This window comes from Pseudomonas asplenii, assembly GCF_001293465.1.
GTDB classification, from domain to species: domain Bacteria; phylum Pseudomonadota; class Gammaproteobacteria; order Pseudomonadales; family Pseudomonadaceae; genus Aquipseudomonas; species Aquipseudomonas fuscovaginae_B.
Window position 1 is genome coordinate 57,672 of the sequence record NZ_JSYZ01000015.1, and the last position, 55,005, is coordinate 112,676.

Below are 55,005 nucleotides of genomic sequence, written 5' to 3' on the forward strand. Positions count from 1 at the left end.
GTGAATGGCTGAAACAGGCCCAGGCCGAACTGAAACTGGTGCTGCACCCGGTGGCCGAACCGCTGACCAGCCATCCCAGGCCGGCCAGCCTGGCCTTTCTGATCGGCCCTGAAGGCGGTTTGTCCGACGCCGAAGTCGAGCAGGCGGCCAAGGCCGGCTACCTGCCCGCACGCCTCGGTCCGCGGGTGCTGCGCACCGAGACCGCACCGGTGGTGGCCCTGGCGGTGGCCCAGCAGCTGTGGGGCGATTTCTGACGCATCAGATCACGTACCAGAAGATCGCCACGAAATGCAGGGCACTGCCGGCGATCACGAACAGGTGCCAGATCCCGTGGGAATGCCGTAGCCGGTGATCCAGGGCGAAGAAGATGATGCCCAGGGTGTATAGCGCCCCGCCCGTGGCCAGCCAGATGAACCCGGCCATGCCCAGGGCCGCCAGCAGCGGCCTGATCGCCACCAGCACGATCCAGCCCATCACCGCATAGATCACGATCGACAGGATCCGCGCCTCCGAGCGCGGCTTGATCTCCTGCAACATGCCGATCACCGCCAGCCCCCAGACGATGCCGAACAACGTCCAACCCCATGGTCCGCGCAGAGTGACCAGGCAGAACGGCGTGTAGCTGCCGGCGATCAGCAGGTAGATCGACAGGTGATCGACCTTCTGCATGATCACCTTCGCCCGCCCGCGGACGCTGTGGTACACGGTCGAGACGCTATAGAGTGCCATCAGCGTGACCCCGTAGATCGCCACGCTGACGATCTTCCACGGGCTGCCATCCAGGCTTGCCATCACCAGCAGCCAGATCGCGCCGATGCTCGCCAGTATCGCCCCCACCAGATGGGTCCAGGCGTTGAGTCGTTCCCCGTGATACATGTACCGCCCACCTCCATTGCTCAGGACACTTCATCAGGCCCGCTACGCCATGCCTGGCCCAGTCGCCCGATGCCCTGTACAGCCGCTTCCTACCTTCAAAGAGGAAACAAGCTTCCGGATTTCGCTCCATAGATTAAAAAAAAATCGCCGGCCGATACAGAAAATGGAAGGCCCCGAATCATCACCCCACGGGAGCCCGCCATGACCCGAACACTCCAGGCCTGGAACCGCGAAAAGCTGATCGAGCATTCGCTGTCCTGGATACACCGCCTCGATCGCTCCCAGGTCATCGAAGTCGATTGCGCCCTGGAGTATGCAAAACGCCGGGGCAGATCGCCGCTGGACATGACCCCGCGGGACTTCCCGCTGCCCACGGTACATGAATTGCTGCAGCGGGCCGTCCTGGAAACCGAGCGGGGCCTCGGGGTATTCCTGATCACCGGATTTCCCGTGGCCGACAAGACGCCCGAGCAGGCACGCCTGCTCGCCTGGGGTATCGGCCTGCACCTGGGCGTGCCGCTGGTACAGAATCACGCAGGCGAGTTACTGGTTGATGTCCGTGACCGCCAGCAACCCCATCACCCGACCCATCGCAGCCACATCACCAGCCGCTCCATGGAGTTCCACACCGATGCCTGCGACCTGACTACCCTGCTCTGCCTGCGCCAGGCGGCCCGCGGCGGGCTGTTCCGCCTGGCCAGCCTGCGGGCCGTGCACGACCGGCTGATGCGCGAGAATCCGGCGTTGTGCCAAGCGCTCTATCAACCCCTGGCGTTCTACGACCCGACACGCGACAGCGCCAGCGACAGGCGCTTTTTTCTCTGCCCGGTATTCGCCCTGGAGCACGGCGTCTTCGCCAGCCGCTTCTATCGTCAGCGCAACCTCGACTGCGAGCGCCTGCCGGGGGCACCGCGCCTGGGCAACATCGCCCGCGCCGCACTGAACGCGGTGCATGACACCGCCTGCCTGCCGGACATGTGCCTGGAACTGGAGCTGTTGCCCGGCGACCTGCAGTTTCTCAACAACCACCTGGTCTGCCATGCCCGCACCAGCTTTACCGACAGCGCGCAGCCCGGCCGCCAGCGCCACCTGCTGCGCCAGTGGCATGCCACCGCCTACAGTCGTCCACTGCCCGAGAGCTTCCTGCCGGCCTATGGCAACGTCAGGGCCCAGGCCTTGCGCGGCGGCTATCAGGGTTGTCCGGTCGATGAGACGCTGCGGGCCTTCCAACAGCGACTGGCGGCCAGCAACGGCCTGATCGGTTGAACGGGGGGCCACTGAAAAAGCCTCAGCCAACTCTCCGGGACTTGGGCACAATCGGAGCATTCGAAAAAGAGTCCGTCCCATGTTGATCGATGAAGAACTGACCCTGAAAAAGCTCGAAGTGTTCCTGGCCTTCATGCGCACCGGCAACCTGGCCCGGGCGGCGGCCGAACTGCAGACCAGCAACGTCAGCGTGCACCGCGCCATCCATTCCCTGGAAAATGCCCTGCGTTGCCCGCTGTTCAAGCACGAGGGGCGCAACCTGACACCGCTGGAAAGCGCCTATGTGCTGGAAGAGCGGGCGCAGAAACTGATCCAGGACGTGGTCGAAAGCGTGCGCCTGACCCGTGAGGCCGCCGGCTTCTGCGCCGAACGCTTCAAGCTCGGCTCGCTCTACTCACTGACGGTGAAGACCGTGCCGCAGTTGATCATGGGCCTGAAGATCCGTCGCAGCGAGCTGAACATCGACCTCATCCTCGGCTCGAACATCGACCTGCTGTACCAGCTCAGGAACATGGAAGTGGACGCGATCCTGGTGTCGCTGGACGAAACCACCCAAGATCCGGACTGCGAACACCTGCCGCTGTTCTCCGACGATATCTTTCTCGCCACGCCCGCCGACTCGCCTTTCGCCCAACAGGCCCAGGTCGACCTGGCGGACCTGCGCGACATGACCTTCATCACCCTGACCCAGGGCTTCGCCACCCACCGCGACGGCAATCGGGTGTTCGAACAGGCGGGCTTCGAGCCCAAGGTGGCGATGCAGGTCAACGATATCTTCACCCTGCTGAGCATGGTCAGCTCCGGCGTCGGCTATGCGCTGCTGCCCGGGCGGATCGCCGCGGTGTACGAAAACCGGGTGAAACTGATTCCGCTGCAGCCGCGCTACCACCTGCAGCAGCATATCGGCGTGGTATTCCTCAAGGCCAAGGAGCGCGACCCCAACCTGCTGGCACTCCTGGCGGAGTGCCGGATGTATGCCAACCATCGCGCCTGAATCAGCCCACCAGGCCTCGCACGATGAAAAACAGCACCGACGGCCCGAGCAGGCAGCCCAGCCCGGTATGGAAGGTCGCTGTCAGCGCGCCATAGGGCACCAGCCGCCGATCCGTCGCCGCGAGCCCGGCCGTCACGCCACTGACCGTCCCGGCCAGGCCGCCGAACACCATCGCCGAACGCGGATTGTCCAGGCCCATCCAGCGCGCCGCCACTGGCGTGCCGACCATCACGATGATCGCCTTGATCAGGCCCGTGGCGATCGACAGGGCGATCACATCGGAACTGGCCCCGATCGCCGCACCGGTCACCGGCCCGACGATATAGGTCACCGCCCCGGCACCGATGGTGGTCATGCTCACCGCATCGCGATAACCGAAGGCCCAGGCCATGCTCGCGCCGACCATGAACGGCAGCACGGTGCCCAGCAACAGCGACACCGCGCCGATCAGGCCGGCCTTCCTCGCCTCGGTGGCCTGCACCTCGAAGGCGGTGGCGACGATCGCGAAGTCGCGCAACATGGCGCCGCCCATCAGGCCGATGCCGGAGAACAGCGCCATGTCGGCCAGGCCCTTCTGCCCACCGGTCAACGTGCCACCGATCCAGGCCAGGACCAGGCCGATCACGATGGCGATCGCCGAACCGTGGATGCGACCCAGGGTCAGGTGCCTGGAGAGCAGCACCGACAGCCACATCACCACTCCGACCAGCGCGAACGCGGTGATCAGCCCATTGTGCTCCAATGCTTTCTCGACGATAGCCCACATGTCAGCGACCTCCCGCGACATGGGCATCCGGCAACGCCGCCGCAGGCTCGGCCGGCAACGGCTCGCCCTTGTTGGTCCGGCTAATCAGGGCGATGGTGCAACCGCACAGCAGCACCGAACCGACGGCCGCCAGCAACGCCACCGGACCGCCATGCAAGGCGGTGACCACGTTCTGGTTGGCGGCCATGGCGACCACCACCGGGATATACAGGGCGCCCCAGAAGCCGACGCCCATCTCGCACTCCTTGCTCATGCCGCCGTGCCTGTGCATCCACAGGCGGGCGCAGATCAGCAGGATCATGGCGATCCCGACCCCGCCGACATTGGACTTGACCCCCAGCAACACGCCGAGCATGTCTCCCAGAACCACACCGGCCAAGGTACAGGCCGCCAGCAGTGCCACACCGTAAATAATCATTGTTGTTATCCTCGCATCGCAGTGTCGAAGTTGTTGTTTTTGTCCTTCGAAGCAACAGCCGGTCTCTATCGGTGGCGGCATCCCTCCTCTTGCAGCAGTGCCTTGAGACTGTCCAGCCGGGCACCGTCGAAGGCGACCACGCTGCCCTGTTCGAATACCCGCCGCGCCAGGCCGGTCAACACCGCCCCCGGTGGCAGTTCGATCTGCAGCCGCACGCCGCGCTCGTAGGCGCTTTGCACCGTACCGCGCCAATCGATGAGCCGGCACATGTTGAAGGCCAGGTCATCGCGAATCTGTTCGGCAGTGCGCAGCAACCGGGCACTGCTGCCGCTGAGATAACCCAGGCACGGCGCCCGCATCGGTACCTCGGCGAATGCGGCCGCCAAGGCCTGCGCCGGCGCCTCCAGCAACGGGCAGTGGGACGGCACGCTGACCGCCAGGCGCCGGGCCACTCCGCCCTGCTTCAGCGCGGCAGCGACCGCGGCCATGGCCTCATCGCTACCAGCGATCACGCACTGGTTGTCGGCATTGATGTTCGCCAGGTAAACCGGCGTGCGCGGGCCATGGACCTGGGCCAGCAACTTATCCACCGCCGCCCGTTCCAGACCGATCAATGCGGTCATGCCATAGCCCTGTGGATAAGCCTGTTGCATGAGTTGCCCGCGCAGGCTGACCAGGCGCAGGGCATCGCTGAAATCCAGCACCCCGGCCATCACCGCCGCCGGATAGGCGCCGATCGACAGGCCGGCCACGTAGGCCGGCGGTGGACTGTTGTCCAGCAACAGCCGGGCCCCGGCCACCCCGGCAATCAGCAGGCAGAGCTGGACCGCGCGGGTCGAGGCCAGCGCCTGCGCGCTGTCCAGCAACGCCAGATCCTCGCCAAGCACCTCTGCGGCTTCACCCAGGCACTGGCGAACCACCGCCGCATCGGGCAGGCGCCGCAACATGCCGGGCTGCTGCGCACCCTGGCCGGGAAACGCCAGCAGGCTGCTCACGCCGCCAACTCCCCGGCACTCCACGGATCGGCCACCAACCGTGCACCCGCGTCGCTCTTGAGCAGCACCCGTTGCGCCGGGCCCGCCCACTCCGCCAGCGCCACCGCGCCCAGCGGGGTCTGCAACTGCAGGTCGACACGGCAGAACGGATTGTCGAGTTGCCGCAACAGCTCGGCGGCCCGGGCTCGCGACAACGCCTGCGGTGCACGCAGGATCAGGTCCAGGTCGCTCTCCGGGTGCAGGGTCGGCAAGCCGGTGGCCAGTTCAAAACCGGCGCTGCCGCTGACGCCCCAGGCCAGGCCCCGGGCATCGAGCGCCGGGCGTACATGCCGCAAGGCCTGCAAGGCCGGCCAGTCCCGCCTGGCCAGTCGGCTGTCGACCAGCGCCTCCGGGCGCACCCGACGTTCGACCAGCCGCCGCGGCATCAGCGTGGCGAAACGCTGCTCGCGCGACAGCCCGCGCACGCCCACCGGCAATTGATCCGCTGCGACCAGTGCCCGCCGCACCACCACCGGCTGCCCCAGGCCCAGCGCCTCAGCCACCCAGGCCGGCGCATCCGGCGGCAACTGCGCCGGGGTCAGCCCCCAGAGCAGGTCGTGAGGGAGATAGTGGCCGTCGCTACACATCGCGACTCACCACTGTTCACGCAACAGTTGCCGGACCCGGCTCGACGCAGCCCGATTGGGCGCCCCCAGCCGTCCGCCCAGATCGGTGCCACGTTGCATCGCATCGACGATCGCGGCGCCGAGGCAATCCTGCACACAGGCCAGATCCTGCGCCGTGGGCTGCTCGATCCGCTGCACGTCGAGCACCTTCCACAGCAGCCCCAGGCTGGCATAACTGTCGATGTCATAGGCCATGGGTGGCACGCTGGCGGCCAGGGCCTCCAGGTCCTCGACACTGCGCAGGGTCACGCGCGCCGCCGAGGCCTTGCCCATGGCATGGACCATCACCCCCGGATCACGCAGGGCGATCAGGCGGTTGGCCTGGTAGCCGTGGGCGAGGAACGCCCCGGACATCGCCTTGCCCACCAGCAGGGCAATCACCGCATGCCCCGCCAGGCGGGCACGGGCGTAACTGTCGGCGGCCGCGGCCAGGGCCAGATGGATCCCCAGGGCTTCCTCACGACGCCCGTAGGCCTGGCTCGGCACATCGACAATGGCAATCAGCGCGCGCTTGTGCCCACTCGCGCTGTCGGCCTCGATCACCTCGTCCACCGCCCTCGCCAGACTCCAGCCTTCCAACAGGCCGACTTCGCCATGACGGGCGCGGACAAACCGGTTGTCCGCATCGGGTACCACCGCCAGCAGGCGTACCGGCTGGTCGCCCAGCCGGGTATCGGCGACCTTCAGCGAAGCCGGCAAGCCGGTCGCCTCGACGGCATCGCCAGCCAGGCTCTGGAACCAGTGCAAACCGCGCAGGGAACGGGTGCTCATGGGCGATCTCCTTGGAAAAGCCGGCATACCGTGGCCGGGTCGATCTGTGGCGCGGCATCCAGTTCAGCCAGCCGCTGCAGGTACCAGCCCGCCTGCCGACTACGCTGTGTCTCGGGCAGGCCAGCCTCCAGCAAGTGAGCGACCTGCTGCCGGATCGCGGCCACGTCATCGCTTGCATAACGATCCACCAGGCCGCTGGCGAAACGCTGTTCGCCGCCGGTCAGGCTCCAGATGAAGGGCCGGTCACGGGAATCGTATTCCTCCAGCCCCGCCTCCTGTTCGATCACCTGCGGCCCATTCAGGCCCAGGCGGGCCTCGCGGGTCACCACCAGGTAACTGCACAGCGCGGCGGCGATGGACATGCCGCCAAAACAGCCGACACTGCCGGCCACCACACCGATCACCGGCTGATAGCGCCGCAGATCGACAATCGCCGCGTGGATATCGGCGATGGCCGCCAGGCCCAGGTTGGCCTCCTGCAGGCGCACGCCACCGGTTTCCAGCAGCAACACGGCGCGGGTCGGGATGCCCTGGCGGTTGTCTTCGGCAGCCAGTTCCAGGGCACCGGCGATCTTCGCGCCGCCCACCTCGCCGAGGCTGCCGCCCTGGAAAGCGCCCTCGATGGCGGCGATGACCACCGGCAGGCCGTCGATGCTGCCCTTGGCGATCACCACCCCGTCATCGGCCTGGGGTACCACGCCCTGGCGTTCGAGCCAGGGCGACATGACCCGGGCGAAGGGATCGAGCAGTTCGCGGAAACTGCCGCTGTCGAGCAAAGCCCTGGCCCGCTGCCGGGCGCCGAGTTCGACAAAACTGTGCTTGTGCAACAGAGCCTCGCTGTCAGTCATGGCCGATCTCCTCGAAACCTTGTTCCAGACGCAACCGGACCACCCCGGGCGTGGCGCCGAAATCGTGGATATCGATCGCCAGCGCCGGCGGCAGACGCCCGTCGAACAAGCGCTCGAACAGGTGCTGCCAGCGCGCCGAGCTGCCATTGACCGAGGTGGTCACCTGGATCGACAGGGTGCCGGGGTGACCGGGTTCGAGCAGCACTTCCAGGTCGCCGGAACCGACACAGCCCACCAGGGCACGGCCCCGGGGCGGTTGTCCGGCGGGGAATTCGAAGGACAGTTTTTCCATCACAAGGCTTCCTGTTCGAGACGGTCGATCAGCAGGCAGGCGGCGAGCAGGTCCGCCGCGCCGCCGGGTGAAGCGTTCATCGCCAAAAGCTGTTGATCCAATTCATGCAGGCAGCGCCGGCCGGCCAGGCTGGCGCTGCCGCCGGCCTCCAGCACCGCGCGGGCGCCCTGCTGCATGGCCTGCAGGCCCGGCAGGCCGGCGCGGTAGAGCACGCAGGTGTCGGCCAGGCCGGTCATGATCGCCAGCAGCGCATCCAGCCGGGCATTCTGTTCGCCGTGACCCGCCAGGCGGCTGCGCCGCAGTTGAGGCAGGCCGAGCCGGGTGACGGCCGGGAAGCCGAGTTGCGCCTGCTCCCGGGCACCGCGGGCCCCGTAACGGCGGGCCACCTGCTGGCCGTGGCTGTTGCCGCCGGGTGCATGGCGGTCTTCCAGCAGTGCCAGGCGCGCGGCCCGCAGGGTCAGCGCTTGGGCAGAAACGCTGCCGGACTCCTGTGCCGCCGCGGCCACCAGCAGGCCCAGGGCCCAGATCGCGCCACGGTGGGTATTCACTCCGCCGGTGGTCCTGAGCATCGCCTGTTCTCCCTCGCGGCCGATACGACCCAGGGCTTCACGCAATGCCAGGCCGCTGAATGCCGGGGAATGGCTGGCAATGGCGGCATCGGCCATCTCCTTGAACATCGGCCACAACGCCAGCGCCGAGGCATGCATCAGGCCCAGGTGCAGGTCGTTGTGTGCACCGCTGCCACGCCGGTCCACCAGGGCGGGCTTGGGCGACAGGTCGGCTTCGTCGATCAGCGCTTCGACGGCGAAATCCGCCAGGCGCTCGGCCAGTGACAGGGGTTGGGGCTGCAGATTGAAGGCGTGCATTTACCAGCTCCTGAAGCGTGCGGGCGGGTTGTAGAGGCCACCGGACCACTCCACCAGGTCGGCCACACTTTTGGCCGCGAGCAGTTCACGGCTGGCGTCGGTGCGGCGGATGCCCAGGTCCTCGGGCACGGCGATCAGCCCTTCGCGCCGCAGCCGTGCCGTATCCTGCGGCTTGTGCCGCAGGCCGATGGCAGTGACCCCCGCCACGGCGGCGATCATCGCCTGGCGCTCCTCCAGGGAGCGGGCCTTGTACAGGTAGGCGATCCCCTCCTCGGTCAGCAGGTGGGTGACGTCGTCGCCGTAAATCATGATCGGTGCCAGCGGCATGCCGCTTTTCCTCGCCACCTCGACGGCATCGAGGGTTTCGACGAACGTCGGCTTGCCGCCCTCCTGGAAGGTCTCGACCATCTGCACCACCAGTTTCCTGCCGCGTTCGAGCAGCGCCTGGGGCGCATCGCCGCGGTCCAGGCGCATATCGAGCCAGGCCGGGGTGCCATGCCGCCGACCGCGCGGATCGTGGCCCATGTTCGGTGCCCCGCCGAAACCGGCCAGGCGCCCGCGGGTGACGGTGGAGGAATGACCGTCGCCATCGACCTGCAGGGTCGCGCCGATGAACAGATCCACCGCGTACTGCCCGGCCAGTTGGCAGACCATCCGGTTCGAGCGCAGCGAGCCGTCGCGCCCGGTGAAGAACACGTCCGGCCGGGCGGCGATGTAGTTCTCCATGCCCAGTTCGGTACCGAAGCAATGCACGCTGTCGACCCAGCCGCTTTCGATCGCCGGAATCAGCGTCGGGTGCGGGTTGAGCGTCCAGTTGCGGCAGATCTTGCCCTTCAGGCCCAGGGACTCGCCGTAGGTCGGCAGGATCAGTTCGATGGCGGCGGTGTTGAAGCCGATCCCGTGGTTGAGCGACTGCACGTTGTGTTTTTCGTAGATCCCGCGGATCGCCATCATCGCCATCAGCACATGCACCGGCTTGATATGCCGCGGGTCGCGGGTGAACAGCGGTTCGATATAGAACGGCCGGTCGGCCACCACCACGAAATCGACCCAGGACGCGGGAATGTCCACCCGCGGCAACTCGCTGACATCGTCGACCAGCTGGTTGACCTGGACGATCACGATGCCGTCGCTGAACGCCGCCGGCTCGATCAGCGCCGGGGTGTCTTCGGTGCTGGGGCCGGTGTAGATGTTGCCGGCGCGGTCGGCCATGAAGCCGGCGCTGAGCACCACGTTGGGAATCAGGTCCACCACCAGCCGCGCGTAGAGTTCGATGTAGGTGTGGATCGCACCGATTTCCAGCAGGCCGTCCTCCAGCAACTGGCTGATACGCAGGCTCTGGGTGCCGGCGAAGGAGAAGTCCAGCTTGCGGGCGATACCGCGCTCGAACAGGTCCAGGTGCTCGGCACGGCCGACGCTGGGCATGATCATGTGCAAGTCGTGAAGCCGGGCCGGATCGGCCTTGGCCAGGGAACGCGAGAGAAAATCCGCCTGCTTCTGGTTGTTGCCCTCCAGCACCACCCGGTCGCCGGGCATGATCAGGGCTTGCAGGGCGGCGACGATCTGCTCGGTCGGCAACACCACGCCATCGGCGAGGGCCCGCACCTGTTCGAGACGACGCTGCTTCTCGGCGCGGCGCCGCGTCCAGCGCGAGTCGGGGGAATTGGGGGCTGTCATGCTCACTCCAGGGGTTCGCTGTCGTGGCTAGACAGTAGGAGCGATCGGACAGGGCATCAATCAAGCCCGGCGACTGATTGTTACGCCAAGGTTAATGATTTGACGCGGGGGTGGGTGGCAGTGTCGTCGTGGTGAATGGGCGAGTGTTACTGGAGTAGCAGGTCCGACGCTTTCGCGGGCAAGCCCGGCTCCTACCGAGCGTCTTCGGGATACCGATGCCAGCCACCCTCCTGTAGGCGCGTGGCTGGCCCGCGAAGGGGCCATCAGCCGCACGAAACGATCTCAGGCCAGCCCCGACTCCAGTACCAGGCGTTCCAGCCCCGGCAGGTCCGGGATCTTCGCCACCAGCTCGCCGACCTGTACCGCGGCCTTCTCCAGGCGGCACAGTGGCACGTCGACGAAACTCAATTGGCTGTCGAGCTTGTACGAACGCGGGATGCCCTGGATCACCAGGGCGATGAAACGCAGCTCCGGGCGCCCGCCGAGGGTGTTGAGGACCACGATCCGGGCACGCTCGCCCACGGCGATCGCGCCGCCACAAGCCGCCTCGAAGCTGATCAGCGGCAACTGGCGGTCGCGCCAGGTCACCTGGCGCAGGTACCACGGCGGCGCATCGCTGGCCGGCTCGCCGCGCTGGAAGTCGATCAGTTCGGCCACCGCCACGTTCGGCAACAACAGGTAGCGATCGGCCAGGGGCAGCATCAACCCGGTCAGGCTGCTGGCACGGTGTTCATGCATGGGCATGGCTCCAATGGGCGATGCTCTCCAGCAGCACCGATTCCTGGTACGGCTTGCCCAGGTAGTCGTTGACGCCGATCGCCATGGCCCGGTCGCGGTGTTTCTGGCCGGTACGGGAAGTGATCATGATGATCGGCAGGTCCTTCAGGCGTGGGTCGTTGCGCACCCGGGTCGCGACCTCGAAGCCGTCCATGCGCGGCATCTCGATGTCCAGCAGCATCAGGTCCGGGGTGTGCTCCTGCAACAGGGCCATTGCGTCGACACCGTCCTTCGCGGTCAGCACGTTCATGCCGTTGCGCTCCAGCAGGCGGCTGGTGACCTTGCGCACCGTGACCGAGTCGTCCACCACCAGCACCAGCCGTGGCCGCAGCGGTGTGAAGTCGCCCGCCAGGTCGCTCAGCGCCCGCGGTACCGGCACCCAGGCCTGGGACGTGCGGACATGGGCCAGCAGGTCGAGAATCAGCACCACCCGGCCATCACCGAGAATGGTCGCCCCCGAGAGCCCCGACACCGCGGCGAACTGCGGCCCCAGGCTTTTCACCACGATCTCGCGGGTGCCGGCCAGGCTGTCGACCTGCAACGCCACCCGCTGCTCGTTGCAATGCACCAGCAGCAGCGGCAGCGGTTGGCTCAGCCCCAACAGCCTGGGCTTGCTGACGGTTTTCAGCAGTTCGCCCAGGTAACGCAATTCGTAGGTCTGCCCGGCGTACTCGTAGCGCGGCGGATTGCACTGGTAATAGCCTTCCAATTCGCTGGGGAGCACCCGCACCAGGCCCTCGACGGTATTCAACGGCACCGCGTACTGCTCATCACCACACTGCACCATCAGCGCCCGGTTCACCGAGACGCTGAACGGCAGGCGAATCTGGAAGTGCACGCCCTGGCCCTTGATCGAGTCGATGGTCATGGTCCCGCCCAACTGCCGCACTTCCTCATGGACCACGTCCATGCCGACACCACGCCCGGAAATCTGGGTGATGCGTTCGGCGGTGGAGAAGCCCGGCTGAAGGATGAACTGCAACACGTCGCGGTCGCTGATCGGCGTGTCCTCCTCGATCATTCCGCGCTTGATCGCCTTGCGCCGCACCGCGTCGAGCGGGACCCCGGCGCCGTCGTCATGGATGTCGAAAACGATATCACCGCCTTCATGGGACAGGTCGAGGGTGATCCGCCCCTGCTCCGGCTTGCCGGCCGCACGCCGTACTTCGGTGCTTTCCAGGCCGTGGTCGACGGCGTTACGCAGCATGTGTTCCAGCGGCGCGACCATGCGTTCGAGCACATTGCGGTCGACCTCGCCCTCGGCATTGCCGACGATGAAATCGACGTCCTTGCCCAGTTCCGCCGCGACCTGCCGTACCACCCGCTTCAGCCGCGGCACCATGCGCTCGAACGGCACCATGCGCGTGCGCATCAGGCCTTCCTGCAATTGGGTGTTGACCCGGGCCTGCTGCAACAGCAGGTTCTCGGCGTCCTGGTTGCGACCGGCCAGGGTCTCCTTGAGATCCAGCAAGTCGGACGCCGATTCGAACAGGGCGCGGGACAGCTGCTGCAACTGCGAGTGGCGGTCCATCTCCAGCGGGTCGAATTCCTCGTAACCCAGGCGCTCGGCCTCCACCTGCTGGCGGCTGAGAATCCGCCCCTGGGTCTCGGTGTCGAGCCGACGCAACTGGTCGCGCATCCGCTCGATGGTGGTTTCCATTTCGTTGAGCGCGATCTTGGCGTCATTCACCTGCTGCTCGATGCGCCCACGGAAAATCGACGTCTCGCCCGCCAGGTTGACCAAATCCTCCAGCAGATCGGCGGACACCTTGACCATGTCCTGGGGCGGGCGCTCAGCCTCCGGCTCGCTCTTGAGCGGCGCCGGCGGCTCCGCCACCGCTGGCGGTTCGAGCGGCGGCTGCCGGCCAAACGCCTGGATCTCGGCGATCAGGGCATCGGCCGGTGACACCGGCTGCTCGGCCCGCACCGCATCGAGCATCTGTGCCAGACGGTCATGAGCGCTCTGCAACAGGTCGAACAGCCTGTCACCAGGCTGCAGCAGCAGGGTCGACACGCCTTCGTAGAGAAACTCCAGCTCGTGGGCCAGGTCGCCAATGGGGGCGATCTCGACCATTCGCGCACCGCCCTTGAGGGTGTGCAGGTCGCGCAGCAGGTTTTCCACTTCCTGGCGGCTCGACGGCTCGGCGCGCCAGCGTTGCAACGCCGCGCCGGAGCTCTCGATGATGTCGAAACCTTCCTCGAGAAAAACCTCGAGCAGTTCCGGATCTCCACCGGTCGCGGGCGGCTCGACCGATACCGGCGCCAGCGGCTCGGCACCCTGCTGGCGGAACGCCTGGAGGCTGTCGATCAACCGCGCCGGATCGCTCAGCGGCTGCTGCTCCTGCAACTGCTCGAGCATGACGGCCAGTTGGTCATGGCTCTTCTGCAACAGCAACGCCAGTGGCGGCGAATGGCTGAAGCGCCGGTCCAGCAGCCCCTCGTAGAGGTTCTCCAGCTCATGGGCCAGGTCGCCGACCGGACCGACCTCGGCCATCCGCGCGCCCCCCTTGAGGGTATGCAGGTCACGCTGCAGGGCCAGCAGCGAGGCGCCGTTGTCCGGCTCGTCGAGCCAGCGCTGCAACGCCAGCCCGGCACTGTCGAGGATATCCGCCGCCTCTTCGAGGAAGATCGCCACGATCTCGTCGTCCAGGTCCACACGCTCCTCGAGCTGTGCCGCAGCGGTGGCCGCGCCCAGTTCGCTGATGCGTGGAGCAGCGCCACCGTCGTTCCTGATCAGCCCGGTGGCGGACGGGTCGAGTGCCTCGTCGAGCAGCTCGCGCAAGGCGCGGATCCGCACCGGCTGCGGGTTGATCGCCTGGCCGGCGGCCAGTTCGTCGAGCATGTTGATCAGCGCTTCGTGAGCCTGCTGCGCCTCATGGAAAAACCGCTCGCTGACCGCCAGGCTGCTTTCCTCGACAGCCCCGTAGATATCCAGCAGGGCTTCGCACAGCTCGTCCACCGGTTCCAGGTCGGCCAGATGCGCGCCCTGGCCGAGGGTGGTCAGTTCGTCCAGCAGGTCGTTGAGCTCCTGGCGTTCGCCAGGATGCTGCTGCCACCGCTGCAGCAGGCTTTCGGCATCCAGCAGGATATCCATGCCCTGGGCCAGGAAGCTGTTGATCAGTTGCGGGTCGCGGCGGGTGCGCTGGGCGCTGCTGGGTACGCTGAGCAGGGCTTCGAGCCGCGCCGCCAGCAATGCCTCGGCCCGGCGGATCAGTTGCGGCGCACCGTCGATGGCGACCAGCGGATCGTCCGCCAGTTGCTGCAGGCCCTGGCGAAACAGGCCTTCGGCCTCGAACAGCAGCTCGACTTCGTCCAGGTCCAGCGCCAGCAGATGGGCCTTGAACTCGCGCACCAGGTAGTAGAGCGGCGCGGCCAGCTCGGCCATCGGCAGGACGCCGGCCATGTAGGCGCTGCCCTTGAGGGTATGCAAGGCCCGTTGCAGTTCGTCGCTGACCTGCAACGGCAGGTGCTCGGCAGCCTGTTCGAGAAAGTGGTTGAGACTGTCGAGGTGGGCCTCGGCCTCGGCGCGGAAGATTTCCAGCAACTGCCGGTCAAGCGCCTCCACGTCATCCGCCGCCCCGGCGTCTACCCCATCATCGGTGCTCGCCAGGGCATGGGCGCGGGCTGCCAACTGGTCGACATCGTCACGCTGGCGCTGGGCGCCGGCGGCGAACTCATCGACCAGTTCAGGCAGCAGGTGCAGTACTTCGTCGATCAGTTGCGGCACCTCGGGCGCGGGCTCCAGGCTGCGCTCCAGTACCCGGTTGAGCAGGTTCTCCATGGCCCAGGCCAGCTCGGCCAGCACCAGCGCGCGGACCATCCGGCCGCTGCCCTTGAGGGTGTGGAAGGCCCGGCGCAATTCGCCCAGGGCCGACTGGCCGTCGAGATCGGCGACCCAGCGTGGCAGGTAGTCACGCAGGGCATCGAGGACCTCAGCGGCTTCCTCGAGAAACACCTCACGCAATTCGTCATCCACCGGCGGCTCGTCGGACGGCGGCGGCAGCAGGCTACGGGGCACCTGTCGGGCCGGCGGATTGAGTTCCGAGACCGGGGTGGCCAGCATATCGGCCAGGGACTGCACCACATGGGGGTCGTCCAGTTCCTGCAGATCCTGCATCACCAGGGCTTCGGTAGGGCTCAGCGCCTCTTCGAGCAGCGGCACCTCCAGCTCCACCGGCGCATAGCCCAGGGCGTCCAGGCTCTGCTCGACCTTGTCCAGCACCTGCTCGCCCAGGGCCTCGTGGTCTTCCGCCAGGCGTTCGAGGTAGTACTCGATGCCGCTCAGGGCATCGGCGAGACGATCGAGCTGCTGCCAGGGCGGCGAGGCCGGCTCGTCGATCAGGTGCTCGCGGATGTAGTGGTTGCAGGTTTCCAGCAGGCTCGCCGCGCGGCCCAGGGGAATCATCGACAGCGCACCCCGCACCTGGGTCAGCAGGTCGGGCAGTGGCGCCAGGCGCTCGCGGTCCCAGTTGGCATCGATGTAGTCGACGATCAGGTCCTTGGCCTGCTGCAGGCAGAGCAGCGCCTCGCGGATCACGATCTGGTGGATCAGGGTCAGGTCGGTGGTCGGCAGGCCGCTCTCTTCCTGCCCTTGCTGCTCGACCGTGCCAACCATTCCGGCCAGCGTCGCCTCGACATAGAGCAGGGCCCCGGCGACATCCATCAGCACCGCGTCATTCGGTTCGCGCTGGCCCTGGGCCAGGCCCTGGACCACCGCCAACTGGTCGATGATCACCTTGCGCGGCTGGCCGAAACCGAGCACCGCCAGGGTATCGGCGATCTGCCGCAACGGCGCCAGCAGACCGGCCAGGTCGTCGGCGTGCTGGCGATCGCTGCGCACGAACAGGTCCAGCCGCTCCTTGACCCGCACCAGCTCCTCACAGAGGGCCGAGACCACCGAGCGCATGGCGTCGCGGTCGGGGCCGGCCAGGCGCGCGCGCTCCTCGTCGACCACGCGGGTATCCGGCAACGCCTCGTCGAGGCCGTAGCGTTCCTTGAGCACGCGCATCTGCGCGGTAGGCTGCTCGGCCTTGGCCAGGTAGAACAGCAGGCTCTTGAGCAGTTCGTCCGGCGCCGCCTGGTTGATGCCCTCGATACCCTGTTCCAGCAGACGCTTGAGTTCCCGGTCGGCATCCTTGAGCAGGCTGCGCAGTGCCGGGCTGTTGCCGATCGCACCGGCGAGCATGCCTTCGACCAGCGCCGAACCGACCTCCCACAGCGGCGCCAGCGGTGCGCCCTGGCAGAGGCTTTCGAGGCGACCGAACACCTTGGCCATGTAGCCCAGGTTGGTGGCGTCGTCCTGCTCGCGCAGCAGCCCGACCAGGGCGGTCTGCAACATCTGTCGCCACTTGCGCAGCAACCCGGGCAGATCCGGCGGGGCCAGCCGGGCCAGGGCCTCGGCGTCGAGCGGCGGCAGGTCCGGCAGCAGCGGGCTGAACAGGCTGGTTTCCGAAAGCAGGCTTTCGCCACGGGCGCTGCGCAGGTCGTTGAGCAGCGGCAGCACCACCAGCGGCAGATCGCGCCGGGCGCTGTGCACGCGGTCCAGGTACAGCGGCAACTGGGTAAACGCCTGGTGCAGCAGGCTGACGGCCTCGCCAGGTTCGCTGACCCGGCCCTGCTGCAGGGCCAGCACCAGTTGTTCCATTTCCTCGGCCAACAGCGCCGCCCCATAGAACTCGACCATCTGCAGACTGCCGTGCACCTGGTGGATACAGGCCAGGCACTCGGCGATTTCCTCGGCCCCATGCTCCGGCCCGTCGAGGCCGCCCAGGGCCTGCCGGGCCTGCTTCAGGGTGTCGGCGATCTCGCCCTTGACCCACTCCAGGGCCACGTAGTCATGCTGCTGCTCGCTCATGCTCGTACTACCGGGTTTCACGCGCATCTTGCGCTTGGGGCAAGGTAAAGCCGGAGACCGAGCGCCGCAGTTGGCTGGCCATTTTCGCCAGGTTGCCAATGCTCTCGGCGGTAGCGGTCGAACCGGATGAGGTCTGGGTGGTGATCTGCTGGATCACGTTCATGGTCAGCGAAATCTGCCCCGCCGACGAAGTTTGCTGCTGGGCGGCGTTGAAGATGCTCTGGATCAGCGCGGCCAGGGTTTTCGATACCCCCTCGATTTCCTCCAGCGCCACCCCGGCATCCTGCGCCAGACGCGCCCCCCTGACCACTTCGGTGGTGGTCTGTTCCATGGAGATCACCGCCTCGTTGGTGTCGGCCTGGATCGCCCGCACCAGGGTCTCGATCTGCCGGGTCGCGGCGGACGAGCGCTCCGCCAGGCGCTGGACCTCGTCGGCGACCACCGCGAAACCGCGCCCGGCGTCGCCGGCCATGGAGGCCTGGATCGCCGCATTGAGCGCGAGGATGTTGGTCTGCTCGGCAATGTCGTCGATCAGGCTGACGATATCGCCGATCTCCTGGGAAGACTCGCCCAGGCGCTTGATGCGCTTGGCGGTGTCCTGGATCTGCTCGCGGATGTTGTCCATGCCGTGGATGGTGTTGTGCACCACCTCGTTGCCCTTGTTGGCGATTTCCACCGAGCGCTCGGCCACCGCCGAGGATTCGGCGGCGTTGGCCGACACCTGGTCGATGGACTGGGCCATGTCGCTGATCGCCGCGGACGCCTCGCTGATCTGCTGGGCCTGGTGCTCCGAGGCCTCGGCCAGTTGCATCGCGGTGGCCTGGGTTTCCTGCACGGCGGCGGCGACCTTGCCGGCGGTGAGGTTGATGGTCGCGACCAGGTCGCGCAACTGGTCCACCGAATAGTTGATCGAGTCGGCAATGGTCCCGGTGAAGTCCTCGGTCACCGAGGCGGTCACGGTCAGGTCGCCATCGGCCAGGTCCTCGATTTCATCCAGCAGGCGCATGATCGCGTGCTGGTTGCGCTCGTTCTTTTCCGCGGTCTCGCGCAACTGGCGGTTGGTCTCGCGAACCATCACCAGGCCGATCAGGATGATCGAGGCCAGCGCCAGCAGGCCGAGGACATAACCGCCGATGGTGTCGAGGGAACGCCCGCCCGCCAGGTTCTCGAAACCGTTGGCCAGGTGCGAGGCCTCGTCCAGCAGGGTCTGCGACAGGCTGAAGATGCTGCTGGCGGACTCACGGACCTGGAACAGCTCCGGCGAGGTTTCGAGAATCTCGTCGACCGAGCCGGAGACGAATTCGAACAGTTCGGCAATCTCGCCGAGCCGGGCCCGGGCATCCTTGTCCTCGACCTGGGAAATCTTCAGCGCGGCATTGCCCTGCAACATGCCATTGAGCACCTGGCCGAAGCGCGCCGCATCACGACCGAAGGCATCGGCCGCCTGGGACGAGGTTTCGTCGCCGGCCAGCACGGTGTTCACCGCACCGAGAATACGCTCGGCGAGCAACGACTGGCGCTGGGCCATGGCCACCTGGGCCGCCGGCGCTCCCCGCTGCAGGAGGATTTCCACGACCTTCTCGTACTCGACCTGCAACTGCGGCACGGTTTCGGCCAGGGTAGCCGCCACCTGGTGCAGGGACAGCACGGTCTGTTCACTGGCGAGAATCGCATCGGTGTTTTTCAGCAGGCTTTCCCAGTCCTGCTGCACCGCGTGCATTTCATTGCGCACGGTCGGCGGCGCGGCGGGCAGGCCGGTGGACGGGTCGCCCTTCTTCAGGTAGCCCCAGCGCTGGGCGAAGTCGTTGCGCGCATCGCTGAGCAGCTTGAACGCCGCGGCCTTGCCGGAGGCCGCCTCGGTGGCGTTCTTGGCGATACGCTGGGACAGCACGCGCAATTCGCCGGCGTGGCTGATGTACTGCTTGTCGTAGGAGGCCTGGGTGTTCAGGTAGGCGAAGTTGGCGAACAGCAACATGATGAACACGATCAGTGCGATGAACAGCACAATGATCTGTGAACGACTGCGCGAGGCCTGCTCGGGATTGCCGGTTTTGCCTTTGATCATCTCAGGCCTCTGCCTGTACTGCCATGGAAGCGGGCCCCGCGCAAGCCGGACACACGATTAGACTGCAACATCAAGAAACCCCGGAGCCTGCGCCAGGCTGAACGGGCTGAAGACCCACCAGTTGCGCCCACGTTCGAAACAGCCCTGCACGAAGGGCGCGACGACCTGTTCCGGGCGCTCGACCGAATGCAACTGCCGGCTGTCCCGGGGAAAGTGCTGCATGCCCGCCACCTCGTCCACCAGCAGGCCGGCGAACACGTCCTTGTACTCCAGCACCAGTACCCGACGCTGCTTGCGCACGGTCGACAACTCATGACCGAAGAACCCGCACAGGTCCATCAGCGGCAGCAGCCGCCCGCGCAGGTTGGCCACGCCCCTGACCCAGGGCTTCACCCCCGGCAGCAGGGTGTAGCGCGGCTCATGCAGCACTTCGGCCACTTCGCCCATGGGCGCCACGTACCACTGCTCGCCGAGCCGGAAACCGATGCCGCTCCAGGTATCCTGGCGGGCTTCCTGGGACGGCAGGTCCGCCGCCAGCGCCCGACAGCGCTGGTCGATCTCCAGCAGGAGCGCAAAGGCGGTCTGCGATTCGGCCATGGCTGCCGGCCGTCAACCGGCCAGGACGTTGTTCAGGGTCTTGAGCAGGGTTTCCTCTTCGACCGGCTTGGTCAGGTAGTCCCTGGCGCCCTGGCGCGTGCCCCAGACCTTGTCGGTCTCCTGGTCCTTGGTGGTGATGATGATCACCGGGATCGCCGAGGTTTCCGGATCCTTGGTCAGTTGCCGGGTCGCCTGGAAGCCGTTGAGGCCGGGCATGACGATATCCATCAGCACCGCATCGGGCTTTTCCTGACGGGCCAGGGCCACGCCGTCGGCGCCGTTCTCGGCCTTGAGGACTTCATGACCGTGCCTTTCCAGCATGCCGGTCAGTTTGTACATTTCAGTCGGCGAATCATCGACGATCAGGATGCGTGCCATGGTGCTCCCCATTTCTTATAAAGCAGGCGGCCCGGCGGCCCCCCGTCAAAGTGCTTGTTCTACTGCCGCAAATCCCGGGACATGCGCCTTGATCGCCTCCAGCAGTTCTTCCTTGCTGAAGGGTTTGGTCAAGAACTGATCAGAACCGACGATACGTCCCTTGGCCTTGTCGAACAGGCTGTCCTTGGAGGACAGCATGATCACCGGCGTCGACTTGAACGCACTGTTGTTCTTGATCAGGGCGCAGGTCTGGTAGCCATCCAGGCGCGGCATCATGATGTCGACGAAGATGATGCCCGGGTGGTGATCGGCGATCTTGGCCAACGCCTCGAAGCCGTCGACAGCGGTGATGACTTCGCAACCGACATGCTTCAACAGCGTTTCGGCGGTACGGCGAATCGTCTTGGAGTCATCGATGACCATGACTTTCAAGGCTGTGGAATGCTGTTCCATATCTGCTCTACCATCGCCACAGCGACGCATTTTCCAGGGATGCCCGGTTTCCGGGCGCGAAACCCTTGATGCGGAAGGATTTCGTACAGGATGCGAACCTTTTTAGCACAGTCTCCCTACGCAATCCATGCGCGGCCCCCGCCCCAGCTTTTTCCTTGACCGCGAACCTCCACAGCGCCACTCTGACGCCACTTTATCAAGTCATTGCGGCCTTCACGGCCTACAGAGGATATAGCCCATGAGCGTTCGTCTCGGGATTGTCATGGACCCCATCGCGAGCATTTCCTACAAGAAGGACAGCTCGCTGGCCATGTTGCTGGCCGCCCAGGAGCGCGGCTGGACGCTGTTCTACATGGAGCAGCAGGATCTTTACCAGGACGCCGGGGTAGCCCGCGCGCGGATGAAACCGTTGAAGGTGTTCGCCAACCCCGAGCACTGGTTCGAGCTGGAAGCGGAAACCGACGCGGCCCTGAGCGAGCTGGACGTGATCCTGATGCGCAAGGACCCGCCGTTCGACATGGAGTTCGTCTACTCCACCTACCTGCTGGAGCAGGCCGAACGGGCCGGCGTGCTGGTGGTGAACAAGCCCCAGAGCCTGCGCGACTGCAACGAGAAACTGTTCGCCACCCAGTTCCCCCAGTGCACGCCGCCCACCGTGGTCAGCCGCCGCGCCGACGTGCTGCGTGAATTCGCCGCCAGGCACGGCGATGTGATCCTCAAGCCGCTGGACGGCATGGGCGGCACCTCGATCTTCCGTCACCGGGTCGGCGACCCGAACCTGTCGGTGATCCTCGAAACCCTCACCGCCCTGGGCAGCCAGCAGATCATGGCCCAGGCCTACCTGCCGGCGATCAAGGACGGCGACAAGCGCATCCTGATGGTCGATGGCGAGCCGGTACCCTATTGCCTGGCACGCATCCCGGCCAGCGGCGAAACCCGCGGCAACCTGGCCGCCGGCGGTCGCGGCGAAGCCCGCCCGCTGACCGAACGCGACCGCTGGATCGCCGCCCAGGTCGGACCGACCCTGCGGGAAAAGGGCCTGCTGTTCGTAGGCCTGGATGTCATCGGCGAGCACCTGACGGAAATCAACGTCACCAGCCCGACCTGCATCCGCGAGATCGACAACGCCTTCGGCACCCGGATCGGCAGCCTGCTGATGGATGCCATTGAGCAGAAGCTCAAGAGCCGTTGATGTAGAACAGCCGAGATGGAACCAACATTGCGCTATGATGCACCGCCTCCGAAACGCGTGATGTTGGTTTTCTGGTCATGACTCTCCCCGCCGATCTGCCTCCCGAACTCTACCGCACCGGCGTGCGCCCGGCCGACAGGCTCGGCTTTACCCTGTTTCTCGCCGCGCTGATCCACCTGGCGCTGCTGCTCGGGGTGGGGTTCAGTTTCGTCGAGCCCAAACAGGTCAGCAGAACCCTGGAAATCACCCTGGCCACCTTCAAGAGCGAGACCAGGCCGGCCAAGGCCGACTTCCTCGCCCAGGAAAACCAGCAAGGCAGCGGTACCCTGGACAAGAAGGCGATCCCGACCACCACCGAGGTCGCGCCGTTCCAGGACAACACCGTCAACAAGGTGGCCACGCCACCGCCGGCCAAGCCGCAGGTCAGCGAAGCGACGCCCAAGGCGGCGGTCGCCACCGTCGCGCCGAAACCGAAGAAAACCGTCACCCGCCACGAAGAACCCAAGCCCGAAGCCACGCCCAGGGCCGAGACGCCGACCTTCGACAGCTCGCAGTTGTCCAGCGACATTGCCAGCCTGGAGGCGGAACTGGCCAAGGAACGCCAGCTCTATGCCAAGCGGCCCCGCATCCATCGCCTGAGCGCGGCTTCGACCATGCGCGACAAGGGCGCCTGGTACAAGGACGAGTGGCGCAAGAAGGTCGAACGGATCGGCAACCTCAACTACCCCGAGGAAGCCCGTCGCCAACAGATCTACGGCAGCCTGCGGCTGATGGTGTCGATCAACCGCGACGGTTCGCTGTACGAGGTGCTGGTGCTCGAATCGTCCGGCCAGCCGCTGCTGGACCAGGCGGCGCAGCGCATCGTCCGCCTGGCGGCGCCGTTCGCGCCGTTCACCGGCGACCTGTCGGACATCGACCGCCTGGAAATCATCCGTACCTGGCGTTTCGCCCGGGGGGACCGGCTGTCCAGCAATTGAGCGCCATCGTGCTTGTCAGTTCGGCTGCCCAACGCCACACTAGGGTTCATGAAAAACCTCACCCCGACGTACCTCAAGCATCACTTCCTGATCGCCATGCCGCATATGGCCGACCCGAACTTTGCGCAGACGGTGACCTATATCGTCGAGCACAGCGCAAACGGCGCCATGGGACTGGTGATCAACCGGCCGCAATCGCTGAACCTGGCCGATATCCTCGAACAGTTGCGCCCTGATATCGACCCGCCAGCGCTGTGCCAGCATATTCCGATCTATTCCGGCGGCCCGGTGCAGACCGATCGCGGCTTCGTCCTGCACCCGATCGGCAAGACCTACCAGGCCACCGTCGAACTCGAGGGCCTGGCGCTGTCGACTTCCCAGGACGTGCTGTTCGCCATCGCCGATGGCGTCGGCCCCGAGCGCAGCCTGATCACCCTTGGCTACGCCGGCTGGGAAGCCGGACAACTGGAGGCCGAGCTGGCCGATAACGCCTGGCTGACCTGCCCGTTCTCCCCGGAAATCCTCTTCAACACCGATAGCGAAGACCGCCTGGCCGCCGCTGCCGCGCACCTGGGCGTCAACCTCAACCTGCTGACCAGCCAGGCGGGCCACGCCTGATGGCCAATATCCGTCTGTTGCTGGGTTTCGACTACGGCACCCGGCAGATCGGCGTTGCCGTCGGCCAGATGGTCACCGGCCAGGCCCGCGAACTGTGCACCCTCAAGGCGCAGAACGGCGTGCCCGACTGGAACCAGGTCGAAGCCCTGATCAAGGAGTGGAAACCCGATGCGGTGGTGGTCGGCCTGCCCCTGAACATGGACGGCACGCCCAGCGAGATGTGCGCCCGCGCGGAAAAATTCGCCCGCCGCCTCAACGGCCGCTACAACGTGCCGTTCTTCACCCAGGACGAACGCCTGACCACCTTCGAGGCCAAGGGCGAACGCATGGCCAAGGGTGGGCACAAAGGCAGCTACCGCGACAACCCGGTGGACGCCATCGCCGCCAAACTGCTGCTGCAAAGCTGGATCGAAGAAAACCCCGTATCCCCCGAATCCTGACGGCGCCGCGCGTCGTACCGTCTCAGCCCTCGCCGCGCCTGTCGGGCGGGGCCCTTGAAGGAGCCATCATGAGCCTGCCCAATCCCGCCGAACTGATCGACCAGATGGCCGTCCGCCTCAAGGCCCATCTGCAGCAGCGAGCCATCGACAGCCCACGCTACATCGGCATCCGCACCGGCGGCGTGTGGGTCGCCCAGGCGCTGCTCAAGGCCCTGGACAGCGATTCGCCACTGGGCACCCTGGACGTTTCCTTCTACCGCGACGACTTCAGCCAGAACGGCCTGCATCCGCAGGTACGTCCGTCGGAGCTGCCGTTCGAGATCGAAGGCCAGCACCTGGTGCTGATCGACGACGTGCTGATGAGCGGCCGGACCATTCGCGCCGCCCTCAATGAACTGTTCGACTATGGCCGCCCGGCCAGCGTGACCCTGGTCTGCCTGCTGGACCTGGACGCCGCCGAGTTGCCGATCCGGCCGAATGTGGTGGGGGCAACCCTGTCCCTGGCCCCCACGGAACGGGTAAAATTGTCCGGCCCCGCGCCGCTCCAGCTCGAACTTCAAGATCTGGCCCTTCAAGCACCTTAAAAAGAGTCCTCTGCGATGACGCCTCCAGACGCCAAGCGCCCCCTGCAGCTCAATGATCAGGGCCAGCTGCGCCACTTCCTGTCACTCGACGGCCTGCCCCGCGAGCTGCTGACCGAAATCCTCGACACCGCCGACTCGTTCCTCGAGGTCGGTGCCCGGGCGGTGAAGAAAGTCCCGCTGCTGCGTGGCAAGACCGTGTGCAACGTGTTCTTCGAGAACTCCACCCGCACCCGCACCACCTTCGAACTGGCGGCCCAGCGGCTGTCGGCCGACGTGATCTCGCTGAACGTGTCGACCTCGTCCGCGAGCAAGGGCGAAACCCTGCTCGATACCCTGCGCAATCTCGAAGCCATGGCCGCCGACATGTTCGTGGTGCGCCATTCCGACTCCGGTGCCGCGCACTTCATCGCCGAACACGTCTGCCCGCAGGTGGCGATCATCAACGGCGGCGACGGCCGCCACGCCCACCCGACCCAGGGCATGCTCGACATGCTGACCATCCGTCGGCACAAGGGCGGCTTCGAGAACCTCTCGGTGGCGATCGTCGGCGACATCCTGCACTCGCGGGTCGCCCGCTCGAACATGCTCGCGCTCAAGACCCTGGGCTGCCCGGATATCCGCGTGATCGCACCCAAGACGCTGGTGCCGATCGGTATCGAGCAGTACGGCGTGAAGGTCTACACCGACATGACCGAAGGTCTCAAGGATGTCGACGTGGTGATCATGCTGCGCCTGCAGCGCGAGCGCATGACCGGCGGCCTGCTGCCCAGCGAGGGCGAGTTCTACCGCCTGTTCGGCCTGACCACCACGCGCCTGGCCGGCGCCAAGCCGGATGCCATCGTCATGCATCCGGGCCCGATCAACCGCGGCGTGGAGATCGAATCGGCGGTGGCCGACGGTCCGCGTTCGGTCATCCTCAACCAGGTTACCTACGGCATCGCCGTACGCATGGCCGTATTGTCCATGGCCATGAGCGGGCAGACTGCCCAGCGCCAATTCGAGCAGGAGAACGCCCAGTGAAGCTCAGCATTATCGGCGCCCGCGTCATTGACCCGAGCAGCGGCCTGGACCAGGTCAGCGACCTGCACCTGGAAGCCGGCCGGATCGTCGCCATCGGCACCGCACCGGCCGGTTTCGAGCCAAGCGAAAGCCTTGACGCCAAGGGCCTGGTCGCCGCCCCCGGGCTGGTCGACCTGAACGTCGCCCTGCGCGAGCCGGGCTACAGCCGCAAGGGCAGCATCGCCAGCGAAACCCGCGCCGCCGCCGCCGGCGGTGTCACCAGCCTGTGCTGCCCGCCACGGACCAAGCCGGTACTCGACACTTCGGCAGTCGCCGAACTGATCCTCGACCGTGCCCGTGAGGCCGGCAATACCAAGGTGTTCCCGATCGGTGCCCTGAGCAAGGGCCTGGAAGGCGAGCAACTGGCGGAACTGGTGGCCCTGCGTGATGCCGGCTGCGTGGCGTTCGGCAACGGCCTGAACAGCTTCCGCAACACCCGCACCCTGTGCCGGGCCCTGGAATACGCGGCCACGTTCGACCTGACGGTGGTGTTCCACTCCCAGGACCACGATCTGGCCGAAGGCGGCCTGGCCCACGAAGGCGCGACCGCCAGCTTCCTCGGCCTGCCGGGCATCCCGGAAACCGCCGAGACCGTGGCCCTGGCCCGTGACCTGCTGCTGGTCGAGCAGACCGGCGTACGCGCGCACTTCAGCCAGCTGACCAGCGCCCGCGGCGCGGCCCTGATCGCCCAGGCCCAGGCCAAGGGCCTGCGGGTTACCGCCGACGTGGCGCTGTACCAGTTGATCCTCACCGACGAAGCGCTGATCGACTTCTCCAGCCTGTACCACGTGCAACCGCCGCTGCGCACCCGCGCCGACCGCGATGGCCTGCGCGAGGCGGTGAAGTCCGGGGTGATCGGCGCCATCTCCAGTCACCACCAGCCTCACGAGCGTGACGCCAAGCTGGCACCGTTCGGCGCGACCGAGCCGGGCATCAGCAGCGTCGAACTGCTGCTGCCGCTGGCCCTGACCCTGGTGGAAGACGGCCTGCTCGACCTGCCAACCCTGCTCGCCCGACTGAGCGCCGGACCGGCCGATGCCCTGCGCCTGCCGGCGGGCAAACTGGCGGTGGGGGCCGCGGCGGACCTGGTGCTGTTCGATCCGGGCACCTCCACCGTGGCCGGCGAGCAGTGGCTGTCACGCGGCGAGAACTGCCCGTTCATCGGGCATGCGCTCCCGGGGACGGTGCGTTACACGCTGATGGATGGGCGGATTACCCACCAGGCGTAAAAACCGTGGTGCCCCTTCGCGGGCAAGCCGCGCGCCTACAATTGCGCGTGTACGCAGCGCTTGTGTACGACACCGCCCTGTAGGAGCGCGGCTCGCCCGCGAAGGGAACACCGCAACCCCCAGCGAAAATCTCACCCCCGTCCGCTGTTCCTCAGCGAAATCTGGTCATTCAACGTCCAAAAGTCATACAGCACCCCGAGCCCCAGCAGCCCGCCGGTCACCAGATACAACAGCCCGGTGATCCACTTGCCCTGGTACATGCGGTGCACACCGAAGATGCCGAGAAAGGTCAGCAACAACCAGGCGACGGTATAGTCCAGCGGACCCGGGGTAAAACGCAGATCGGCCTCGCGATCCATGCCCGGAATCAGGAACACGTCGATCAGCCAGCCGATCCCCAGCAGGCCAAACGTACAAAACCAGATCGTCCCGGTCACCGGCTTGCCGTAGTAGAAGCGATGGGAACCGGTAAAACCGAAGATCCACAGCAAATACCCGAGAAAAACGTTGTGGGTATTGGCCAGGGTGCCATCGTGCCGATAGCTGTTCATGAATGTCCTCTCCGAGCGCGATAGATAAATTTTTCGTCTTTTTTTGTGACTTTTTTACTGTCTCAAAACATGTAACAGAGTCTTGCTGAAAATCGCTGAAAGCCTTGCCGCACCTGGCTTGCGCGTGACCCATGGGTCTCTTTTCGGCGGCGCAGAGCGCTTTTGCCTCCTGTATAGAGTCGACAAACGGCCTCGGAAAGACCTGCAAGCTGTTATAAAGTTGCGCGCTAAATCCATATGAGCCTTGCCTAATGCGACCATTTTTCAAGACATGGCTGACCATTTGCCTTTTGATGCCACTGGCCGCCCACGCCACCAATCGTGAGCAACGTCTTCCCAATATCGACGGCCACACTGCAAAGTCACCTGCAGCTGTCGCCAAAATTTCCGAGATCAGTGCTCCTGGCAGCAAACACCCTGGCAGGCATAACAGCCACGGTAAAGTGAAACAGGCCGAGCTCACCGCAGCCGTTGCCGGTGCACCGAACAGCAAGCAGAGCAGCGCCGCCCTGAGCCGCGCGGTGAATGTGCTGGGCACTCCCTATCGCTGGGGTGGCAGCAGCCCGAGCAAGGGCTTCGACTGCAGCGGGCTGGTCAAGTACGCCTATAACGGTGTCGCCGCCAGCGACCTGCCCCGCACCTCCAACGCCATGGCCTCCGGTCACGGCCAGAAGGTCGATCGCAAGGACCTGAAGCCGGGTGACCTGCTGTTCTTCAACATCAAGAGCCGCAAGGTCAACCACGTTGCCATCTACCTGGGCAACGACCGCTTCATCCATGCCCCGCGTCGCGGCAAGTCGGTGACCATCGACACCCTGAAGAAGCCCTACTGGGCCAGCCACTACGCAGTCGCCAAGCGGGTGATCGCGAAGGAACAGACCGGCCACATGCGGGTCGTCCAGCGCTGAGCCTGAAGCCCTGCGCGTCAGCCAGGGCATGACCGATCAGACAACGCTGCTCTAGAAGTTGTCGGGAATCTTCGCCTTCTCGCGGGCACTGTCGCGGGCGATCAGGCCCTTGGCCAGCAGATCCTTGAGGCACATGTCCAGCGTCTGCATGCCCAGGGAGCCGCCGGTCTGGATCGACGAGTACATCTGCGCCACCTTGTCCTCGCGGATCAGGTTGCGAATCGCCGGGGTGCCCAGCATGATTTCGTGGGCCGCCACCCGGCCGCCGCCGATCTTTTTCAGCAGGCTCTGGGAAATCACCGCCTGCAACGACTCGGAGAGCATCGAGCGGACCATGGATTTCTCCTCCGCCGGGAACACGTCGACCACCCGGTCGATGGTCTTCGCCGCCGAAGTGGTGTGCAGGGTGCCGAACACCAGGTGCCCGGTTTCCGCGGCGGTCAGCGCCAGGCGGATGGTTTCCAGGTCGCGCATCTCGCCCACCAGGATCACGTCCGGGTCTTCACGCAGGGCCGAGCGCAGGGCCGCGGAGAAGCTCTGGGTATCGCGGTGCACCTCACGCTGGTTGACCAGGCATTTCTTCGATTCGTGGACGAACTCGATCGGGTCCTCGATGGTGAGGATATGGTGGTGCCGGTTGTTGTTCAGGTGATCGATCATCGCCGCCAGGGTGGTCGACTTGCCCGAGCCGGTCGGCCCGGTCACCAGCACCAGGCCACGGGGCACCTCGGTGATCTTGCGGAACACCTCGCCCATGCCCAGGTCGTCCATGGTCAGGACTTTCGACGGAATGGTACGGAATACCGCACCCGCGCCACGGTTCTGGTTGAAGGCATTGACCCGGAAGCGCGCCACACCCGGCACCTCGAAGGAGAAGTCGGTTTCCAGGAACTCCTCGTAGTCCTTGCGCTGGCGGTCATTCATGATGTCATAGATCAGATCATGGACCTGCTTGTGGTCCAGCGCCGGCAGGTTGATCCGGCGCACGTCGCCATCGACCCGGATCATCGGTGGCAACCCGGCCGAGAGATGCAAGTCCGACGCGCCCTGTTTGGCGCTAAAGGCCAGCAGCTCGGTGATATCCATGAGACTCCCCAATACAGGTAGAATGCCGCAGACTTTTGAACTGCGGGCGAGATTGAATGACCACGATAGCAGACAACATTGCCTCCGTTGCAGCCCGTATCCGCGCCGCCGCCCTGGCCGCAGGCCGCGATGCCGCCGACGTCCACCTGCTCGCCGTGAGCAAGACCAAGCCCGCCGCCGCCATTCGCGAAGCCCATGCCGCAGGCGTCAGGGACTTCGGCGAGAACTACCTGCAGGAAGCCCTCGGCAAACAGGCCGAATTGACCGACCTGCCCTTGAGTTGGCACTTTATCGGCCCCATTCAATCGAACAAGACTCGAGCCATTGCCGAGCATTTCGACTGGGTGCATTCCGTGGATCGCCTGAAAATCGCACAACGCCTGTCCGAACAACGTCCGGCCGGCCTGCCACCACTGAATATCTGCATTCAGGTCAACGTCAGCGGCGAGGCCAGCAAATCCGGATGCACTCCGGCCGACCTGCCGGCCCTGGCCGCCGCCATCGGCCAACTGCCGAACCTGGTGCTGCGCGGCCTGATGGCGATCCCCGAACCCACCGAAGAGCGTGCCGCACAAGACGCCGCGTTCGCCACCGTGCGAACCTTGCAGAACAGCCTCGACCTGCCGCTCGACACACTTTCCATGGGCATGAGCCACGACCTCGAGTCGGCCATTGCCCAAGGCGCCACCTGGGTGCGGATCGGTACCGCCCTGTTTGGCGCCCGCGACTACGGCCAGGCCTGAAAGGGCCCCACACACTCTTTCCAAGGATCCTTCATGAGCAAGAATCGAATCACCTTCATCGGCGCCGGCAACATGGCAGCCAGCCTGATCGGCGGTCTGCGTGCCGAAGGCCTGGATGCCGCCCTGATTCGCGCCAGCGATCCGGGCGCCGAGACCCGTGCGCGGGTGGCTGCCGAACACGGCATCGACGTGTTCGCCGACAACGCCGAGGCCGTCCAGGGCGCGGACGTGGTGGTGCTGGCGGTCAAGCCACAGGCCATGAAGGCCGTGTGCGAGGCCTTGCGCCCCAGCCTCAGGCCCAACCAGCTGGTGGTGTCGATTGCCGCCGGCATCACCTGTGCCAGCCTGAACAACTGGCTCGGCGAACAACCGGTGGTGCGCTGCATGCCCAACACCCCGTCGCTGCTGCGCAGAGGCGTCAGCGGCCTGTACGCCACCCACCAGGTGTCGGACGAACAGCGCCAGCAGGCACAGACCCTGCTGTCGGCCGTCGGCTCGGCCCTGTGGCTGGATGAAGAACGGCAGCTGGACGCGGTCACCGCAGTATCCGGCAGCGGCCCGGCCTATTTCTTCCTGCTCATCGAGGCCATGACCGCCGCCGGCGAGAAACTCGGCCTGCCACGTGAAATCGCCACCCAACTGAGCCAGCAGACCGCCTTAGGCGCCGCCCACATGGCCGTCGCCAGCGACGTGGATGCCGCCGAACTGCGCCGTCGGGTGACTTCCCCGGCCGGCACCACCGAAGCGGCGATCAAGACCTTCCAGGCCGGCGGCTTCGAAGCCCTGGTAGACAAGGCGCTCGCCGCCGCCGCCCAGCGTTCGGCCGAAATGGCCGAGCAGCTCGGTCAGTAACTTTCGGGGGAATACTGATGTTTGCACTCAATAGCGCTGCCATCTTCGTCATCCAGACCCTGGGCAGCCTGTATCTGCTGGTGGTTCTGTTGCGTTTCATCCTGCAACTGGTACGGGCCAACTTCTACAACCCGCTCTGCCAGTTCACCGTCAAGGCCACCCAGCCGCTGCTCAAGCCGATGCGCCGGGTGATTCCGAGCCTGTTCGGCCTGGACATGTCGTCGCTGGTGCTGGCGATCATCGTGCAGATGCTGCTGATGGCGGTGATCCTGCTGCTCAGCTACGGCGTGGCCGGCAATATCGCCTACCTGCTGATCTGGGCGATCATCGGCGTCACCTCGCTGTTCCTCAAGGTGTTCTTCTTCGCCATGATCATCAGCGTGATCCTCTCCTGGGTCGCCCCGAGCAGCCATAGCCCGGCGGCCGAGCTGGTGTACCAGATCAGCGAGCCGGTGCTGGCGCCGTTCCGCAAGATCGTGCCGAACCTGGGCGGGCTGGATATCTCGCCGATCCTGGCATTCCTGGTGATCCAGCTGCTGCAGAGCTATGTGATCCCGCCGCTGGCGGTGATGAGCGGCATGCCTGAAGTGCTGTTCCGCCTGATCTGACGCAACCCCTGTGGGAGCGGGCTGGCCCGCGAAGCTATCAGCGGCCTCAAGGGCCCATCCGCGGGCAAGCCCGCTCCCACAGTCTGCCCCCAAGGGTTGGATGGGTGTCCAACTTCCTGGGAGCAGTCCACTCCAGGCTTCTGTTTTTGCGCAAATCGCCACCCGGTCGGGCCTTTGCTTGCCGCTGATCCCCCCGCTCATTAGACTTACGCCTCATTCAAGCGTGAGCAGGGTCGATGTCCACAGTCTTTCCCCACGATTCCGTCGGGCTGGTCGTGCCGCAAACGGCACACTTCAGCGAGCCCCTGGCCCTGGCCTGTGGTCGCTCCCTGCCGGCCTACGATCTGATCTACGAAACCTACGGCACCCTCAACGCCACGGCGAGCAACGCGGTGCTGATCTGCCACGCCCTGTCCGGCCACCATCACGCGGCGGGCTACCACAGCCCCGACGACCGCAAGCCCGGCTGGTGGGACAGCTGCATCGGCCCCGGCAAACCGATCGACACCACCAAGTTCTTCGTGGTCAGCCTGAACAACCTCGGCGGCTGCAACGGCTCCACCGGCCCGAGCAGCATCAACCCGGAGACCGGCAAGCCCTTCGGCGCCGACTTCCCGGTGCTGACCGTCGAAGACTGGGTACACAGCCAGGCCCGCCTCGCCGATCGCCTGGGCATCGACCAGTGGGCAGCGGTGGTCGGCGGCAGCCTCGGCGGCATGCAGGCCATGCAGTGGACCATCACCTACCCGGATCGCGTGCGCCACTGCGTAGCGATCGCTTCGGCGCCCAAGCTGTCGGCGCAGAACATCGCCTTCAACGAAGTGGCGCGCCAGGCGATCCTCACCGACCCCGAATTCCACGGCGGCTCGTTCCAGGAACATAACGTGATTCCCAAGCGTGGGCTGATGCTGGCGCGGATGGTCGGGCATATCACCTACCTGTCCGACGACTCCATGGGCGAGAAATTCGGCCGCGGACTCAAGAGCGACAAGCTCAACTACGATTTCCACAGCGTCGAGTTCCAGGTCGAAAGCTACCTGCGCTACCAGGGCGAGGAATTCTCCGGGCGTTTCGACGCCAACACCTACCTGGTGATGACCAAGGCCCTGGACTACTTCGACCCGGCGGCGAACTTCGACAACGACCTGGCGAAGACCTTCGCCGGCGCCAAGGCCAGCTTCTGCGTGATGTCCTTCACCACCGACTGGCGCTTCTCCCCGGCCCGCTCGCGGGAAGTGGTGGATGCGCTGATGGCCGCGCGCAAGGACGTCTGCTACCTGGAGATCGACGCCCCCCAAGGCCACGACGCCTTCCTGATCCCGATCCCGCGTTACTTGCAGGCGTTCGGCCATTACATGAACCGGATTACGCTGTGAGGACGCCATGAGAGCCGACCTGGAAATCATCCAAGACTGGATCCCCGCCGGCAGCCGCGTGCTCGACCTCGGTTGCGGCGACGGTGAGCTGCTGAGCTGGCTGCGCGACAACAAGCAGGTCACCGGCTACGGCCTGGAAAACGACGCCGACAACATCGCCGCCTGCGTGGCCAAGGGTATCAACGTCATCGAGCAGGACCTGGACAAGGGCCTGGGCAATTTCGCCAGCAACAGCTTCGATATCGTCGTCATGACCCAGGCCCTGCAGGCCGTGCACTACCCGGACAAGATCCTCGACGAAATGCTCCGGGTCGGCCGCCAGTGCATCATCACCTTCCCCAACTTCGGTCACTGGCGCTGCCGCTGGTACCTGGCGAGCAAGGGCCGCATGCCGGTCTCGGAATTCCTGCCGTACACCTGGTACAACACCCCCAACATCCACTTCTGCACCTTCGAGGACTTCGAGGAACTGTGCCGCGAGCGCCAGGCCAAGGTCATTGATCGGCTTGCCGTGGATCAACAGCACCGCCACGGGTGGGCCAGTAAGCTATGGCCTAATCTGTTGGGAGAGATCGGCATCTACCGCGTCAGCAGCCCCGGCCTGCAGGAACATCGGATCGCGGTATAAATCACCTGAGTGCGAGGAGGATGATCATGGGACGTCTGGCGGTTTTCCTGTTGAGTGCCTGCCTGGGGGTGTCGGCGATGGCCGCCGACGCCATCAAGGGCGAGCGCCAGGAAGTGTTCGGTGACATCACCGTGCACTACAACACGTTCAATTCCACCTACCTGCAACCGGACATCGCCAAGGCGACCGAACTGGTGCGCAGCAAGAACCAGGGCGTGATCAACGTCGCGGTGCTCAAGGCCGGCAAGCCGGTGGTGGCGCAGGTCAGCGGTGCCGTCAAGGATCTGACCAACAAGAGCCTGCCACTGACCTTCAAGCAGATCACCGAGCAGGGCGCGATCTACTACATCGCCCAGTTTCCGGTACCCCAGCAGGAAAACCGTACTTTCGAGATCGCGGTCACCAGCGGCGGGCAAACCAATACCTTCAGCTTCAACCAAGAGCTTTTCCCAGGCGAATGATGAATTTCACCCAGTTGGTACTGGCCAGCCATAACGCTGGCAAACTCAAGGAACTGCAGGCGATGCTCGGCGAGTCGGTGCACCTGCGCTCGATCGGCGAGTTCAGCAGCGTCGAGCCGGAGGAAACCGGCCTGTCGTTCGTCGAGAACGCCATCCTCAAGGCCCGCAACGCCGCACGCATCTCCGGCCTGCCGGCGCTGGCCGACGACTCGGGCCTGGCGGTGGACTTCCTCGGCGGCGCGCCGGGCATCTATTCGGCCCGCTATGCCGATGGCAAGGGCGATGCGGCGAACAACGCCAAGCTGCTCGAAGCGCTCAAGGATGTTCCCGAGGCGGAGCGCGGAGCGCAGTTCGTCTGCGTACTGGCGCTGGTCCGGCATGCCGACGACCCGCTGCCGATCCTTTGCGAAGGCCTCTGGCATGGTCGCATCCTCACCGCCGCCAGCGGCGAACACGGTTTCGGCTACGACCCGCTGTTCTGGGTACCGGAGCGCGACTGCTCCAGCGCCGAACTGAGCCCCGTGGAAAAGAACCAGCTCAGCCATCGCGCGCGCGCCATGGTCCTGCTGCGGCAACGCCTGGGCCTGCAATGACCCGGACCGCTCCCGCGCTGCCGCTGATCCACGGCGGTGCGCAACCTCCTCGGGCGGCCTTGCCGCAGTTGCCGCCCCTGGCGCTGTACATCCATATCCCCTGGTGCGTGCGCAAGTGCCCCTACTGCGACTTCAACTCCCATGCCGCCAGCCCCGTGCTGCCGGAAAAAGAGTATGTCGACGCGTTGCTGGCCGACCTCGAACAGGACCTGCCGGCCGCCTATGGCCGCGAGCTGAGTTCGATTTTCTTCGGCGGCGGCACACCCAGCCTGTTCAGCCCCCAGGCGCTGGGGCGGTTGCTCAGGGGCGTCGAGGCGCGCATCCCGTTCGCCAGCGACATCGAGATCACGCTGGAGGCCAACCCCGGCACCTTCGAGCAGGATAAGTTCACCGCCTACCGGCAGTTGGGCATCAATCGCCTGTCGATCGGCATCCAGAGCTTCCAGGAAGACAAGCTCAAGGCCTTGGGCCGCATCCACACCGGCGGTGAAGCCGTGCGGGCGGCGGACATGGCACGCCAGGCCGGCTTCGACAACTTCAACCTGGACCTGATGCACGGCCTGCCCGACCAGTCCCTGGAGGACGCCTTGGGCGACCTGCGCCAGGCCATCGCGCTGAAACCGACGCACCTGTCCTGGTACCAACTGACCCTGGAACCGAACACGGTGTTCTGGAATCAGCCGCCGACGCTGCCGGAAGACGACACCCTGTGGGACATCCAGGAAGCCGGCCAGGCCCTGCTGGCCGAGCACGGCTACGCCCAGTACGAGGTGTCGGCCTACGCCCAGCCCGGCCGGGCCGCGCGGCACAACCTGAACTACTGGAGCTTCGGCGACTTCATCGGCATCGGTGCCGGTGCCCACGGCAAGCTCAGCCATCCGGACGGGCGTATCGTACGCACCTGGAAGACCCGCCTGCCGAAGGATTACCTGAACCCTGCCAAGAACTTCCAGGCCGGGGAGAAGGCACTGGAGAACGACGAGCTACCGTTCGAGTTCCTGATGAACGCCCTGCGGCTGACCGAGGGTGTCGACGCGGCCTTGTTCGCGCAACGCACCGGGCTTGCTCTCGACAGCTTGAACGAAGGGCGGGCCGAGGCCGAACAAAGCGGCCTGTTGCAGGTCGAACCGACACGTCTGGTGGCGACCGCGCGCGGACAGCTGTTTCTCAATGACCTGCTGCAACACTTTTTGACCTAAGGAAACCCCATGGACCTGATACTCGGCCTGCTTGCCACGGTATCGCGCTGGAGCCGCAGCAACCTCTCGGAAATTTCCCTGGCGCTGGTGGGCTGCCTGCTGGTGTTGTTCGGGGCAGATCTCAAGGCCTGGGTCGACCAGCGCCTGGGCAGTATTGCCGGCGCGCTGCGCGTGCCACTGATGGCCCTGCTGTGCATGATCGGCAGCGGCCTGGCGCTGATCTACGCCACGCCCTGGGTGGTACGGGGGCTGAGTCAGTTCAACAACTACAGCCTGGCGCCGGTGCTGCTGGTGGTGTTGATCCTGATCGGGGTGGTGGCGGACCGGCGTTGAGCCTGGTCTGCCCGGGGCGGCGTCCGCCGCAGAGTTCGGGGCCTGCTCAGCAGGCACTCGGCTGCTCGCGGAAGCGGGTGACCGCCGCCTCAAGATCAACCCAGCCGAACGTACTCCCATCCCACACCGAGCCGTCTCCAAAGTAGCGCGGAGTCAGGTATTCGAACTCCTGAGTCCCGCCCATCAGGTGGTCGAGGAAAAGCAGATACTTACGCACATCGTCGCGCTTTCCCAACAGCCCGGAAAGCAGCTCATCCCTGGCCGCGATGTAGGCTCTCTCATGATATTCGACCAAGGCCACCAGACGATTTACCGCGCCCTGCAAATCATATCCCTCCAGTTCAATGAGAATCCGAACAAGGTTGATCTTTTCGTCATGTAACCGCTCTTTGCGCCAGGACAACAGATCGTTGACCAGGATCATCTGCCGGCGGCAGTGCAGGTGCACTTCGACCATCTGCTCCAGACAGTCGCTCATGTCGACTTCTGCGCCATACTCGGCCAACAACTCGATGAAATCACAACCAAAGCTATCTCTTCGCAAGGCCATGCAAGCCTCGTAATCGAAGACGTCCATGCTCTGGCCCTGCTGGACATCCATCTCCGACGTACAACCCTTCAGAAACACCTCAAGGCTTGCCAGAAATCTGGCGAGTTGTGCCTTGCTCAATCCTGGACTGATACGCCGCCATAGTTCATTGGCTGCCTTGATGTAAGATCGTGGCTCATCAATCTCATCGGCATTGAAACCGTTCACGATCGTCGAGAACAACTCATGCGGATTATTGATTTGCGCCATGACGGTATCGATGAGCGTCACATACTGATACCAGTCGGCGACATCCTGGGTCCGCTGCTCGCTGGCCCTCGGCACGGTCAGCGAGCCATACAAGCCATTGCGCTCGCGCAAAAAACGCAATAATTCACTCTCGCTGATAAAGCAATCGCCCAGCATTCGCCGGACCCAACCATTGGAGGCGAACTCAATCCGGGTCGCGTTCGGATGATAGGCATAGGGCAACAGCCGGGGTAGCTGGGGCAGGAAAAACTCGGTTGTCAGGCTCATTGGACGCTCCTTTCAAACAAGGAAATGCCACTGACTAATAACCGGCTGTCGACTGCAAGGCAGGTTGTATCGGAAGGTTATGGACCAGAGGCGCAAACAGGCAATTTGCGCCATTGCGTAGTAGGCTAGTCCGCAAATTTGAAAATGGCGACTTTTAATCGTCCCCACGCCAGCGTGGGGCGATCATCGGATGGGGAGACCCTACGCCAGCTTTTCGAACTTCAGGTCCCACACACCATGCCCCAGGCGCTCACCGCGGCGCTCGAACTTGGTGATCGGCCGCTCGGCCGGGCGCGGTACGCATTTGCCGTCTTCGGCCAGGTTGCGATAACCCGGCGCGACATTCATCACTTCCAGCATGTACTCGGCATACGGTTCCCAATCGGTAGCCATGTGCAGGACACCGCCGACCTTCAGCTTGCTGCGCACCAGTTCGGCGAAGGACGCCTGGACGATACGGCGCTTGTGGTGCCGGCTCTTGTGCCACGGATCGGGGAAGAACAGCATCAGCCGGTCCAGGCTGTTGTCCGCCACGCAACGGCTCAGCACTTCGATCGCGTCGCAATCATAGACGCGGATGTTCTTCAGGCCCTGGGTCAGCACGCCGTTGAGCAGCGCACCGACACCCGGACGGTGCACTTCGACACCGATGAAATCCTGCTCCGGCGCCGCAGCCGCCATCTCCAGCAGGGAATGGCCCATGCCGAAGCCGATTTCCAGCGAGCGCGGCGCACTGCGGCCGAACACCTGGTCGAAATCCACCGGCGCGTCGGCCAACGGCAGGATGAACAGCGGCCCACCCTGCTCCAGGCCCTTCTGCTGGCCTTCGGTCATGCGCCCGGCACGCATCACGAAACTCTTGATGCGGCGGTGTTGGCGCTCTTCGCCTGCTTCCGTGTGGATTGGCGTTTCGTTCGATTCAGTCATCAAAGGCTCTTACTTGATCAGACCATCCAGCGGCGAGGACGCGCTGGCATAGAGTTTTTTCGGCATGCGCCCGGCGAGGTAGGCCAGGCGACCGGCGACGATGGCATGCTTCATCGCCTCGGCCATCAGGATCGGTTGCTGGGCATGGGCGATGGCCGAGTTCATCAGCACGGCCTCGCAGCCCAGTTCCATGGCGATGGTGGCGTCGGACGCGGTACCCACGCCGGCATCCACCAGCACCGGGATCTTCGCCTCCTCGAGGATGATCTGCAGGTTGTACGGGTTGCAGATACCCAGGCCGGTGCCGATCAGGCCGGCCAGCGGCATGACCGCGATGCAGCCGATTTCCGCCAGCTGGCGGGCGATGATCGGGTCGTCGCTGGTGTAGACCATCACGTCGAAACCTTCCTTGACCAGCACTTCGGCGGCCTTGAGGGTTTCGATCACATTGGGGAACAGGGTCTTCTGGTCGGCCAGCACTTCCAGCTTGACCAGGTTGTGCCCGTCGAGCAGCTCGCGGGCCAGACGGCAGGTGCGCACGGCCTCGATCGCGTCATAGCAACCGGCGGTGTTCGGCAGGATGGTGTAGCGATCCGGCGGCAGCACGTCCAGCAGGTTCGGCTCACCCGGGTTCTGGCCCAGGTTGGTGCGACGCACCGCGACGGTGACGATCTCGGCCCCCGAGGCCTCGATGGCCAGGCGGGTTTCTTCCATGTCGCGGTATTTGCCGGTGCCGACCAGCAGGCGGGACTGGTAGGTACGGCCGGCCAGCACGAAAGGCTTGTCGCTGCGAACAGTGCTCATGCACACATCCTCTTGAAAGGTTCAGGGCTTGCTGGGGTGGATCAGGGCGCGGGACCGGACTAGCCGCCGCCGATGGCGTGTACCACTTCGACCTGATCGCCTTCACGCAGGGCGGTTTCGGCGTGCTGACTGCGCGGGACGATATCCAGGTTCAGCTCCACCGCCACCCGCCGCCCGACCAGGTCAAGCCGGGCCAGCAACGCCGCGACGGTTTCGCCGTCGGGCAGTTCATAGGATTCGCCGTTCAATTGAATGCGCATGCGCCAGGCTGCCATCATTTTTAGGGGCCAACATTCTAGCCCGATCAGTCCGGACGACCCAAGCCATTCGTCTTGAAGCGGACTGCGCGGTCAGCTCAGGCGCCAGGCGGCCAGCCCCAGACAGAACCAGCCGGCGAGAAAGGCCAGGCCGCCGAACGGGGTGATGATGCCCAGTTTGCTGACGCCGCTGAGGGTCAGCAGGTACAGGCTGCCGGAAAACAGCAGGATGCCGACGGCGAACGCCGAACCGGCCCAGGTCACCAGGCGGCCCGGAACATGGGCGGCCAGCAGCGCCACGCCGAACAGCGCCAGGGCATGGACCAACTGATAGGTGACGCCGGTATGGAAGATCGCCAGGTAGTCGGCGCTCAGGCGGTTTTTCAGGCCATGGGCGGCGAAGGCGCCAAGGCCGACACCGGTGAAACCGAAAAACGCGGCGAGCAGCAGGAACACACGCAACATGACGCACTCCATTCAGGGGACACAGGGTCTGTATAATGGCCCGCTCCTACGCCCCGGCCAAGCCATCTCTATGTTGCAGCCTTTGTTCCGCCGCCTTCTCACCGCCCTGAAGTGGTTCGCCATCGCCAGCGTGCTGCTGGTGCTGTTGTTCCGTTGGGTACCGCCACCGGGCACGGCACTGATGGTCGAGCGCAAGATCGAGTCGTGGACCGACGGCCAGCCGATCGACCTGCAACGGACCTGGAAGCCCTGGGACCAGATCAGCGACGAACTCAAGGTAGCGGTCATGGCCGGCGAGGACCAGAAGTTTCCCGAACACTGGGGTTTCGACTTCGACGCGATCCAGGCGGCCTTCCTGCACAACGAGCGCGGCGGCTCGATCCGCGGTGCCAGCACCCTCAGCCAACAGGTATCGAAGAACCTGTTTCTCTGGTCCGGCCGCAGTTATCTGCGCAAGGGGCTGGAGGCCTGGTTCACCGTGCTGATCGAGACGCTGTGGCCCAAGCAGCGGATTCTCGAGGTGTACCTGAACAGCGTCGAGTGGGATGAAGGCGTGTTCGGCGCGGAAGCGGCGGCGCGACATCATTTCGGGGTCAGCGCGGCGGCCTTGTCGCGTCAGCAGGCGAGTCTGCTGGCGGCGGTGCTGCCCAACCCGCGGGAATGGAGTGCCAGCCACCCGAGCACCTATGTGGCGCGGCGGGCGGGGTGGATTCGCCAACAGATGAGTCAGTTGGGTGGAACCGGGTATCTGGCCGGGCTGAACGATTCGCGCCGGTCGCCCTGGGCGCTGTAGCCTGGTTACCGGGGTAGCGGGTCAGGCCTGTTCGCGGGCAAGCCCGCGAACAGGCCTTCAAACGCACCACTTGGCCCAACCTCTGGCCCAAACGAAAACGCCCCGATCAACTCGGGGCGTTTTTCATTGCAGCGAACGCTTAGGCGGCAATCGACAGCTTCAGCTTGTTCATCGCACTCTTTTCCAGCTGGCGGATACGCTCGGCCGAAACGTTGTACTTCTGCGCCAGATCGTGCAGCGTGGCCTTCTCTTCCGCCAGCCAGCGCTGGTAGAGGATGTCACGGCTGCGCTCATCCAGCACTTCCAGGGCCTCGTGCAGGTTGCTGTTGGAGTTTTCACTCCAGTCGGCATCCTCCAGCTGGCGCGCCGGGTCGTAGCGATGGTCTTCCAGGTAGTTGGCCGGAGACTGGAACGCGCTGTCGTCGTCGGCTTCCGCCGCCGGGTCGAACGCCATGTCCTGGCCGGTCAGCCGGCTTTCCATCTCGCGCACTTCACGTGGCTCGACGCCAAGGCTTTCCGCCACACGGTGGACTTCCTCGTTGTTCAGCCAGGCCAGACGCTTCTTCTGGCTGCGCAGGTTGAAGAACAGCTTGCGCTGGGCCTTGGTGGTCGCGACCTTGACGATCCGCCAGTTGCGCAGGATGAACTCGTGAATTTCCGCCTTGATCCAGTGCACGGCGAACGACACCAGGCGCACACCCATTTCCGGGTTGAAACGCTTCACGGCCTTCATCAGGCCGACGTTGCCTTCCTGGATCAGGTCAGCCTGGGCCAGGCCGTAGCCGGAATAGCTACGGGCGATATGGACGACAAAACGCAGGTGGGCCAGCACCATTTGCCGAGCGGCCTCAAGATCCTGCTGATAGTAGAGACTCTCGGCCAGTTCACGCTCCTGCTCCGGCGACAACAGCGGAATACTGTTCACCGTATTGACGTAGGCCTCCAGGTTCGCACCCGGGACCAGCGCATAGGCAGGTTGCAAAGAAGTGGTCATACGAAAAAACCTCCGACTCACAGACTCGTGCAGTGAAGCACTGCGAAAATTGACCGGGAACCGCTGAACAAGTTCCTTTAATCGCCACTACGGTCAATACCAACAAAAACACATTAATTTGACATTAATTACTTCGGTGCCAGCTCCCGCAGGTGCCGCGCCACCGCAATCCACGCACCGATATACCCCAACAGCACCGCGCCAAGCAAGAGCGACAGACCATCGGCAACCGGGACACCGGCCAGGGCGAAATCGCTGCCGTAGAGCCCCGCGAGCCCGACCACCGCCTCGTTGAGCCAGTTCAGGCCGAACGCCAGCACGCCCCAGGACAGAATCCCGGCGCCAAAGCCATAAAGCGCGCCCATGTACAGAAACGGCCTACGCACGTAGCTATCGGTGCCGCCCACCAGTTTAATCACTTCTATCTCGGTGCGGCGGTTTTCAATATGAAGACGAATGGTATTGCCTATCACCAAAAGTAATGCGGAAACCAGCAGCACCGTCAGGCCGAAGACGAACCGGTCGCCGAGCTTGAGGATCGCCGCCAGGCGCTCGACCCAGACCAGGTCCAGCTGCGCCTGCTGCACCTTGGGCAGCTCGGCCAGGCGCTGACGCAAGGCTTCCAGGGTCGGCTTGTCGACTTCGTTCGGCGTCACCAGCACCACGCCCGGCAGCGGGTTCTGCGGCAGTTCCTTGAGCGCCTCGCCCAGCCCGGACTGCTGCTGGAACTCGTCCAGGGCCTTTTCCTTGCTGATGAATTCGGCATCGGCCACGCCCGGCATGGCCTTGACCTGCTCGCTCAGGCTCTCGCCTTCGCTCGGGCTGGCGTCCAGTTGCAGGTACAGCGAGATCTGCGCCGCCCGCTGCCAGGAGCCGCCCAGGCGCTCGATGTTGTTCAGCAGCAGCGACAGGCCCATCGGCAGGCTCAGCGCCACCGCCATCACCATGCAGGTGAAGAAACTGCCGATCGGATGCTTGCCCAACCGGCGCAGACTGTCCGCCAGGCTGGCCCGGTGGCTTTCGATCCAGGCGCGCAGCAGGGTGCCGAAGTCCGGACCATCGTCCTCGTCGCGCCTTTTCTTCGGTGGTGGTGCTTCGGAGGCCTTTGGAGCCACGCGCTCAGCCACTTTCGGACTACGGGTCGCACTCATGCGCCAGCCTCCCCATCGCCGATCAATCGGCCGCGTTGCAAGGTCAGCATGCGATGGCGCATGCGGGCGATCAGGGCCAGGTCATGGCTGGCGATCAGGACGCTGGTGCCGAGGCGGTTGATGTCCTCGAACACCCCCATGATCTCCGCCGCCAGGCGCGGGTCGAGGTTACCGGTCGGTTCGTCCGCCAGCAGCAACGCCGGGCGGTGAACGATGGCCCGGGCGATACCGACACGCTGCTGCTGACCGGTGGACAGGTCGCCGGGGTACAGCTCGGCCTTGTCCGACAGGGCCACACGCTCCAGCGCGGAGTCCACGCGCTTGGCGATCTCGACCTTGGACAGGCCGAGAATCTGCAGCGGCAGGGCGACGTTGTTGAACACCGTACGATCGAACAGCAACTGGTGGTTCTGGAACACCACGCCGATCTGCCGGCGCAGGAACGGAATCTGCGCGTTGCTGATCTGCCCCAGGTCCTGGCCGGCCAGCAGCAGCTTGCCGGAGGTCGGCCGCTCCATCGCCAGCAACAGGCGCAACAGGGTGCTTTTACCGGCACCGGAGTGGCCGGTGACAAACAGGAACTCGCCACGACGGACGCGAAAGCTCAGCTCATGCAAGCCGACGTGTCCATTCGGATAGCGCTTACCGACCTGTTCGAAACGAATCATGAACGCTCCCGCTCGGCAAAAAGTGCCTGGACAAAGGGTTCGGCCTCGAAGGTGCGCAGATCGTCGATGCCTTCGCCCACCCCGATATAACGGATCGGCACGCCGAACTGCTTGGCCAGGGCGAAGATCACCCCACCCTTGGCGGTGCCATCGAGCTTGGTCAGCGCCAGACCGGTCAGTTGGACCGTCTGGTTGAATTGCTTGGCCTGGTTGATAGCGTTCTGCCCGGTGCCGGCATCCAGCACCAGCAACACCTCGTGCGGCGCCTGCTCATCGAGCTTGCCGATCACCCGACGGACCTTCTTCAGCTCTTCCATCAGGTTGTCCTTGGTGTGCAGGCGACCGGCGGTATCGGCGATCAGCACGTCGATGCCACGGGCCTTGGCCGCCTGCACCGCGTCGAAGATCACCGAAGCCGAGTCGGCACCGGTGTGCTGGGCAATCACCGGGATATGGTTGCGCTCGCCCCAGACCTGCAACTGCTCCACCGCCGCGGCCCGGAAGGTATCGCCGGCGGCCAGCATGACCTTCTTGCCTTCGAGCTGCAGCTTCTTGGCCAGCTTGCCGATGGTGGTGGTCTTGCCGGCACCGTTGACGCCAACCACCAGGATGACGTACGGCTTGTGCTGCGAGTCGATCTGCAGCGGCTGCTCGACCGGCTTGAGCATCGCCGCCAGCTCTTCCTGCAGGGATTTGTACAGCGCGTCGCTGTCGGTCAACTGCTTGCGCGCGACCTTCTGGGTCAGGCTACGGATGATCACGCCGGTGGCCTCGACGCCAACGTCGGCGGTCAGCAGGCGGGTTTCCAACTCTTCGAGCAGGTCATCGTCGATGGCCTTCTTGCCGAGGAACAGGCTGGCCATGCCTTCGCCGATGCTGGCGCTGGTCTTGGACAGGCCCTGCTTGAGGCGGGCGAAGAAGCCGGTCTTGGCCTCTGGAGCTGCCGGCTTGGCGGGCTCCGCCACAGCCGGCTCGACAACAGCGGCCGGAGCGGGCTCCTGCACAACGGGAGCGACCGGCGCAGGCGCCTCGACTACGACCGGTGCAGGTGCAGGTGCAGGTGCAGGTGCAACCTCGGCGATCCGAGGCGCGGGCGCGACAGGTTCAGCCACCGGCGGAATCGGCGGGACGACCGGTTCGGCCTGGACATCCTCGACCAGCGCCACCGGTTCTTCAGCCACGGGCAGCGGCGGCCAGGGCGTCGCTGGCGCGGGTGCCTCGGCAACCGGCTGCTCACGCACCGGCTCGGCGCTCACGGGTGCCTCGACAGCCACCGGGGCCGGCTCGACGACGGGCGTCGGCACGACTTCGGGCTGAACCTGCGGCTGTTCGACGACGGTTTCCTGCGGCTTTTTGCGCAGCCATCCGAACAGGCCTTTTTTCTCGCCAGCCGCAGCTGGAGTCTTCTTGTCGTCGTTGGAACCAAACATGGAGGACGGCTATCTCAAGGTAGCGACGCGCCATGGGCACGCCGGCAAATAATATTCGATGCAGAACAGACTGCGATTTAACCCGCTTGTTCACGCGCAACATTTTGTCGAGAAGATCAAACTTCTCTGAAGTCAGACGCCAAACGAAGATCTGGAACGGCAAAATCGGCGAAAACACCACGATCTGCAGTGGCAGAGCGCAGGTTTCGGCCGGTGACCCATACAGCCTTTCCGGGCCTGGCGCGCAGCACAGGGACCGGATAGACGTGGCCGCCAGTAAAACGGATCAGTATCCTAGCACCTCCTCGCCCGCCGACGCTAAACCAAGCGGGCAGTCCTACAGGTTTAAGAACGAATGAATGCTCTAGCCCGCCGCGCCGCCGGCCTGTTGCTCAGCACGCTTTGTCTGCCGCTCGCGGCCTTCGCCGCCGACCCGCAACCGACCCACGAATTCACCCTCGACAACGGCCTGAAGGTCGTGGTCCGCGAAGACCACCGCGCCCCCGTGGTGGTTTCACAGGTCTGGTACAAGGTCGGTTCGAGCTATGAAACCCCGGGCCAGACCGGCCTCTCCCATGCCCTGGAACACATGATGTTCAAGGGCAGCGAGAAGGTCGGCCCCGGCGAGGCCTCGCTGATCCTGCGCGACCTGGGCGCCGAGGAAAACGCCTTCACCAGCGACGACTACACCGCCTACTACCAGGTCCTGGCCCGCGACCGCCTGGGCGTGGCCTTCGAACTGGAAGCCGACCGCATGGCCAGCCTGCGCCTGCCGGCAGACGAGTTCAGCCGCGAGATCGAGGTGATCAAGGAAGAGCGCCGCCTGCGTACCGAGGACAAGCCGATGGGCAAGGCCTTCGAGCGCTTCAAGGCGATGGCCTACCCGGCCAGCGGCTACCACACGCCGACCATCGGCTGGATGGCCGACCTGGACCGCATGAAGGTCGAGGAACTGCGCCACTGGTACCAGTCCTGGTACGTGCCGAACAACGCCACCCTGGTGGTGGTCGGCGATGTCACCCCGGACGAGGTGAAGAACCTGGCGCAGCGCTACTTCGGCGCAATCCCCCGGCGCGACACGCCACCGGCGAAGATTCCGCGCGAGCTGGACGAACCCGGCGAACGGCAGATCACCCTGCACGTGAAGACCCAGTTGCCGAGCCTGATGCTCGGGTTCAACGTGCCGAGCATCGCCACCGCCCAGGACCCGCGTTCGGTCAATGCCCTGCGCCTGATCGCCGCGCTGCTCGATGGTGGCTACAGCGCCCGCCTTTCCTCACAACTGGAGCGTGGCGAGGAACTGATCTCCGGCGGTTCGGCCAGCTACAACGCCTACACCCGTGGCGACAGCCTGTTCACCTTGTCGGCGATGCCGAACGTACAGAAGAAGAAAACCCTGGCCAACGCCGAGGCCGGTCTGTGGCGCCTGCTGGACCAGCTCAAGACCAAGCCGCCGACCGCCGAGGAGCTTGAACGCGTGCGTGCCCAGGTCATCGCCGGGCTGGTCTACGAGCGTGACTCGATCACCAGCCAGGCCACCGCCATCGGCCAGCTGGAAACCGTCGGCCTGTCCTGGAAGCTGATGGACAGCGAACTGGCCGACCTGCAGAGCGTGACCCCGGAGGACATCCAGAAGGCCGCCCGCACCTACTTCACCCGCGAACGTCTCAGCGTCGCCCATGTACTGCCCGAGGAGACCCGCCCATGAGCAAGGGTTCGCGCTTCACCCTGCCCGGCCTGGCCCTGATCGTCGCCGCCGGCAGTTTCGGCCTGCCCCTGCTGGGTCTGGCAAGTGCCCAGGCCGGCCAGGCCCTGGAAGAGGCCAAGTCGAGCCACAAGCTGCAATCGCTGGCCGAACTGGACGACAAGGCGCCGGCCCGGCGCAGCCTGAACGTACAGACCTGGAACACCGCCGAAGGCGCCCGGGTGCTGTTCGTCGAGGCCCATGAACTGCCGATGTTCGACCTGCGCCTGACCTTCGCCGCCGGCAGCAGCCAGGACGGCAAGACCCCGGGCCTGGCCACCCTGACCAACGCCATGCTCAACGAAGGCGTGGCCGGCAAGGACGTCGGCGCCATCGCCCAGGGCTTCGAAGGCCTTGGCGCGGATTTCGGCAACGGCTCCTACAAGGACATGGCGATCGCCTCGCTGCGCAGCCTCAGTGCCGCCGACAAACGCGAGCCGGCCCTGAAGCTGTTCGCCCAGGTGGTCGGCAAGCCGACCTTCCCGGCCGATTCCCTGGCCCGGATCAAGAACCAGCTGCTGGCCGGCTTCGAGTTCCAGAAGCAGAACCCCGGCAAGCTGGCGAGCCTGGACCTGTCCCAGCGCCTGTACGGCGACCACCCCTACGGTCACCCCAGCGAAGGCACGGCCAAGAGCATCCCGCCAATCACCGTCGCCCAACTGCGCGCCTTCCACACCAAGGCCTACGCCGCCGGCAACGTGGTGATCGCGCTGGTCGGCGACCTCTCGCGCAGCGAAGCCGAAGCCCTGACCGCCCAGGTCTCGGCCGCCCTGCCAAAAGGGCCGGCACTGCCGAAAATCGCCCTGGCCAAGGACCCGCAACCGAGCAGCGGGCATATCGAGTTCCCGTCCAAGCAGACCACCATCCTGCTGGCCCAGATGGGCATCGACCGGGCCGATCCCGACTATGCCGCGCTGTCCCTGGGCAACCAGATCCTCGGCGGTGGCGGTTTCGGTACTCGGCTGATGAGCGAGGTGCGGGAAAAACGCGGCCTGACCTACGGTATCTACTCCGGCTTCAGCCCGATGCAGGCGCGCGGCCCGTTCATGATCAACCTGCAGACCCGCGCCGAAATGAGCGAAGGCACGCAGAAACTGGTCGAAGACGTGCTGGCCGAGTACCTCAAGTCCGGCCCGACCCAGAAGGAACTCGACGACGCCAAGCGCGAGATGGCCGGCAGCTTTCCGCTGTCCACCGCCAGCAACAGCGATATCGTCGGCCAGTTGGGTGCCATGGGCTTCTACAACCTGCCGCTGAACTATCTTGAAGACTTCATGCAGCAGACCCAGGCGCTGACCGTCGAACAGGTCAAGGCCGCCATGGACAAACACCTGAGCGTCGACAAGATGATCGTCGTCACCGCAGGCCCGACGGTACCGCAAAAGCCGTTGCCGCCGCCGACAGACAAACCCGCCGAGCAGCCGCTCGGGGTTCCGGAGCACTAATGGCCAGCCCATCGCGTCCCAGCAAGAAACCCGCACCGTCGCACAACGGCGTGAACAAACTGCGCATCATCGGCGGCGAATGGCGCAGCCGCCGCCTGACCTTCCCCGATGTCCAGGGGCTGCGCCCAACCCCGGACCGGGTGCGCGAAACGCTGTTCAACTGGCTGGCACCCTACGTCGCCGGTGCCAGGGTACTCGACCCGTTCGCCGGCAGCGGCGCGCTGTTCCTCGAGGCGCTGTCCCGTGGCGCGGCCATGGGCCAGGCGCTGGATGCCAGCCATGTCGCCGTGTCCAGCCTGCGCGAGCACCTGGGCACCCTGCGCTGCACCGTCGGCCAGGTGCAGACCGCCGATGCCCTGCGCTACCTGGAGACCCAGCCGGCCAGCGCGTTCGACCTGGTGTTCCTCGACCCGCCGTTCAACCAGAACCTGCTGCCGGGTGTCTGCGCGCTGCTGGAAGAGCGCCAGTGGCTGGCCGACGATGCCTGGGTCTACACCGAAAGCGAAAGCGCACCCTCGACCCTCGGCCTGCCAGGCAACTGGCGCCTGCACCGCGAGCAGAAGTCCGGGCAGGTGTACTATGCGCTATGGCAACGCAGCGCCCCGGCCGCCGGCTGACCGATCGACCGGGTGCGCCGCCTGGCGCACCCACGACGAGACAGACCGCCCCCCATGTCCAACCGTTTCAGCCCCGCTCCCGGCCTGGGCAACCCCCATCTGCAGACCCTCTGGGGTCCGCTCTGGCGCAAGAAGACCGTACTCGACCGCCAGCGCGAACGGCTCTGGCTGGACGACGGCGACTTTCTCGACCTCGACTGGTTCGGCCCCCACGCGGCCTCGACACCCCTGGTACTGCTCCTGCACGGGCTCACCGGATCCTCGAATTCGCCCTATATCGTCGGCATGCAACAGGCCCTGGCCAATCGCGGCTGGGCCAGCGTCGCGCTGAACTGGCGGGGCTGCTCCGGCGAGCCGAACCTGTTGGCCCGCAGCTATCATTCCGGGGCCAGCGAGGACCTCGCCGCGACCATCGCCCACCTTCGGCGCAAGCGGCCCCTGGCGGCACTCTACGCCGTAGGGTATTCGCTGGGCGGCAACGTGCTGCTCAAGCATCTGGGGGAAAGTGCCGGCGACAGCGGCTTGCAGGCTGGCGTCGCGGTCTCGGTGCCGTTTCGCCTGGATCAGTGCGCAGACCGCATCGGCCAGGGTTTTTCCAGGGTCTACCAGGCGCACTTCATGCGCGAGATGCTCGCCTACATCAAGGACAAGCAGCGCCAGTTCCAGCATGACGGCAGACTCGAAGGCCTGGCGACCCTCAGCGATCTCGGCCCGCTGACGGGCATGCGCACCTTCTGGGATTTCGACGGCCGGGTGACCGCGCCGCTGCATGGCTACCGGGATGCCCAGGATTATTACCGCCGGGCATCGAGCCGGTACTTTCTCGGCGCAATCCGCACACCGACCCTGATCATCCAGGCGGCGGACGACCCCTTCGTGTTCCGCCACAGCCTGCCGGAGCCGGCCGAGCTGGCGGCGGATACCGAGTTCGAGTTGCAGGACAAGGGCGGTCATGTCGGCTTCGTCGACGGCAGCCTGGGCAAGCCCGACTACTACCTGGAGCGACGGATTCCGCAGTGGCTGGCCGGCCGCTGAGCCCTGTCACCGACTGATGCCTGGTGCAGGCCGTTTCACGATACGGGGCATGACTTATGGCCCCATTCGCGGGCAAGCCCTGCTCCTACACGAGGGCGGTGTGGTGCGCAGGACTGGCACGACGCTCAGCCTGTAGGAGCAGGGCTTGCCCGCGAACAGACCAGCCACTCAATCGCCGATAGCGATCGCCCGCTGCGGATCGGTGATCCACTCGCTCCACGAGCCCGGATACAAGGTTGCCAGCGGATAACCCGCCAGGCTCAGCGCAAACAGGTTGTGGCACGCCGTCACCCCGGAGCCGCAATAGGCCACCAGCTCCTGCACCGGGCGATCACCCAACTGGGCGGCAAAACGCTGCTTGAGCTGATCGGCCGGCAGGAACCGTCCGTCGGCACCGAGGTTGTCGTTGAACGCCGCGCACTGCGCCCCCGGGATATGCCCGGCGACCGGATCGATAGGCTCCACCTCGCCCCGAAAACGCGGCAACGCGCGGGCATCGAGCAGCGTCATGGATGGCTGGCCGAGGCGCTGTTGCAGCTGTTCGGCAGTGATCAGCAATGAAGGGTCCGCACTGCCGCTGAAAGTGCCACGGCCACTCGGCGGTGGATTCAGACTCAACGGCAACCCGGCCGCGTGCCAGGACTTCAGGCCGCCATCGAGCAGGAACACGCCATCGCGCTTGCCCAGCCACGCCAGCAACCACCAGGCCCGGGCCGCGTACATGCCGGGGCCATCGTCATACAGCGCGATTTCGCTGTCGGCGCTGATCCCCCAGGCCTGCAGATGTTCCACCAGCGCCGCCGGCTCGGGCAGCGGGTGACGCCCGGTCACGCCCCGGGTCACCGGGCCGCTGAGATCGCGCTCCAGATCGGCGAAGTGCGCGCCCTCGATATGCCCCTCGGCATAGCTGCGCTGGCCATAGTCGGGGTCTTCCAGGGCAAAACGGCAATCCAGGATCACCAACCCGGGCCGGGCCTGGCGCTCGGCCAGTTGCTGCGGGCTGATCAATTGCGCAAGGGGCATGACTCATTCCTCGTAAAGGGATAAAACAACCCGCCGCCCTAGGCCTCTTCCAGAGCCTTGGCCAGGGGGACATAGAATTCATTCAGCAACCTGTCGACCGCCTCCCGGGCCTGGGGCGTGACGAAGCCCGACTCGAGCACCAGCACCTGGTACACCCCACGCTTGATCGACTCCTCGCTCAGGTGGTTGGCGCTTTCCCGGGTGGTGCTGAGAAAGCGCACCCAGGAGGTCAGAACGATCCAGGCGTTGAGGGTCAGCGACTCGATCTGCACCGCGTCCATCGCGAGAATCCCGGCATCGACGAACCCCTTGTAGATCAACTGCCCCTGGATCAGGCAGCGCTGGGAGAACCGCCGATAACGCGCCGCCAGTTCGGCATCGCTTTCGAGCAGGTGTTCAAGGTCGCGATGCAGGAAACGATAGCGCCACATCGCCGCCAGCAGCGCCTTGAGATAGAAGCGCTTGTCCTCGATGGTCGCGGCGCGGCCCTGGGGCGGGCGCAGGAAACTGTCCACCAGTTCTTCGTATTCGGCGAACAGCACGGCGATGATCGCCTGCTTGTTGGGGAAGTGGTAGTAGAGGTTGCCCGGCGAAATCTCCATGTGCGCCGCGATGTGATTGGTGCTGACGCTGCGCTCGCCCTGCTGGTTGAACAGGTCGAGGCTGTTCTGAACGATGCGCTCACTGGTTTTTATTCGTCGGGCCATGACTCAGCTTTACTTCAAAAGTGCGGTGTTTCGCATCTTACGGCCTATCACGCGAGGGATAAACGGTTCGTGGCGCCCACGGCTGTTGACATTTTCGAGCTTTAGCTCTAAACATTTGTTTAAAAATAAAAACACATTCTCTGGAGTGCGCCATGTCTGCCGAAATCGCCTACCTGCAGGAATCACAGCAGCAACAGAGCGAGCTCCAGCGCCTGTTCCAGGCCCAGCGCCGGGCCTATGCCGCGCATCCGATGCCACCGGCCGAGCAACGTCGGCAGTGGCTGGAGAGCCTGCGCCATCTACTCAGCGACGAACGACGGGCAATTATCGAAGCCATCAACGCCGACTTCGGCAACCGCAGCGCCGACGAGACCCTGCTGGCCGAACTGATGCCCAGCCTCCACGGCATCCATTACGCCCGCAAGCACCTCAAGCGCTGGATGAAGCCGGCCCGGCGCCAGGTCGGCCTGGCCTTCCAGCCGGCCTCGGCCAAGGTGGTCTACCAGCCGCTGGGCGTGGTGGGCGTGATCGTGCCGTGGAACTACCCGCTGTTTCTCGCCATCGGCCCGCTGGTCGGCGCCCTGGCCGCGGGCAATCGGGTGATGCTCAAGCTCAGCGAATCGACCCCGGCCACCGGCCTGCTGCTCAAGGAACTGTTGGGCCGGGTATTCCCGGAAGATCTGGTGTGCGTGGTACTCGGTGACGTGGACATCGGCATGGCCTTTTCCAAGCTGCCGTTCGATCACCTGCTGTTCACCGGCGCCACCAGCATCGGCAAGCACGTGATGCGCGCCGCCGCCGAGCACCTGACGCCGGTGACCCTGGAGTTGGGAGGCAAGTCGCCAGCGATCGTCTCCGGCGACGTACCACTCAAGGACGCCGCCGAGCGCATCGCCTTCGGCAAGACCCTGAACGCCGGCCAGACCTGCGTGGCCCCGGACTACGTGCTGGTGCCGGAGGAACGGGTCGGTGCCTTCGTCGAAGCCTATCGCCAGGCGGTACGCGGCTTCTATCCGACCCTGGCGGACAACCCGGACTACACCAGCATCATCAACGAACGACAGCTGGCACGGCTCAACGGCTACATCAGCGATGCCACCAGCAAGGGGGCGCTGCTGATTCCGCTTTTCGACCAGGGCCAGCAACGCCGCATGGGCCACAGCCTGCTGCTGAATGTCAGTGACGAAATGACCGTCATGCAGGACGAGATTTTCGGTCCGCTGTTGCCGATCGTTCCCTATAACGGCCTCGATGAGGCTTTCGCCTACATCAATCAGCGACCCCGCCCACTGGCGCTCTACTACTTCGGCTACAACAGGGGCGAGCAGCAGCGGGTGCTCCACGAAACCCATTCCGGCGGGGTCTGCCTCAACGACACCCTTTTGCACGTTCCCCAGGAAGACCTGCCGTTCGGCGGCATCGGCCCCTCGGGGATGGGCCATTACCATGGACATGAAGGCTTCCTGACCTTCAGCAAGGCCAAGGGCGTATTGACCAAGCAGCGCTTCAACGCCGCACGACTGATTTACCCGCCCTATGGAAAATCGATCCATAAACTGATCCAGAAGCTGTTCGTTCGCTGACCTTGCCCAGGTATAACAATAATGACTTCAAGCCTGTCCGAATCCCCCGAGCTGTCACGGCGCGGCCTGCTGAAACTCGGCCTGTGCGCCAGTGCCTTCCTCACCACTGCCGGACTGGCCGCCAGCCTGACCGGCTGTTCGGCGGCCGGGCCGGCCAACGGCTTCGTCGTCCTGCAGGCGGCTGACCTGCCGTTTCTGCGGGCGCTGATCCCGGTGATGCTGCAGGGGGCGGTGAGCCCCGACAAGATGCCCGCCGCCGTCGACCAGACCCTGGCCAGCCTCGACAAGAGCCTCGCCCACCTCTCGCCGGAGATGCTCAAGCTCACCCGTCAGTTGTTCGACGTGCTCGGCATGGGCATTACCCGCGGCCCACTGACGGGCATCTGGGGTAGTTGGGAAAATGCCAGTACCGAGCAGATCCAGGCCTTTCTCGAACGCTGGGAAAACAGCCTGCTGAGCCTGCTGCGCATGGGCCACGCCTCGCTGCTGCAACTGGTGATGATGGCCTGGTACAACCGCCCCGAGGCCTGGGCCCACTGTGGCTATCCGGGGCCGCCCAAGGTCTAGCTTCGCCGCCGCCCTCAACCAGGCACACCTGTCAAAACAACAATAAAAGAGGCGTCACATGCCGGTACCCGATCTGTTCCGCGAAGGCCTGGCCCGCGGCTGGAAAACCTACAACGGCTCGCAACTGCAACAGGACCTGACTCTGGAGGCCGATGTCGCGATCATCGGCAGCGGTGCCGGCGGCGGAACCACCGCCGAAATCCTCAGTACCGCCGGCTATAAGGTCTTGCTGATCGAGGAAGGGCCGCTGAAGACCAGTGACGACTTCAAGATGCTCGAAGACGAGGCCTACACCAGCCTCTACCAGGAAGGGATCGGCCGCATGAGCAAGGATGGCGCCATCACCATTCTCCAGGGCCGCGCGGTCGGCGGTACCACGCTGATCAACTGGACCTCCAGCTTCCGCACGCCCGAGCCGACCCTCGAACACTGGGCCAGGGAACACAACGTCAAGGGCCACAGCGTCGCCGAGATGGCGCCGTGGTTCGAGAAAATGGAGCAGCGGCTCGGCGTCGCGCCCTGGGTGATGCCACCCAATGCCAACAACGACGTACTGCGCAACGGCTGCGAAAAGCTCAACTACAGCTGGAAGGTCATCCCGCGCAACGTGCGCGGCTGTTGGAACCTGGGCTACTGCGGCATGGGCTGCCCGACCAACGCCAAGCAGTCGATGATGGTCACCACGATCCCCGCCACCCTGGAAAAAGGCGGCGAACTGCTCTACCTGGCACGCGCCGAACGGCTGCTGATCGAGGGCGACAAGGTCAGCAGCCTGCAATGCTCAGGGATGGACCCGCGCTGCGTCGCCCCCAATGGCCGCAAGATCACCGTCAAGGCCCGCCACTACGTGCTGGCTGGCGGCGGTATCAACAGCCCCGGGCTGCTGCTGCGTTCCAAGGCGCCCGACCCGCACGATCGCCTGGGCAAACGGACCTTCCTGCACCTGGTGAATTTCTCCGCCGGGCAGTTTTCCGAGGTGATCAACCCCTATTACGGCGCCCCGCAATCCATCTATTCCGACCATTTCCAATGGCTGGACGGCACCACCGGGCACATGTCCTACAAACTGGAAGTGCCACCGCTGCAACCGGCACTGGCCAGCACCCTGCTCGGCGGCTTCGGCCCGCAGAGTGCCCTGCGCATGGAACAGTTGCCGCACACCCACGTGATGCTGGCCCTGCTGCGCGACGGTTTTCACCCCGACAGCCCGGGCGGTGAGGTGGAACTGCGCGGCGATGGCAGCCCGGTGCTCGACTACCAGGTGTCGCCCTACGCCTGGGACGGCCTGCGCCGGGCGTTCCACAGCATGGCCGAGATCCAGTTCGCCGCCGGCGCCAAGTCGGTGTTGCCGCTGCATGCCGATGCCAACTACGTGAACTCCCTCGACCAGGCCAAAACCCTGATCGATGGTCTGCGCCTGGAAACCTACCGCACCCGGCTGGGCAGCGCCCACGTGATGGGCGGCTGCGCCATGGGCGAAGACCCGAAAACCGCAGTCGCCGACAGCCTCGGCCGCCACCATCAACTGCGCAACCTGTCGATCCATGACGGCTCGCTGTTCCCCACCAGCATCGGCGCCAACCCGCAGCTTTCCGTCTACGGGCTGACCGCCCAGTTGGCGACGGCCCTGGCAGAGCGCCTGAAAACCGCATAAGAGGAGTGTTCACGACGTCCATACGGCTTTCTTCCATGCGTCCTGACTTGGCCGACAGGAAAGGCTGCGATACCATCCGA

General features: G+C 65.2%; 57 protein-coding genes (1 of these 57 cut by a window edge). 28 read left to right on the forward strand and 29 right to left on the reverse strand.

The genetic code is table 11. The features are described from left to right. On the forward strand, window positions 1–254 hold the end of the coding sequence (locus PF66_RS18990) for a 16S rRNA (uracil(1498)-N(3))-methyltransferase (protein ID WP_054063526.1). 466 nt of this gene lie to the left of the window's left edge; the window shows 254 of its 720 coding nt (coding positions 467–720); the start codon falls outside the window, past its left edge; its stop codon occupies window positions 252–254. A gap of 4 nt (window positions 255–258) precedes the next feature. On the opposite strand, the gene trhA is transcribed toward PF66_RS18990, so the two are convergent. Further along, a complete protein-coding gene (gene trhA, locus PF66_RS18995) occupies window positions 259–876 on the reverse strand; it encodes a PAQR family membrane homeostasis protein TrhA (protein WP_054063527.1) in 618 nt (205 codons plus the stop codon). A gap of 201 nt (window positions 877–1,077) precedes the next feature. Here trhA and PF66_RS19000 point away from each other — a divergent pair, with 201 nt between their 5' ends. Both PF66_RS19000 and PF66_RS19005 read left to right on the forward strand, forming a co-directional pair. Further along, a complete protein-coding gene (locus PF66_RS19000) occupies window positions 1,078–2,142 on the forward strand; it encodes a TauD/TfdA family dioxygenase (RefSeq protein ID WP_054063528.1) in 1,065 nt (354 codons plus the stop codon). Window positions 2,143–2,221: 79 nt separating this feature from the next. Further along, window positions 2,222–3,136, forward strand: a complete 915-nt coding sequence (locus PF66_RS19005; RefSeq protein WP_054061303.1) for a LysR family transcriptional regulator — start codon at window positions 2,222–2,224, stop codon at window positions 3,134–3,136. 1 nt (window position 3,137) lies between these two features. On the opposite strand, the gene madM is transcribed toward PF66_RS19005, so the two are convergent. From madM to pilG, 15 genes are all read right to left on the reverse strand, one after another. Next, window positions 3,138–3,902, reverse strand: coding sequence for a malonate transporter subunit MadM (gene madM / locus PF66_RS19010; protein ID WP_054061302.1), 765 nt, complete (start codon window positions 3,900–3,902; stop codon window positions 3,138–3,140). Window position 3,903: 1 nt separating this feature from the next. Next, complete coding sequence (madL, locus tag PF66_RS19015; protein ID WP_054061301.1) at window positions 3,904–4,320, reverse strand: malonate transporter subunit MadL; 417 nt, start codon at window positions 4,318–4,320, stop codon at window positions 3,904–3,906. Between the two features lie 65 nt (window positions 4,321–4,385). Next, on the reverse strand, window positions 4,386–5,315 hold the full coding sequence (gene mdcH, locus PF66_RS19020) for a malonate decarboxylase subunit epsilon (RefSeq protein WP_054063529.1): 930 nt from the start codon (window positions 5,313–5,315) through the stop codon (window positions 4,386–4,388). Continuing rightward, complete coding sequence (locus PF66_RS19025) at window positions 5,312–5,941, reverse strand: malonate decarboxylase holo-ACP synthase (protein ID WP_054063530.1); 630 nt, start codon at window positions 5,939–5,941, stop codon at window positions 5,312–5,314. The genes mdcH and PF66_RS19025 overlap by 4 nt, the downstream gene beginning before the upstream one ends. A gap of 6 nt (window positions 5,942–5,947) precedes the next feature. After that, window positions 5,948–6,751: a biotin-independent malonate decarboxylase subunit gamma gene (mdcE, locus tag PF66_RS19030; protein ID WP_054061415.1), complete on the reverse strand. Its 804-nt coding sequence runs from the start codon at window positions 6,749–6,751 to the stop codon at window positions 5,948–5,950. Beyond that, window positions 6,748–7,599 (reverse strand): biotin-independent malonate decarboxylase subunit beta, encoded by an 852-nt coding sequence (locus PF66_RS19035; RefSeq protein WP_054063531.1) that lies wholly within the window; start codon window positions 7,597–7,599, stop codon window positions 6,748–6,750. Before PF66_RS19035 ends, mdcE begins: the two co-directional genes overlap by 4 nt. Then, the gene (locus PF66_RS19040) at window positions 7,592–7,891 is read right to left on the reverse strand and encodes a malonate decarboxylase subunit delta (protein ID WP_054061417.1); all 300 of its coding nucleotides are present in this window, start codon (window positions 7,889–7,891) and stop codon (window positions 7,592–7,594) included. Before PF66_RS19040 ends, PF66_RS19035 begins: the two co-directional genes overlap by 8 nt. Next, the gene (locus PF66_RS19045) at window positions 7,891–8,757 is read right to left on the reverse strand and encodes a triphosphoribosyl-dephospho-CoA synthase (protein ID WP_054063532.1); all 867 of its coding nucleotides are present in this window, start codon (window positions 8,755–8,757) and stop codon (window positions 7,891–7,893) included. The genes PF66_RS19040 and PF66_RS19045 overlap by 1 nt, the downstream gene beginning before the upstream one ends. Beyond that, on the reverse strand, window positions 8,758–10,434 hold the full coding sequence (mdcA, locus tag PF66_RS19050; RefSeq protein ID WP_054063533.1) for a malonate decarboxylase subunit alpha: 1,677 nt from the start codon (window positions 10,432–10,434) through the stop codon (window positions 8,758–8,760). It abuts the gene before it with no gap. 282 nt (window positions 10,435–10,716) lie between these two features. Continuing rightward, window positions 10,717–11,172 (reverse strand): chemotaxis protein CheW, encoded by a 456-nt coding sequence (locus PF66_RS19055; RefSeq protein WP_054060897.1) that lies wholly within the window; start codon window positions 11,170–11,172, stop codon window positions 10,717–10,719. Then, window positions 11,165–17,065 (reverse strand): Hpt domain-containing protein, encoded by a 5,901-nt coding sequence (locus tag PF66_RS19060; RefSeq protein ID WP_054063534.1) that lies wholly within the window; start codon window positions 17,063–17,065, stop codon window positions 11,165–11,167. The genes PF66_RS19055 and PF66_RS19060 overlap by 8 nt, the downstream gene beginning before the upstream one ends. Window positions 17,066–17,072: 7 nt before the next feature. Further along, complete coding sequence (locus PF66_RS19065) at window positions 17,073–19,130, reverse strand: methyl-accepting chemotaxis protein (RefSeq protein WP_054060895.1); 2,058 nt, start codon at window positions 19,128–19,130, stop codon at window positions 17,073–17,075. A 57-nt stretch (window positions 19,131–19,187) separates the two neighbouring features. Further along, a complete protein-coding gene (locus tag PF66_RS19070; RefSeq protein WP_054060894.1) occupies window positions 19,188–19,727 on the reverse strand; it encodes a chemotaxis protein CheW in 540 nt (179 codons plus the stop codon). Window positions 19,728–19,739: 12 nt separating this feature from the next. Beyond that, the gene (gene pilH / locus PF66_RS19075; RefSeq protein ID WP_054060893.1) at window positions 19,740–20,105 is read right to left on the reverse strand and encodes a twitching motility response regulator PilH; all 366 of its coding nucleotides are present in this window, start codon (window positions 20,103–20,105) and stop codon (window positions 19,740–19,742) included. Between the two features lie 45 nt (window positions 20,106–20,150). Continuing rightward, a complete protein-coding gene (gene pilG / locus PF66_RS19080) occupies window positions 20,151–20,558 on the reverse strand; it encodes a twitching motility response regulator PilG (protein ID WP_054060892.1) in 408 nt (135 codons plus the stop codon). 238 nt (window positions 20,559–20,796) lie between these two features. On the opposite strand from pilG, the gene gshB reads away from it, so the two are divergent. From gshB to PF66_RS19115, 7 genes are all read left to right on the forward strand, one after another. Continuing rightward, window positions 20,797–21,750 carry a glutathione synthase gene (gene gshB / locus PF66_RS19085; RefSeq protein WP_054060891.1) on the forward strand — a complete coding sequence of 318 codons (954 nt, stop codon included), beginning with the start codon at window positions 20,797–20,799 and terminating at the stop codon, window positions 21,748–21,750. A 77-nt stretch (window positions 21,751–21,827) separates the two neighbouring features. Continuing rightward, entirely contained in the window at window positions 21,828–22,727 is a 900-nt protein-coding gene (locus PF66_RS19090) for an energy transducer TonB (protein WP_054063535.1), read from the forward strand. Between the two features lie 48 nt (window positions 22,728–22,775). Beyond that, on the forward strand, window positions 22,776–23,345 hold the full coding sequence (locus tag PF66_RS19095) for a YqgE/AlgH family protein (protein ID WP_054060889.1): 570 nt from the start codon (window positions 22,776–22,778) through the stop codon (window positions 23,343–23,345). Further along, complete coding sequence (ruvX, locus tag PF66_RS19100; RefSeq protein WP_054060888.1) at window positions 23,345–23,785, forward strand: Holliday junction resolvase RuvX; 441 nt, start codon at window positions 23,345–23,347, stop codon at window positions 23,783–23,785. Before PF66_RS19095 ends, ruvX begins: the two co-directional genes overlap by 1 nt. A 68-nt stretch (window positions 23,786–23,853) precedes the next feature. Beyond that, the gene (pyrR, locus tag PF66_RS19105) at window positions 23,854–24,369 is read left to right on the forward strand and encodes a bifunctional pyr operon transcriptional regulator/uracil phosphoribosyltransferase PyrR (RefSeq protein WP_054060887.1); all 516 of its coding nucleotides are present in this window, start codon (window positions 23,854–23,856) and stop codon (window positions 24,367–24,369) included. 15 nt (window positions 24,370–24,384) lie between these two features. Then, on the forward strand, window positions 24,385–25,389 hold the full coding sequence (locus PF66_RS19110) for an aspartate carbamoyltransferase catalytic subunit (protein ID WP_054063536.1): 1,005 nt from the start codon (window positions 24,385–24,387) through the stop codon (window positions 25,387–25,389). Next, window positions 25,386–26,657 (forward strand): dihydroorotase, encoded by a 1,272-nt coding sequence (locus PF66_RS19115; RefSeq protein ID WP_054063537.1) that lies wholly within the window; start codon window positions 25,386–25,388, stop codon window positions 26,655–26,657. The genes PF66_RS19110 and PF66_RS19115 overlap by 4 nt, the downstream gene beginning before the upstream one ends. Window positions 26,658–26,788: 131 nt before the next feature. On the opposite strand, the gene PF66_RS19120 is transcribed toward PF66_RS19115, so the two are convergent. Next, complete coding sequence (locus PF66_RS19120) at window positions 26,789–27,208, reverse strand: TM2 domain-containing protein (protein WP_054058069.1); 420 nt, start codon at window positions 27,206–27,208, stop codon at window positions 26,789–26,791. Window positions 27,209–27,459: 251 nt separating this feature from the next. Here PF66_RS19120 and PF66_RS19125 point away from each other — a divergent pair, with 251 nt between their 5' ends. Continuing rightward, window positions 27,460–28,116, forward strand: a complete 657-nt coding sequence (locus PF66_RS19125) for a C40 family peptidase (protein ID WP_054058068.1) — start codon at window positions 27,460–27,462, stop codon at window positions 28,114–28,116. A gap of 51 nt (window positions 28,117–28,167) precedes the next feature. Here the strand turns inward: PF66_RS19125 and PF66_RS19130 are convergent, their stop codons facing one another. Continuing rightward, entirely contained in the window at window positions 28,168–29,202 is a 1,035-nt protein-coding gene (locus tag PF66_RS19130) for a type IV pilus twitching motility protein PilT (RefSeq protein ID WP_054058067.1), read from the reverse strand. A 56-nt stretch (window positions 29,203–29,258) separates the two neighbouring features. Between PF66_RS19130 and PF66_RS19135 the strand changes: the two genes are divergently transcribed. The 9 genes from PF66_RS19135 to PF66_RS19175 all read left to right on the forward strand — a co-directional run bounded on the left by PF66_RS19135 (window position 29,259) and on the right by PF66_RS19175 (window position 35,995). Continuing rightward, a complete protein-coding gene (locus tag PF66_RS19135; protein ID WP_054058066.1) occupies window positions 29,259–29,945 on the forward strand; it encodes a YggS family pyridoxal phosphate-dependent enzyme in 687 nt (228 codons plus the stop codon). A 33-nt stretch (window positions 29,946–29,978) separates the two neighbouring features. After that, window positions 29,979–30,797, forward strand: coding sequence for a pyrroline-5-carboxylate reductase (gene proC, locus PF66_RS19140; protein WP_054063538.1), 819 nt, complete (start codon window positions 29,979–29,981; stop codon window positions 30,795–30,797). Window positions 30,798–30,814: 17 nt separating this feature from the next. Further along, a complete protein-coding gene (locus tag PF66_RS19145) occupies window positions 30,815–31,405 on the forward strand; it encodes a YggT family protein (RefSeq protein ID WP_054058065.1) in 591 nt (196 codons plus the stop codon). A 236-nt stretch (window positions 31,406–31,641) separates the two neighbouring features. Beyond that, window positions 31,642–32,781, forward strand: a complete 1,140-nt coding sequence (gene metX, locus PF66_RS19150; RefSeq protein WP_054063539.1) for a homoserine O-succinyltransferase MetX — start codon at window positions 31,642–31,644, stop codon at window positions 32,779–32,781. Window positions 32,782–32,788: 7 nt separating this feature from the next. Continuing rightward, entirely contained in the window at window positions 32,789–33,409 is a 621-nt protein-coding gene (gene metW / locus PF66_RS19155) for a methionine biosynthesis protein MetW (protein ID WP_054058063.1), read from the forward strand. A 26-nt stretch (window positions 33,410–33,435) separates the two neighbouring features. Then, complete coding sequence (locus PF66_RS19160) at window positions 33,436–33,870, forward strand: DUF4426 domain-containing protein (protein WP_054058062.1); 435 nt, start codon at window positions 33,436–33,438, stop codon at window positions 33,868–33,870. Next, a complete protein-coding gene (gene rdgB / locus PF66_RS19165; protein WP_054058061.1) occupies window positions 33,867–34,463 on the forward strand; it encodes an RdgB/HAM1 family non-canonical purine NTP pyrophosphatase in 597 nt (198 codons plus the stop codon). Before PF66_RS19160 ends, rdgB begins: the two co-directional genes overlap by 4 nt. Further along, window positions 34,460–35,662 (forward strand): radical SAM family heme chaperone HemW, encoded by a 1,203-nt coding sequence (gene hemW, locus PF66_RS19170; RefSeq protein WP_054063540.1) that lies wholly within the window; start codon window positions 34,460–34,462, stop codon window positions 35,660–35,662. Before rdgB ends, hemW begins: the two co-directional genes overlap by 4 nt. A 9-nt stretch (window positions 35,663–35,671) precedes the next feature. After that, window positions 35,672–35,995, forward strand: coding sequence for a DUF3392 domain-containing protein (locus PF66_RS19175; protein ID WP_010444939.1), 324 nt, complete (start codon window positions 35,672–35,674; stop codon window positions 35,993–35,995). A gap of 46 nt (window positions 35,996–36,041) precedes the next feature. Here PF66_RS19175 and PF66_RS19180 read toward each other — a convergent pair whose 3' ends face one another. The 5 genes from PF66_RS19180 to PF66_RS19200 form a co-directional block, all read right to left on the reverse strand. Continuing rightward, window positions 36,042–37,061, reverse strand: a complete 1,020-nt coding sequence (locus PF66_RS19180) for a terpene synthase family protein (RefSeq protein WP_054063541.1) — start codon at window positions 37,059–37,061, stop codon at window positions 36,042–36,044. Between the two features lie 201 nt (window positions 37,062–37,262). After that, window positions 37,263–37,988 (reverse strand): tRNA (guanosine(46)-N7)-methyltransferase TrmB, encoded by a 726-nt coding sequence (gene trmB / locus PF66_RS19185; RefSeq protein WP_054058058.1) that lies wholly within the window; start codon window positions 37,986–37,988, stop codon window positions 37,263–37,265. Between the two features lie 9 nt (window positions 37,989–37,997). Further along, window positions 37,998–38,792 (reverse strand): thiazole synthase, encoded by a 795-nt coding sequence (locus PF66_RS19190; protein ID WP_017903470.1) that lies wholly within the window; start codon window positions 38,790–38,792, stop codon window positions 37,998–38,000. Between the two features lie 59 nt (window positions 38,793–38,851). Then, complete coding sequence (thiS, locus tag PF66_RS19195) at window positions 38,852–39,052, reverse strand: sulfur carrier protein ThiS (protein WP_054058057.1); 201 nt, start codon at window positions 39,050–39,052, stop codon at window positions 38,852–38,854. Between the two features lie 90 nt (window positions 39,053–39,142). Beyond that, the gene (locus PF66_RS19200) at window positions 39,143–39,514 is read right to left on the reverse strand and encodes a DUF423 domain-containing protein (protein ID WP_054058056.1); all 372 of its coding nucleotides are present in this window, start codon (window positions 39,512–39,514) and stop codon (window positions 39,143–39,145) included. A 70-nt stretch (window positions 39,515–39,584) separates the two neighbouring features. Between PF66_RS19200 and mtgA the strand changes: the two genes are divergently transcribed. Then, window positions 39,585–40,307: a monofunctional biosynthetic peptidoglycan transglycosylase gene (gene mtgA / locus PF66_RS19205; RefSeq protein ID WP_054058055.1), complete on the forward strand. Its 723-nt coding sequence runs from the start codon at window positions 39,585–39,587 to the stop codon at window positions 40,305–40,307. 139 nt (window positions 40,308–40,446) lie between these two features. Here the strand turns inward: mtgA and rpoH are convergent, their stop codons facing one another. The 4 genes from rpoH to ftsY all read right to left on the reverse strand — a co-directional run bounded on the left by rpoH (window position 40,447) and on the right by ftsY (window position 44,550). Then, on the reverse strand, window positions 40,447–41,301 hold the full coding sequence (gene rpoH / locus PF66_RS19210) for an RNA polymerase sigma factor RpoH (protein WP_010444950.1): 855 nt from the start codon (window positions 41,299–41,301) through the stop codon (window positions 40,447–40,449). A 128-nt stretch (window positions 41,302–41,429) separates the two neighbouring features. After that, window positions 41,430–42,452 carry a permease-like cell division protein FtsX gene (gene ftsX / locus PF66_RS19215; protein WP_054058054.1) on the reverse strand — a complete coding sequence of 341 codons (1,023 nt, stop codon included), beginning with the start codon at window positions 42,450–42,452 and terminating at the stop codon, window positions 41,430–41,432. Then, a complete protein-coding gene (gene ftsE, locus PF66_RS19220; RefSeq protein ID WP_054058053.1) occupies window positions 42,449–43,120 on the reverse strand; it encodes a cell division ATP-binding protein FtsE in 672 nt (223 codons plus the stop codon). Before ftsE ends, ftsX begins: the two co-directional genes overlap by 4 nt. Further along, window positions 43,117–44,550, reverse strand: coding sequence for a signal recognition particle-docking protein FtsY (ftsY, locus tag PF66_RS19225; protein WP_054063542.1), 1,434 nt, complete (start codon window positions 44,548–44,550; stop codon window positions 43,117–43,119). The genes ftsE and ftsY overlap by 4 nt, the downstream gene beginning before the upstream one ends. Before the next feature lie 355 nt (window positions 44,551–44,905). Between ftsY and PF66_RS19230 the strand changes: the two genes are divergently transcribed. Genes PF66_RS19230 through PF66_RS19245 form a run of 4 tightly spaced genes read left to right on the forward strand, consistent with a single transcriptional unit; the run spans window position 44,906 to window position 49,391 of the window. Continuing rightward, the gene (locus tag PF66_RS19230; protein WP_054058408.1) at window positions 44,906–46,258 is read left to right on the forward strand and encodes a M16 family metallopeptidase; all 1,353 of its coding nucleotides are present in this window, start codon (window positions 44,906–44,908) and stop codon (window positions 46,256–46,258) included. After that, entirely contained in the window at window positions 46,255–47,739 is a 1,485-nt protein-coding gene (locus tag PF66_RS19235; RefSeq protein WP_054058407.1) for a M16 family metallopeptidase, read from the forward strand. Before PF66_RS19230 ends, PF66_RS19235 begins: the two co-directional genes overlap by 4 nt. Further along, window positions 47,739–48,356, forward strand: a complete 618-nt coding sequence (rsmD, locus tag PF66_RS19240; protein ID WP_054058406.1) for a 16S rRNA (guanine(966)-N(2))-methyltransferase RsmD — start codon at window positions 47,739–47,741, stop codon at window positions 48,354–48,356. The genes PF66_RS19235 and rsmD overlap by 1 nt, the downstream gene beginning before the upstream one ends. Before the next feature lie 54 nt (window positions 48,357–48,410). Then, complete coding sequence (locus PF66_RS19245; protein WP_054063543.1) at window positions 48,411–49,391, forward strand: hydrolase; 981 nt, start codon at window positions 48,411–48,413, stop codon at window positions 49,389–49,391. 168 nt (window positions 49,392–49,559) lie between these two features. On the opposite strand, the gene PF66_RS19250 is transcribed toward PF66_RS19245, so the two are convergent. Both PF66_RS19250 and PF66_RS19255 read right to left on the reverse strand, forming a co-directional pair. After that, complete coding sequence (locus PF66_RS19250) at window positions 49,560–50,414, reverse strand: sulfurtransferase (RefSeq protein WP_054063544.1); 855 nt, start codon at window positions 50,412–50,414, stop codon at window positions 49,560–49,562. 38 nt (window positions 50,415–50,452) lie between these two features. Continuing rightward, window positions 50,453–51,121, reverse strand: a complete 669-nt coding sequence (locus PF66_RS19255; protein WP_054058403.1) for a TetR/AcrR family transcriptional regulator — start codon at window positions 51,119–51,121, stop codon at window positions 50,453–50,455. 152 nt (window positions 51,122–51,273) lie between these two features. Here PF66_RS19255 and PF66_RS19260 point away from each other — a divergent pair, with 152 nt between their 5' ends. Genes PF66_RS19260 through PF66_RS19270 form a run of 3 tightly spaced genes read left to right on the forward strand, consistent with a single transcriptional unit; the run spans window position 51,274 to window position 54,925 of the window. Continuing rightward, on the forward strand, window positions 51,274–52,704 hold the full coding sequence (locus tag PF66_RS19260) for a coniferyl aldehyde dehydrogenase (protein WP_054063545.1): 1,431 nt from the start codon (window positions 51,274–51,276) through the stop codon (window positions 52,702–52,704). Between the two features lie 21 nt (window positions 52,705–52,725). Next, a complete protein-coding gene (locus tag PF66_RS19265) occupies window positions 52,726–53,271 on the forward strand; it encodes a twin-arginine translocation pathway signal protein (RefSeq protein ID WP_054058401.1) in 546 nt (181 codons plus the stop codon). A gap of 58 nt (window positions 53,272–53,329) precedes the next feature. Then, window positions 53,330–54,925 (forward strand): GMC family oxidoreductase, encoded by a 1,596-nt coding sequence (locus PF66_RS19270; protein ID WP_054063546.1) that lies wholly within the window; start codon window positions 53,330–53,332, stop codon window positions 54,923–54,925. Window positions 54,926–55,005 lie beyond the last annotated feature (80 nt).

What these genes read in the sequence shown, in the direction of transcription:
- trhA (WP_054063527.1), bottom strand. Translation starts at nt 876, where the DNA reads ATGTATCACGGGGAACGACTCAACGCCTGGACCCATCTGGTGGGGGCG.
- PF66_RS19000 (WP_054063528.1), top strand. Translation starts at nt 1,078, where the DNA reads ATGACCCGAACACTCCAGGCCTGGAACCGCGAAAAGCTGATCGAGCAT.
- PF66_RS19005 (WP_054061303.1), top strand. Translation starts at nt 2,222, where the DNA reads ATGTTGATCGATGAAGAACTGACCCTGAAAAAGCTCGAAGTGTTCCTG.
- madM (WP_054061302.1), bottom strand. Translation starts at nt 3,902, where the DNA reads ATGTGGGCTATCGTCGAGAAAGCATTGGAGCACAATGGGCTGATCACC.
- madL (WP_054061301.1), bottom strand. Translation starts at nt 4,320, where the DNA reads ATGATTATTTACGGTGTGGCACTGCTGGCGGCCTGTACCTTGGCCGGT.
- PF66_RS19025 (WP_054063530.1), bottom strand. Translation starts at nt 5,941, where the DNA reads ATGTGTAGCGACGGCCACTATCTCCCTCACGACCTGCTCTGGGGGCTG.
- mdcE (WP_054061415.1), bottom strand. Translation starts at nt 6,751, where the DNA reads ATGAGCACCCGTTCCCTGCGCGGTTTGCACTGGTTCCAGAGCCTGGCT.
- PF66_RS19035 (WP_054063531.1), bottom strand. Translation starts at nt 7,599, where the DNA reads ATGACTGACAGCGAGGCTCTGTTGCACAAGCACAGTTTTGTCGAACTC.
- PF66_RS19040 (WP_054061417.1), bottom strand. Translation starts at nt 7,891, where the DNA reads ATGGAAAAACTGTCCTTCGAATTCCCCGCCGGACAACCGCCCCGGGGC.
- PF66_RS19045 (WP_054063532.1), bottom strand. Translation starts at nt 8,757, where the DNA reads ATGCACGCCTTCAATCTGCAGCCCCAACCCCTGTCACTGGCCGAGCGC.
- mdcA (WP_054063533.1), bottom strand. Translation starts at nt 10,434, where the DNA reads ATGACAGCCCCCAATTCCCCCGACTCGCGCTGGACGCGGCGCCGCGCC.
- PF66_RS19055 (WP_054060897.1), bottom strand. Translation starts at nt 11,172, where the DNA reads ATGCATGAACACCGTGCCAGCAGCCTGACCGGGTTGATGCTGCCCCTG.
- PF66_RS19060 (WP_054063534.1), bottom strand. Translation starts at nt 17,065, where the DNA reads ATGAGCGAGCAGCAGCATGACTACGTGGCCCTGGAGTGGGTCAAGGGC.
- PF66_RS19065 (WP_054060895.1), bottom strand. Translation starts at nt 19,130, where the DNA reads ATGATCAAAGGCAAAACCGGCAATCCCGAGCAGGCCTCGCGCAGTCGT.
- PF66_RS19070 (WP_054060894.1), bottom strand. Translation starts at nt 19,727, where the DNA reads ATGGCCGAATCGCAGACCGCCTTTGCGCTCCTGCTGGAGATCGACCAG.
- pilH (WP_054060893.1), bottom strand. Translation starts at nt 20,105, where the DNA reads ATGGCACGCATCCTGATCGTCGATGATTCGCCGACTGAAATGTACAAA.
- pilG (WP_054060892.1), bottom strand. Translation starts at nt 20,558, where the DNA reads ATGGAACAGCATTCCACAGCCTTGAAAGTCATGGTCATCGATGACTCC.
- gshB (WP_054060891.1), top strand. Translation starts at nt 20,797, where the DNA reads ATGAGCGTTCGTCTCGGGATTGTCATGGACCCCATCGCGAGCATTTCC.
- PF66_RS19090 (WP_054063535.1), top strand. Translation starts at nt 21,828, where the DNA reads ATGACTCTCCCCGCCGATCTGCCTCCCGAACTCTACCGCACCGGCGTG.
- PF66_RS19095 (WP_054060889.1), top strand. Translation starts at nt 22,776, where the DNA reads ATGAAAAACCTCACCCCGACGTACCTCAAGCATCACTTCCTGATCGCC.
- ruvX (WP_054060888.1), top strand. Translation starts at nt 23,345, where the DNA reads ATGGCCAATATCCGTCTGTTGCTGGGTTTCGACTACGGCACCCGGCAG.
- pyrR (WP_054060887.1), top strand. Translation starts at nt 23,854, where the DNA reads ATGAGCCTGCCCAATCCCGCCGAACTGATCGACCAGATGGCCGTCCGC.
- PF66_RS19110 (WP_054063536.1), top strand. Translation starts at nt 24,385, where the DNA reads ATGACGCCTCCAGACGCCAAGCGCCCCCTGCAGCTCAATGATCAGGGC.
- PF66_RS19120 (WP_054058069.1), bottom strand. Translation starts at nt 27,208, where the DNA reads ATGAACAGCTATCGGCACGATGGCACCCTGGCCAATACCCACAACGTT.
- PF66_RS19125 (WP_054058068.1), top strand. Translation starts at nt 27,460, where the DNA reads ATGCGACCATTTTTCAAGACATGGCTGACCATTTGCCTTTTGATGCCA.
- PF66_RS19130 (WP_054058067.1), bottom strand. Translation starts at nt 29,202, where the DNA reads ATGGATATCACCGAGCTGCTGGCCTTTAGCGCCAAACAGGGCGCGTCG.
- PF66_RS19135 (WP_054058066.1), top strand. Translation starts at nt 29,259, where the DNA reads ATGACCACGATAGCAGACAACATTGCCTCCGTTGCAGCCCGTATCCGC.
- proC (WP_054063538.1), top strand. Translation starts at nt 29,979, where the DNA reads ATGAGCAAGAATCGAATCACCTTCATCGGCGCCGGCAACATGGCAGCC.
- PF66_RS19145 (WP_054058065.1), top strand. Translation starts at nt 30,815, where the DNA reads ATGTTTGCACTCAATAGCGCTGCCATCTTCGTCATCCAGACCCTGGGC.
- metX (WP_054063539.1), top strand. Translation starts at nt 31,642, where the DNA reads ATGTCCACAGTCTTTCCCCACGATTCCGTCGGGCTGGTCGTGCCGCAA.
- metW (WP_054058063.1), top strand. Translation starts at nt 32,789, where the DNA reads ATGAGAGCCGACCTGGAAATCATCCAAGACTGGATCCCCGCCGGCAGC.
- PF66_RS19160 (WP_054058062.1), top strand. Translation starts at nt 33,436, where the DNA reads ATGGGACGTCTGGCGGTTTTCCTGTTGAGTGCCTGCCTGGGGGTGTCG.
- rdgB (WP_054058061.1), top strand. Translation starts at nt 33,867, where the DNA reads ATGATGAATTTCACCCAGTTGGTACTGGCCAGCCATAACGCTGGCAAA.
- hemW (WP_054063540.1), top strand. Translation starts at nt 34,460, where the DNA reads ATGACCCGGACCGCTCCCGCGCTGCCGCTGATCCACGGCGGTGCGCAA.
- PF66_RS19175 (WP_010444939.1), top strand. Translation starts at nt 35,672, where the DNA reads ATGGACCTGATACTCGGCCTGCTTGCCACGGTATCGCGCTGGAGCCGC.
- PF66_RS19180 (WP_054063541.1), bottom strand. Translation starts at nt 37,061, where the DNA reads ATGAGCCTGACAACCGAGTTTTTCCTGCCCCAGCTACCCCGGCTGTTG.
- trmB (WP_054058058.1), bottom strand. Translation starts at nt 37,988, where the DNA reads ATGACTGAATCGAACGAAACGCCAATCCACACGGAAGCAGGCGAAGAG.
- PF66_RS19190 (WP_017903470.1), bottom strand. Translation starts at nt 38,792, where the DNA reads ATGAGCACTGTTCGCAGCGACAAGCCTTTCGTGCTGGCCGGCCGTACC.
- thiS (WP_054058057.1), bottom strand. Translation starts at nt 39,052, where the DNA reads ATGCGCATTCAATTGAACGGCGAATCCTATGAACTGCCCGACGGCGAA.
- PF66_RS19200 (WP_054058056.1), bottom strand. Translation starts at nt 39,514, where the DNA reads ATGTTGCGTGTGTTCCTGCTGCTCGCCGCGTTTTTCGGTTTCACCGGT.
- mtgA (WP_054058055.1), top strand. Translation starts at nt 39,585, where the DNA reads ATGTTGCAGCCTTTGTTCCGCCGCCTTCTCACCGCCCTGAAGTGGTTC.
- rpoH (WP_010444950.1), bottom strand. Translation starts at nt 41,301, where the DNA reads ATGACCACTTCTTTGCAACCTGCCTATGCGCTGGTCCCGGGTGCGAAC.
- ftsX (WP_054058054.1), bottom strand. Translation starts at nt 42,452, where the DNA reads ATGAGTGCGACCCGTAGTCCGAAAGTGGCTGAGCGCGTGGCTCCAAAG.
- ftsE (WP_054058053.1), bottom strand. Translation starts at nt 43,120, where the DNA reads ATGATTCGTTTCGAACAGGTCGGTAAGCGCTATCCGAATGGACACGTC.
- ftsY (WP_054063542.1), bottom strand. Translation starts at nt 44,550, where the DNA reads ATGTTTGGTTCCAACGACGACAAGAAGACTCCAGCTGCGGCTGGCGAG.
- PF66_RS19230 (WP_054058408.1), top strand. Translation starts at nt 44,906, where the DNA reads ATGAATGCTCTAGCCCGCCGCGCCGCCGGCCTGTTGCTCAGCACGCTT.
- PF66_RS19235 (WP_054058407.1), top strand. Translation starts at nt 46,255, where the DNA reads ATGAGCAAGGGTTCGCGCTTCACCCTGCCCGGCCTGGCCCTGATCGTC.
- rsmD (WP_054058406.1), top strand. Translation starts at nt 47,739, where the DNA reads ATGGCCAGCCCATCGCGTCCCAGCAAGAAACCCGCACCGTCGCACAAC.
- PF66_RS19245 (WP_054063543.1), top strand. Translation starts at nt 48,411, where the DNA reads ATGTCCAACCGTTTCAGCCCCGCTCCCGGCCTGGGCAACCCCCATCTG.
- PF66_RS19250 (WP_054063544.1), bottom strand. Translation starts at nt 50,414, where the DNA reads ATGCCCCTTGCGCAATTGATCAGCCCGCAGCAACTGGCCGAGCGCCAG.
- PF66_RS19255 (WP_054058403.1), bottom strand. Translation starts at nt 51,121, where the DNA reads ATGGCCCGACGAATAAAAACCAGTGAGCGCATCGTTCAGAACAGCCTC.
- PF66_RS19260 (WP_054063545.1), top strand. Translation starts at nt 51,274, where the DNA reads ATGTCTGCCGAAATCGCCTACCTGCAGGAATCACAGCAGCAACAGAGC.
- PF66_RS19265 (WP_054058401.1), top strand. Translation starts at nt 52,726, where the DNA reads ATGACTTCAAGCCTGTCCGAATCCCCCGAGCTGTCACGGCGCGGCCTG.
- PF66_RS19270 (WP_054063546.1), top strand. Translation starts at nt 53,330, where the DNA reads ATGCCGGTACCCGATCTGTTCCGCGAAGGCCTGGCCCGCGGCTGGAAA.